Consider the following 57,671-nt stretch of genomic DNA (forward strand, 5'->3'; position numbering starts at 1 on the left):
TGCGCTCTCGTCAGTCACGCATGCGGCGTCCACCGCATCCCACCACAACGTTCGTGACGATCGCGAGCGCCCCTCGAGCGGGTGAGACGGGAAATTCTATACACTGATTTGCCGTTACGATAAACCGAAATATTTTTGCGGCGAGACATTGACAGGTTTTTACTGATTTGCCCGTCGTCGGACATTCCTGCATGGCTCACTGTCGTCATCCAGGGATCCGCACCGTGGTTAACCGATCCTGAACGCTCCCGCATAAATTGCGTCCGGTTTGGGTCCGCTTTCTCAATTTGATGCCCCTATAAGAAACGAAAAAGCGCGGGGGCGCGGGGAATTGGGAACAGGGTCATGAGCGGGCTTTTGCCAAGGCCGAAGGCGGTGCCGACCAAGCGGCTGCTGGCGCTCGGTATCGGCCTCGTTCTTTGCTTTGCGGCGATCTGCGTATCCATCCTCTGGGAGATGGCGCAGAAGGACTATCAGCATGCGAAGGAAGCCGCGACGAACCTCATCGCCTCCCTCGCCAGCGAGGTCGACCGCAACATCGAGCTCTATGACCTCTCGCTGCAGGCGGTCGCCGACGGCGTCAAGCTGCCTGACATCAACAAGATCAGCCCGGAGCTGCGCCAGGTCGTGCTGTTCGACCGCGCCGCCAGCGCCAAGGACCTCGGTTCAATCCTCGTCCTGAATGCGGCGGGCGACGTCACGCTGGATTCCAGGACGCTGACGCCGCGGCGCGCGAATTTCGCCACGTATGATTTCTTCCGGGTTCATCAGGCGCATGCGGACGCAGGCCTGTTCATCAGCGCCCCCTGGGTGACAACGGAAGGCGAATATCTGATCAGCCTGAGCCGCCGCATCAGCAATGACGACGGATCGTTTGCCGGGGTGGTCGCGGGCAGCATGCGGCTCAGCTATTTCCACAACCTGTTCCGCAAGCTGAATTTCGGCCCCGACGACAGCATGGTGCTGTTCGATACCGACGGCACGATGCTGATGCGCTCGCCGTTCGACATCAACAAGATCGGGCAGAGCATCAGGGAAGCCCAGGTCTTCAAGCAGTTCCCGGCCCGGACATCCGGCTTCTACACGACGAAATCGATCGTCGATCACGTCAGCCGCCTGTACGTCTTTCAACAGGTCGGACACCATCCCCTGCTGATTGCGGAGGGCCTTTCGCTCGACGGCATCTATGCGGACTGGTGGCAACAGTTCTGGCTGATCGGCGCCGTGGTGGCCGCGCTCGGTGTCTTCTCGATCGTGCTGATGTTCTATCTGCTCGGGGCGGTGAAGCGGCGGGCCGACGCAGAAACCCAGCTGGCGCGCCTCGCCAGCACCGACGCCCTGACCGGCCTCGCCAATCGCCGCCGTCTCGACGAGACCCTGGCCGTCGAATGGCGCCGCGGCCTGCGCGCCCGATCGCCGGTTTCGCTGCTGATGATCGACGTCGATCACTTCAAGGCCTTCAACGACACTTATGGGCATCAGGCCGGCGACGCTGTGCTCGCGACAGTGGCCCGCTGCATCGCTGCAAGCACCAAGCGCGTATCCGACCTCGGCGCGCGCTACGGCGGCGAGGAGTTTTCCGTGCTGCTGCCCGGCATCGGCAAGGCCGGCGCGCAGGAGATGGCGGATCAGATTCGCAACCAACTGGCGGCTTTCCGAACCGGCCAGCACGAATTGCCGACCGTCAGCATCGGCCTCGCCTGCATCACCCCCGGCGCGGAGCACACCTCGCACGACCTGGTGCAGGCCGCGGATCTTGCGCTCTACGAGGCCAAGCGCGCCGGGCGCGACCGCATCATGGTCAGTCCGATCGGGCGCGAGCGCCCGACCCCACGGCGTGCCGCGTAACCGCCTACTCCACCAGCAGCACGTCGACCGCGACGTTGAGCTTCTGCTTGCGGGCGCCGACGATGACGCCGTCGACCGGCGAGACGTCGGCGAAGTCGCGCCCGATCGCGAGGATGATGTGGTCGTTTGCGACCACGAGATCGTTGGTCGGGTCGAACCCGACCCAGCCGAGCGCTGTGCCGCACCAGACCGAGACCCATGCGTGCGTCGCGTCCGCCCCCTGCAATCGCGGCTGGCCCGGCGGCGGGATCGTACGCAGATAGCCGCTGACATAGGCGGCCGGCAGACCGAGCCCGCGCAACCCCGCGATCATCACATGGGCGAAATCCTGGCAGACGCCGTGGCGCTTCTCGAATACCTCCTTGAGCGGGGTCGAGATCACGGTCGCCTTCGGGTCGTATTTGAACCCGGTGCGAATGCGGCGCATCAGGTCGGCCGCGCCTGACACGATTCCGTCTCCGGGCGGGAAGCTCGCGGCGGCATATTCCGTCACGGTTCGCAGCACCGGCACCAGCGCGCTGGCAAAGACGTAACCCACGGGAGAGTCCGCGCCAAGACTCGACGCTTCGAACGCGCCATCCCGCACCGCCTCCCAAGGCGGGCTCGCTGCATCGCGCGGCAGCGCCTGCCGATCGACCGAGACGCGCGAACGCGAATCGATGCGCAGGTTGCGATGCGCCGTCTCGATCAGCACGCTTTCCGTCAGCGTACCGAAGAAATCCCGCCGGGCCGTCCGTTCCGAGGGTTTCGGCCGGATATCGACGCTATGGGACATCAGCTTCTGGCCGGCGCCGCTCATCGGCTCCAGCCGCAGCGAGCATCGTGCAAAGCTGACCTGGGTCTCGTAGCTGTAGGTCGTGACGTGACGGATGTCGTAGATCACGCCAGCCCCGTGAGCTTCTCCGGCCGGCTGGCGTTCGGCCCATGCGGGAAGTAGTGCAACCCGATGGCGTCGGCGAGGCTGAGCAGGTCCTGCTCCAGCGCGAACAGCGTCTTGACGTCGAGTGAAGCGGCTTCCGCCGTCGTGAGCATCGCCTCGATCGCGACCGCCAGCCGCTGCGGCCGCTCGATCAGGCCGTGCTCCTTGAGGCTCGGCAGCGCCGCGATATGCTCGTTCAAGCCCGCGACCTGGAACGCGACCGAGCGCGGATTGTAGGGATCGAGCACCGCAAGATCGCGCACCGGCGCCAGCAGCGGCTGCACCAGATAGCGCGAGCGATAGGTGATCTGGCAGTCGACCAGCGTCAGCAGCACGTCGAGGTCTTCGTCGCCGGCTTCGTCATAGGCGAACTGGCGCGCAAAGCGCGTGGTGTTGACGGCCCGTTCGGCGCGCCGCCCCATGTCCAGGAAGCGCCAGCCCGCGGCACGGTTCATGTTCTCCTGCGCAAGCCCGGCAAAACTCGCCAGTTCCTGCAGGGTCAGCTCGGCGGCGCTGACCACGCCGTCGTCGTCATGGACCTCGATGGCGAGGCGGTCGGCCATCTCGGTGATGACCTGCCAGGCATCCGGCGACAAGCGCTCGCGCAGGCCGGTCGCGGTGCGCTGGGCCGAGCGCACCAGCGACAGCGCCGAACCGAATTTCTCCTCGTTCTGCAGCGCCTCCAGCGCGACCTTCGCCGGATTGGTGCGCGCGGTCTGCGAGGTCGCGCCCCATGCGACCAGCATGCGCTGGATGCGCTCGGCCGAGTGCAGCGTCGGTGCCGCTCCGGTGGAATTGCCGCGTGCGGGGTCGCGCAGCGGCGTGCACAGTGCGCGGATCAGCCGCATGGTCGCCTCGGCGCGCTCGAGATAGCGGCCGAGCCAGAACAGATTGTCGGCGGCGCGGCTCGGCAACACGCCGGCGATGCGGCGGATACGCACGGTGTCGACCGCGGGCAGCAGCGTCGAGGTCGCGACCGCCTTGTCGGAGACCACCCAGACGTCGGCGGACACCGCGCCGTCGCCCATCGACACCGCGCGGGCATCCGCGCGTTCGGCGATCCGGCAGAAGCCGCCGGGCAGCACGGTCCAGCCGTTCGGCGTCGCCGCGGCGAACACCCGCAGCACGAAGGGGCGCGGCGCGAGACGGCCGTTCTCCCACACCGGCGTGGTGGAGAGACGCACCAGCTCCTGGCCGACATAGTCGACGCCGCGACTGGCGATCGCATCCTTCAGCCGGCCGCGCTCGTCCGCCGACAACTGACCGGGGAGCACGGGGCCGTTGCCCGGAAAACCAGGAACACCGCGGCCATAGGCGCCCTCGATCGCAAACTCGTCGAGCCGTGACAGCACCTGCTCGCGCGCCGATTTCTGGCCACACCACCAGGTCGCGATGTGCGGCATCATCAGATCTTCGCTGAGCAGGCGGCGGCAGAGATTGGGCAGGAAGCCGAGCAGCCCGCGAGCCTCCAGCACGCCCGAGCCCGGCATGTTGGCGACCACGACGCCGCCCTTGCGCAGCACCTCGACGAGGCCGGGCACGCCGAGATAGGAGGACGCATCGAGCTCGAGCGGATCCAGCATGTTGGAATCGACCCGGCGCAGCAGCACGTCGAGCCGTTTCAGTCCGGCGACCGTGCGGATGTGAACGCGGTCGCCGGAGACGGCGAGATCATCGCCCTCGACCAGCAGGAAACCAAGATAGCGCGCCAGCGTCGCGTGCTCGAAATAGGTCTCGTTGAACGAACCCGGCGTGAGCAGTCCGATTCGCGGCTCGTCGCGCTCGGCGCTGGCACGCAGCGAATCGCGAAACGATTCGAAGAACGGCGCGACGCGCTCGACATTCATCGACTTGTACAGATTGGAGAAGGCGCGCGAGAGGACCAGGCGGTTTTCGAGCGCGTAGCCCGCGCCTGACGGCGCCTGGGTGCGGTCACCGAGCACCCACCAGCGGCCGTCCGGCCCGCGGCCGATGTCCGCGGCATAGAGGTGCAGATAGCGGCCGCCCGGCGGCTTGATGCCGCTGATCGCGCGCAGGTACTCGCCGCTGCCGGCGATCGCGGCTGCAGGAATGGCGCCGGTGGCGACGAGGCGCCCCTCGCCATAGAGGTCGGCCAGCACCATTTCCAGGAGCTGCGCGCGCTGCGCAATCCCGGCCGCGAGCTGCCGCCAGTCGGCGGCATCGATGATCAGCGGCAGATGGCTGAGCGGCCAGATCCGGTCGGACGTGTCGCCGGGCGCGCGGTAGGTGACGCCGGCCTCGCGCAGATGCCGGTCGGCGGAAGCGAATCTCCGCTCGATATCGGCCGGCGACAATGCCGCGAAGGCGTCGAAGAATCGGGTCCAGACCGGACGCGGTGCGCCGCCCTCGGCGATATATTCGTCGGGAATGCCGGGAAGGCGGGCATAGTCGCGCATCCATTGCGCCATCCGGCGCTGGCCGGGGCGGGCCCTGCTCTCCTGATTGCTGCCTTGACTGTCTTTCTGGCCGACCGGTTCGGACATTCCGTTTCCCTGACACCCATTAGTGCAGGAGCGGCGTCCGCAAGTCGAGGGTCAAGGGGAACTCAATTGTGCGTTCCTCCGGCGGCGTCTCGATCCTGCCGGGGGTGTGGCCGTGGTCCTGGAAGCGCGCCAGGCGCCGCGCCTCGGCCTCGTAGGAATTGACCGGCTTGGTCTCGTAATTGCGACCGCCGGGATGGGCGACATGATAGACGCAGCCGCCGAGCGAGCGGCCGTTCCAGGTATCGATCAGATCAAACGTCAGCGGCGCGTGCACCGGGATGGTCGGGTGCAGGCCCGAGGCGGGCTGCCAGGCCTTGAACCGGACGCCCGCGACGGCCTCACCGGCGCGGCCGGTCTCGGTCATCGGCATCCGGCGGCCGTTGCAGGTGACGACGTGGCGTCCCTCGACGAAGCCGGTCGCCTTGACCTGCAGCCGCTCGACCGAAGAGTCGACATAGCGCACGGTGCCGCCCGAGGTGCCCTCCTCGCCCAGCACGTGCCAGGGCTCCAGCGCCTGGCGCAGCTCAAGACCGACGCCGCCATGATGGACCCGGCCGAAGGCGGGGAAGCGGAATTCGAGCTGGGCCTGGTACCATTCCGGCTCGACATCGTAGCCGGCCTGCCTGAGCTCGGCGAGCACGCCCAGGAAATCCTCCCAGAGGAAATGCGGCAGCATGAAGCGGTCATGCAGCGCGGTGCCCCAGCGCACGAATTTGCCCTGCAGCGGCTCGCGCCACAGCCTGGCGATCAGCGCGCGGATCAGAAGCTGCTGCGCCAGCGACATCCGCGGATCGGGCGGCATTTCGAGCGCGCGGAATTCGACGAGGCCGAGCCGGCCGGTCGGACCATCAGGCGAATAGAGCTTGTCGATGCAGATCTCGGCGCGATGGGTGTTGCCGGTGATGTCGACCAGGATGTGACGGAACAGGCGGTCGACCAGCCACAGCGGCGCGTCCATGCCCGGCGGCGGCACATGCGACAGCGCGATCTCCAACTCGTAGAGCCCGTCGTGCCGCGCCTCGTCGATCCGCGGCGCCTGGCTGGTCGGACCGATGAACATGCCGGAGAACAAATAGGACAGCGACGGATGCCGCTGCCAGTACAGGACAAGGCTCTTGAGCAGGTCGGGACGGCGCAGGAACGGCGAATCCTGCGGCGCGGAGCCGCCGACCACGATGTGATTGCCGCCGCCGGTACCGGTGTGGCGGCCGTCGATCAGAAAGCGGTTGGCGCCCAAGCGTGTCTTCGCCGCGTCCTCGTAAAGGCCGAAGGTGATGTCGACGGCCTCGCGCCAGCTCTGCGCCGGCTGCACGTTGATCTCGATCACGCCGGGATCGGGCGTCACCTTGATGACCTCGATGCGCGGATCGAACGGCGGCGCGTAGCCCTCGACATGCACCGGCAACTGGAGCTCCCCGGCGGTCGCCTCGATCGCGGCAACCAGGTCGAGATAGTCGTCGACCTTCTCGACCGGCGGCATGAAGGCGCACAGCACGCCGTCGCGCAGCTCGATCGACATGGCGGTGCGGACCGGCAGCGGCTCGGGTATCGCCTTGAGCGCGTGCATCAGCTCCGCGTCGAGATCGGCAAATCCCTCGCGCGGCGCCATCGGGTCCTGCTCGACCGTGTAGGGATAGTCTTCCGGCGGGACGTATTCGAGCGAGGCGATCGGAAGCCGAAGACCAAGCGGAGAATCGCCGGGTGCCAGGAACAGATGGCTGCGACGGATCTTCCAGCGCTCGCTGCGCCAGCGCGCCGGCACGCGGTCGCCCAGCGGCGTCCAGCGCTGGATCGGCAGCACATAGCCCTTCGGCGTCGTCAGCCCCTCATCGAACACCCGCGCGAGCCGCGCCCGCTCTTCCGGATCGGTCAATTTGGAGTTTGCCGGGCTGACATTGGCCGGCAGCCCCGCTTCACGCTGGATCCAGAACGCCGGATCCTCATAGGCCGATATCACGTGGTCGGCGCGGAGACCGAGCCTGCTCGCGGTTGCATCGGCGAAGCGCCGTGCGTCGGCGATGTCCGCCTTGCGCGGGTTCTCGATCGACGCGATCAGGCCGGCGTTCTTCCAGATCGGCTGGCCGTCCTTGCGCCAGTACAGGCCGAACGCCCAGCGCGGCAGGCTTTCACCCGGATACCATTTGCCCTGCCCGTAATGCAGCAGGCCGCCAGGCGCAAAGCGCGTGCGCAGCTTGCGGATCAGATCGTCGGCCAGCGCGCGCTTGGTCGGCCCGACCGCCGCGACGTTCCATTCCGGCGATTCCAGATCATCGACCGAGACGAAGGTCGGCTCGCCGCCCATGGTGAGCCGCACGTCACTCTTGTGCAGATCGGCGTCGACCTGCTCGCCGAGCCGGTCAAGCCTCGCCCACGATTCATCCGAGAAGGGCCGCGTGATCCGCGGCGCTTCGCGGATGCGCCTGACGTTCATCTCGAATGCGAAATCGACATTGGCGAAGCCCGCCGTGCCGGAGACCGGCGCGGCCGAGCGATAATGCGGCGTCGCGCAGACCGGAATATGCCCCTCGCCGGTCAGCATGCCCGAGGTGACATCGAAGCCGATCCATCCGGCGCCCGGCAGATAGACCTCGGCCCAGGCGTGCAGATCGGTGAAATCGGCCTCGACCTCGCGCGGCCCTTCCACCGGGTCGATATCCGGCCGGAGCTGGATCAGGTAGCCGGAGACGAAGCGCGCGGCGAGCCCGAGGTGACGCAGCGCCTGGATCAAAAGCCAGGCCGAGTCGCGGCACGAGCCGGAGCCTGCAGCCAGCGTCTCCTCCGGCGTCTGGATGCCCGGCTCCATCCGGACGATGTAGCGGATCCTCTTCTGCAGCTCGGCGTTCAGCCCGACCAGGAAGTTGACGGTCGAATCAGCCGCGCGCGGAATGTCCTTCAGATAGGCCGACAGCAGCGGGCCGGGCTCCGTGGTCTCCAGATAGGGCGCGAGCTCGGCCTTGAGATCACCGGCATAGTCGAACGGAAAGCTGTTGGCATAGGGCTCGACGAAGAAGTCGAACGGATTGACCACGGTCATCTGCGCCGTGAAGTCGACCTCGATCTTGAACTCGGTTGCCTGCTCGGGAAAGACGTAGCGCGCCAGCCAGTTGCCTTGCGGGTCCTGTTGCCAGTTCACGAAATGGTTGGATGGCGTCACCTTGAGCGAATAGCTCAGGATCGACGTGCGCGTGTGCGGCGCCGGACGGAGCCGGATGGTCTGGGGCCCGAGATCGATCGGCCGGTCGTATTTGTAGTGCGTGACGTGATGCAGTGCGATGAAGATCGACACGAGCGAGGGACTCCAGCAGCTTTTTTGAGCAGAACACTGCTGCCGGTCGACATCAAGCACTAACAACGGGCACGCCGTGCCCACGGCATGAGCGAATAGCGAATGGCGATTGGCGAATGGACCTGCCTGTTCGCCACTCCCTGTTCGCCATTCGCCTGGCTTACATCGTCGCCCCTAGCACCCACGGCGCGAACTCGGCGCCGCCGAAGTCGAAGCTCTCGCTCTTGGTTGGCTGGCCCGAGGCCGTTTTGAGGATGAGGTCGAAGATGCGCTGGCCGCATTGCTGCACGCTTTCCTCGCCGTCGAGGATGGTGCCGCAATTGACGTCCATGTCGTCTTCCATGCGCTTGTACATCGGCGTGTTGGTCGCGAGCTTGATCGAGGGCGCGGGCTTGCAGCCGAACACGCTGCCGCGGCCGGTGGTGAAGCAGACGAGATTGGCGCCGCCGGCCACCTGCCCGGTCGCCGCGACCGGGTCGTAGCCGGGCGTGTCCATGAAGACAAAGCCCTTCTTGGTCACCGGCTCGGCATAGTGCAGCACGTCGACGAGATTGGTGCTGCCGGCCTTCGCCATCGCACCCAGGGACTTCTCGAGAATCGTGGTGAGGCCGCCGGCCTTGTTGCCGGGACTCGGATTGGCGTTCATCTCGGCGCGCTCACGCTGGGTGTATTCTTCCCACCAGCGCATCAGGCCGACCAGCTTCTCGCCGACCTCCCGGCTGACCGCGCGGCGGGTCAGCAGATGCTCGGCGCCATAGGTTTCAGGCGTCTCCGAGAGAATGACCGTGCCGCCGTGCCGCACCAGAAGATCGCTCGCGGCGCCGAGCGCAGGATTGGCCGACACGCCGGAATAGCCGTCGGAGCCGCCACATTGCAACGCCACCGTCAATTCGCTTGCGGGCACGGGCTCGCGCTTGACCTTGTTGGCATCAGCCAGCGCCTCCTTGACGAAGGCAACGCCCGCCTCGACGGTCTTGCGGGTGCCGCCGACCTCCTGGATGTCCATCGCTCGCAGGCGACCGGCAAGCTTCTGCTCCTGCATCAACCCGCCGATCTGGTTCACTTCGCAACCGAGGCCGAGCACGATCACGTTGGAGAAATTGACATGCCGCGCATAGCCGCCGAGCGTGCGGCGGAGCAGCGCCAAGGGCTCGTCCTGGGTCATGCCGCAGCCGGTCTTGTGGGTCAGCGCGACCACGCCGTCGACATTGGGGAAATCGGCCAGCGGATTCTCGCCGGTGAATGGATTCTTCCTGAAGACATCGGCGACGAGGCCTGCGACATGGGCACTGCAATTCACCGAGGTGAGGATGCCGATATAGTTGCGGGTCGCGACACGGCCATCGGGACGGCGGATGCCGTCGAAGGTCGCCGGCAGGTCGAAGTTCGGCACCGGCTTGACGTCGACGCCATAGGCATAGTCCTTGGCGAAATCGCCCATGCCGCAATTCTGGGTGTGCACGTGCTGGCCCGGCGAAATCGGCGCGGTCGCAAAGCCGATGATCTGGCCGTAGCGCTTGATCGGCTCGCCCGTCGCGATCGGCTTGATCGCGACCTTGTGGCCGGCCGGAATGCGGTCGACCGTGGTGACACCGTCTGACACCTCGAGCCCCGGCGGCAGGCTCGCGCGCGCGATCAACACGCTGTCGTCGGGATGCAGGCGGATCACTGGTGCCGGGGCCATGGGAGTTCTCCTTGTAGTTGGCGAATAGCGAATGGCGGGTAGCGAATAGCGCTACCGCAAAATCCCATTCGCCATTCGCTACTCGCTTTTCGCGTGCTTACGCCTTGCCGCCGGACTTTTCGCGGGTCTGGTTGACCTGCATCTTCGCGTAAGTCTGCATCAGGCCGACCTCGTTCGACAGCGTCACGAGCTTGAAGCCCATGTTGATGGCGCGCACCGCGCCCTCGGCACCCGAGCAGTGGATGCCAGCGTTGAGGCCGCGCTTGCCGCATTCCTTGACGATCTTCTCATAGATCTTGAGGATTTCCGGCTCGTCGCGATCGAGCTTCGGCACGAGGCCGTAGGAGAAGCCGAGATCGGACGGACCGACATAGACGCCGTCGATGCCCTCGACGTCGAGGATCGCTTCCATGTTCTCGATCGCGGTCTTCGTCTCCATCATCGGCAGCAGCACGATCTCGTCGTTGGCGGTCTTCTGATAGCTGCCGGCCGAACCGTACATGCCGGAGCGGATCGGGCCGTTGGAGCGCACGCCCTTCGGCGGATATTTGGCGTAGGAGACCAGGTTCCTTGCTTCCTGCGGCGTGTTGACCATCGGGCAGATCACGCCATAGGCGCCGCCGTCGAGCACCTTGCCGATGATGCCGGGCTCATTCCAGGGCACGCGGACCATCGGGGTCACCGGATGGCCGTGCATCGACTGGAAGCATTGCACCATCGACAGATAGTCCTGCACGCCGTGCTGCATGTCGACGGTGACGCTGTCGAAGCCGCATTGCGCGATCACTTCGGCGGAAAAGCCGGAGGGGATCGCGAGCCACGCGTTCACCACCGCCTTGCCCGACGCCCAGACTTGCTTGACCTTGTTTGCCATTGATCGCGTTTCCCTTTGCGGTTTATTGGGGGACGAGCCTTAGCTGGTCGCCCGCTGGATGCTCACTTCGCCGACGCCGACTTCGCGCGCGGTGTTCACTATCGCCGCCCAGGTGTCGTCAGGCAAGGGGATGCCGTTCCTGGTGCGCTCGGCGCGGGTCGTGCGTTCGGGATCGCCCGGAATCAGCACGGATTCCGTACCTGCGATCGGTTTGGTCGCGCGGATGAAATCACTGTAGCGGGTGATTTCCGCATCGAAGAAATCGCTGGTGTCGATCACCTTCGGGTCGATGTAGAACGCCATCATGCCGTTGGCGAAACGCCGATCCGACGACGTCGCGCCGGTCCCGGTCAGAGCGCCGCCGAGCAACTCGCAGATGAACGCGAGACCGGAACCCTTGTGATCGCCAAAGGCGCGGATCGCGCCGGTCCCCTTGGTGTGGTCACGCGGCCCGTCCGGCGTGTACGGACCGTACAGCACGTGCGGATCCTGGCTCAGGGTTCCATCGGCATCGACCAGGGCGCCGGCCGGCAGCTTCTTGCCGCCACGGCTTGCGACGAGGCATTTGCCTTCAGCCACGACGGAGGTGGCGAAATCGAGCACGATCGGTTCCCGGCCCTGCCGCGGAATGCCGACGCAATACGGCGCGGTCGACAGGCGCTTCTCGACGCCGCCATAAGGCGCGACCAACAGCGACCCTGCCGCGGTCACGAAATGAATCGAGACGAGACCTTCGGCGGCGGCCATTTCGGCCCAGTCGCCGACGCGTCCGAGATGGCCGGAGTTGCGCAGCGCAACCGCTGACAGCCCCGCCTTCTTGCACTTCTCGATGCCGATCCTGACCGCGACCGGTGTGACGGTCTGGCCATAGCCGAACTTGCCGTCGACCACCGCGAGCGACGGCGTGTCGACCACGACCTCCGGGGTCTGGTTGGGCACGATCGAGCCCATCTTCTTCCACCTGACATAAACGGGCACACGGATCACACCGTGGCTGTCGTGCCCGGTGAGGTTCGCGGTCGTCAGGTACGTCGCGATGCGCCTTGCCTCTTCGGGCGAGGACTCCGAATGGGAGAAGACTTCGGACACGAAGTTGATGAGATTATCGACCTTGATGGTGACCATGAACGACTGGCTCGCTGGATTTATGCTCGCGGCATTTCAAGCATTCGTCTTGGCGTGACCGCCAGGACAGGCCGCGGCGATCGCTTCGTTGCCCCACAATTCGTCGGGCTTGCCGCCCAGCATTTGACCCAGCTAACCATGATTGTACATTGCACGCAATAGCCAAACGGTGCCATAAGCGGTGCGTAAATGCCCGCCGCGGACGACCTCCGCGCGATCACGTGATAGTGTCGCCGTCGGACAGCCATCCATGTCGATGCCAAGAGCCAAATCGCAAACCAGACGGAAACAGCCGGCCTATGCGCTGATCAAGGATGCCCTGGCAAAGCGTATCCGGACCGGCGACGTTCCATCGGGAACAGTGCTCTCCGAATCGTCGATTGCGAATCTGTTCGGCTCCAGCCGCTCGCCGGTTCGGCAGGCCTTCGATCAGCTGGAGCTCATCGGCCTGGTACGCCGGTTCGACGGCCGCGGCGTCGTCGCCGGCAAGCGCCAGGTCAAGCCTCGGCGCATCCCGATCACACCGCAAATGCTGGGACTGACCGACGGACCGGTCGAGGCTGTCAGAAGCGATACCTGGGACGCCCTTTATTACAGGCTCGAACGCGACATCATTTACCGGTCGCTGTTCGGACGCTTCCGCGTCAGCGAGCTCGCGCTGGCGCGGCATTTCCGGGTCGGACGCACGGTTGCGCGCAACCTGCTGCTACGTGCGCAGGCGATCGGAATCCTGGAGAAGGGCGCCAAGGCGCACTGGTATGTGGTGCCGCTCGACCAGGAACGCGTCCGCAACATCTTCGAGGTGCGGGCAACCCTCGAGCCGCTGCTGCTGAAATCCGCCGCCGCGAGGATCCCGGCGCCGTTGCTGGACGAGATGGCGGAGCGGCTGCGCGAGGCGATCCACTTTCGCAACCGCATCGGCGTCGGTGAGCTCGACGAGATCGAGGGGGATCTCCATATCCGGTGCCTGGGTTACGGCGTCAACCGCGAGATGTTCGAAGCCCTCAAGCGCACCCACTGCGCCTTCGTGATCGGCAAGCACATCCAGGTGGCGCTGACCGCGCCGCAGATCGATTCCTTCATGGACGAGCATCTCCTGATCATGGACGCGCTGCGCGCGCGCGACGGCGACGCGGCGGCCGCGACACTGCGCCGCCATATCGAATGGTCCCATTCGAAAGTTGCCGGCTGGATCGCCGAATTCCGCGCCATCAATGTGATCTCGCATGTTCCTTACATGGTGTAGCCGCCGCACCGCATCGTGCAAGTTCTCGACTACTCGTCGGCCTCGACCTCGCCGTCACCGGCAGACGTCATTCCGGCCAGGCTGATCTCCAGCGCGCCGAGCATCTCCTGCAGCTCCGCAAGCTTGCGGGCGCCATACTGCCTGGTGATCGCGGCATAGATCGCCTCAGAGGTCGGCGCCACCGCCTCGATCAGCTTCAGCCCCCTCGCCGAGATCGAGACGACCGCGCGCCGCAGGTCGGTCTGCGCCACCTTGCGCTCGACCAGCTGGCGCGCTTCGAGATCGCGCAGGATGCGGGACAGGCTCGGGCCGAGCAGGAACGCGACATGCGCAAGCTCGGTGACCTCGATCTCGTCGACGGAGGTCAGCGCACGCAGGATCCGCCATTGCTGCTCGGTCAGCCCGTGGTTGCGCAGCGACGGGCGGAACTGCCGCATCACGGCCTCGCGTGCGCGCAGCAGCGACATCGGCAGCGAGCGCGAGAACTCGCGCATCGGCGCGCGGCGCAACGATCCGGCCTCAGCCTGCGCTGCCCGCAATTCGGTCGGCGTCTTCTTTCGCGCCATGGTCAATCCGCAACCGCAAATTTTTGCGCTGCAACATGGCGCAAATCAGTTTGCGGAAATTCACTTAACATGTTAATCATCTCCCGACATCCACATTCTGTGTAGCACGATGAGCCTTTCCCAGGACGATATCCGCGCAGCCGCCCGGCGGCTCGACCAGGCGGAAAAGACCCGCAAGCAGATCCGCCAGCTCTCGCTGGAATATCTAGGCATTACGCTCGAAGACGCCTACGCGATTCAGAAGGCCTGGGTCGAGATGAAGGTGGCGGAGGGCCGCGTCGTCAAGGGCCACAAGATCGGCCTGACCTCGAAGGCGATGCAGAGCGCACTCAATATCGACGAGCCTGATTCCGGCATCCTGCTCGATGACATGTTCTTTGCCGATGGCGGCCTGGTGCCGAGCGACCGCTTCATCGCCACCCGCGTCGAGGCCGAGCTTGCCTTTGTGATGAAGCACCGCCTGTCGGGCCCGGATTGCACGCTGTTCGACGTGCTCAACGCCACCGATTTCGTGGTGCCTGCGCTCGAGATTCTCGATACGCGGGTCGAGCGGGTCGATCCCGCGACCAGGGCGACGCGCAAGATCTTCGACACCATCGCCGACAACGCCGCCAATGCCGGCATCGTGCTCGGCGGCCGGCCGATCCGCCCGTTGGACGCCGACCTGCGCTGGATCGGCGCGCTCTGCTTCCGCAACGGCCAGCTCGAGGAAACAGGCCTTGCCGCCGGCGTGCTCAACCATCCGGCCACCGCGGTGGCCTGGCTCGCCAACAAGATCGCGCCGAACGGGCTGGCGCTCGAGGCCGGCCAGGTGGTGCTGGCGGGCTCCTTCATCCGCCCGATCGAAACCCGCAAAGGCGACACGATTCAGGCGGACTATGGACCTTACGGGTCCGTGAGCTGCTACTTCGCCTGAGGCCATAAGCAGGAGACCGGCATGCCGCATTTCACGATCGAATATTCCGCAAATCTCGACGGCCTCGTCGACATGGCCAGGACCGTCGAGGTGGTGCGCAAGGCCGCGGTCGAGACCGGCATCTTTCCGCTCGGCGGCATCCGCGTCCGCGCCATCAGATGCGAGCACTACGCGATCGCCGACGGCCGCAGGGATTACGGTTTCCTCGACATGGTGCTGCGGCTCGGCGAAGGCCGCGACCTTGCCACACGCAAGACGGCCGGCGAGCAGATCTTCAAGGCGCTGTCAGCCCATCTCGATCCGGTCTTTGCCGGCAGCAAATTCGCTTTGTCGTTCGACATGCAGATCAACGACAAGGCGACGAGCTGGAAGCGCAACAACATCCACGACGCACTGAAAGTGGAGGCGGTCAATGGATAAAGCCACCCCGAAATCATCGGCCGACGTGTTCCAGGCCAACCGCGACCGCGCTGGTCCCCTGCTCGCGAAACTGAAGGGGGAAGGCATCGGCCACATGATCGACGGCAAGATCGTGCCGTCGGTCTCGGGCCAGACCTTCGAGACCAAATCGCCCGTTGACGGCACCGTGCTCGCGACAGTCGCGCGCGGCAATGCCGAGGATATCGACCGCGCCGCGACCGCTGCGTCGCGCGCCTTCAAGGCCTGGCGCGACATGCCGGCGACGACCCGCCGCAAGCTGCTCAATCGCGTCGCCGATGCGATCGAGGATCATGCCGACGACATCGCCGTGCTCGAATGCATCGACACCGGCCAGGCGCATCGCTTCATGGCCAAGGCCGCGATCCGCGCCGCGGAGAATTTCCGTTTCTTTGCCGATAAATGCGCGGAGGCGCGCGACGGCCTGAACACGCCGAGCGAAGAGCACTGGAACATCTCGACCCGCGTGCCGATCGGCCCGGTCGGCGTGATCACGCCGTGGAACACGCCGTTCATGCTCTCGACCTGGAAGATCGCGCCCGCGCTCGCGGCCGGCTGCACCGTCGTGCACAAGCCCGCGGAATGGTCGCCGGTCACCGCCGACCTGCTGGTCAAGCTGGCGAAACAGGCCGGCATTCCTGACGGCGTGTTCAATACCGTGCACGGCTTCGGCGAGGACGCCGGCAAGGCGCTGACCGAGCATCCGGCCATCAAGGCGATCGGCTTCGTCGGCGAGAGCTCTACCGGTTCTGCGATCATGGCGCAGGGGGCACCGACCCTGAAGCGGGTGCATTTCGAGCTCGGCGGCAAGAACCCGGTGATCGTGTTCGACGACGCCGATCTCGACCGCGCGCTCGATGCCGTCGTGTTCATGATCTACTCGCTCAACGGCGAGCGCTGCACCTCGTCCAGCCGCCTCCTGGTCCAGCAGAGCATCGCCGACAAGTTCATCGAAAAGCTCACTGCGCGAGTGAACGCCCTCAAGGTCGGCCATCCCCTCGATCCCTCAACCGAGATCGGCCCGCTGATCCACGAGCGTCACCTCGCCAAGGTCTGCAGCTATTTCGACGTCGCCATTAAGGACGGCGCCACCATCGCGGCCGGCGGCAAGCCGCATGACGGCCCGGGCGGCGGCCACTATGTGCAGCCGACGCTGGTCACCGGCGCGAACGCCAAAATGCGCGTCGCGCAGGAGGAGGTGTTCGGCCCGTTCCTGACGGTTATTCCGTTCCGCGACGAGGCTGACGCGATCGAGATCGCCAATGGCGTGCAGTATGGCCTGACCGGTTATGTCTGGACCGGCGACATGGGCCGCGCACTGCGCGTCGCCGATGCGCTGGAAGCCGGCATGATCTGGCTCAACTCGGAAAACGTCCGCCACTTGCCGACCCCGTTCGGCGGCATGAAGGCGTCGGGCATCGGCCGCGACGGCGGCGACTACTCGTTCGACTTCTACATGGAAACCAAGCACGTCTCGCTCGCGCGCGGGACGCACAAGATCCAGAAACTGGGAATGTAACGCCCGTCGTTCCGGGGCGCGCAGCGAACTACGGTGCGCAATTGCGCACCCGAGAACCTCAAGATTCCGGGTTCGATGCTTTGCATCGCCCCGGAATGACACCACAATCAGGGAAACGTCCATGCCCGTTCCGACCCACGTCTTCAATCCGCCCTTCAACATCATCCGTTGCAGCCACGCCGTGCTCGACGTCACTGATCTCGACGCCAGCGCTGCGTTCTACGAGAAGACGATCGGCCTCCACATCGAGGACCGCGACGACAAGGCGGCGTACCTGCGCGCCAGCGAGGAGCATCAGCATCACTCGGTGGTGCTGCGCAAGGCGCCCAAGGCCGCCTGCAACCGGCTCGGCTTCAAGGTCGGCAATGACGGCGACCTCGACAAGGCGGCCGCGTTCTTCTCCGAGCAAGGCATCAGCCATGCCTTCGTCGACCAGCCGTTCCAGGGCCGCACCTTGCAGTTCACCGATCCGTTCGGCTTCCAGATCGAGCTTTACGCCACGATGGAGAAACGCCCGCATCTGCTGCGGCGTTACGATCTCTACAAGGGCTGCCATCCGCAGCGGCTCGACCATTTCAATGTGTTTGCCGCCGAGGTGCAGGACACGGTCGACTTCTACGCCCGGCTCGGCTTCCGCCTCACCGAATATGCCGAGGAGGACGGCGCCAACGGCCGGATCGCCGCCGCCTGGATGCACCGCAAGGGCAATGTCCACGACTTCGCCATCACCAACGGCCGTGGCCCGCGCCTGCACCACATCGCCTATTGGGTACCGACCGCGATGAATATCGTGCATCTCTGCGACGTGATGGCCTCGAGCGGCTTTCTCAAGAACATCGAGCGCGGACCCGGCCGGCACGGCATCTCGAACGCGTTCTTTCTCTACGTCCGCGATCCCGACGGCCATCGCATCGAGCTCTACACCAGCGACTACTTTACGGGAGACCACGATCACGAGCCGCTGCGCTGGTCGCTGCGCGATCCGCGCCGCCAAACCTTGTGGGGGGCGCCGGCGCCGCGCTCCTGGTTCGAGGAGGGCTCGCCCTTCGCTGGCCAGGCCGTGCGTGAGCCGCGCTTCGTCGCCGACGTGCTGGTTGCGGATTGAGGATTTGCAAATGGCCTCCCCTCGCCTCGCAACCTATTCCGTTAGCGGCGCCGTCAAATACGGCGCCGTCACCGACAATGGCGTCATCGATCTCTCCGCGCGTTTCGCGAAGGACTACCCGACCTTGCGCGAAGCCATCGCCGCCGGCGCACTGACCAAGCTGGTGGAGGACGCCGCAAAGCGTTCGCCGGACCACGCGCTCGATGCGATCAGTTGGCAGCCGCCGATCCCGGCAGCGGAAAAGATCATCTGCATCGGCGTCAACTATCCGGACCGCAACGCCGAATACAAGGACGGTTCGGACGCACCGAAATATCCGAGCATGTTCCTGCGCGTGCCACGCTCCTTCGTCGGCCACAACACGCCCGTGGTGCGCCCGCGCGCCTCGCCCCAGCTCGACTACGAGGGCGAGCTGGTGCTCGTAATCGGCAAGGCCGGGCGGCATATTCCGGAAGGTGCGGCGCTCGATCACATCGCCGCGATCACGCTGTGCAACGAGGGCACCATCCGCGACTGGGTGCGGCACGCCAAGTTCAACGTCACCCAGGGCAAGAATTTCGACTCCACCGGCAGCCTCGGCCCGTGGATCGTGCCCTACACCAGTGAAGCGCAGATCGCCGATATCAGGCTGACCACGCGCGTCAACGGTGAGGTCAGGCAGGATGACCGCACCTCGCGCTTGATCTTCGGCTTCCGCTACCTCATCAATTACATCTCGACCTTCACGACACTGGTTCCCGGCGACATCATCGTCACGGGCACGCCGACCGGCGCGGGGGCGCGGTTCGATCCGCCGCGCTACCTGAAGCCCGGTGACGTCGTCGAGGTCGAGGCCGAAGGCGTCGGAATCCTGCGTAACGGCGTCGTCGACGAAGCCAACTGACATCTCAAGCAAGCGGACAGTGCCATGACCTCTACCTCCGGCGGCGAAGCGATCGTCAACGGCCTCGTCGCACACGGCGTCGACACGGTGTTCGGCCTGCCCGGCGCGCAGATCTATGGCCTGTTCGATGCGTTCCACCAGGCGCAGCTCAAGGTGATCGGCGCCCGGCACGAGCAGGCCTGCGGATACATGGCGTTCGGTTATGCCAGGTCCAGCGGCCGGCCCGGCGTGTTCAGCGTGGTGCCCGGCCCCGGCGTGCTCAATGCGTCAGCGGCGCTGCTCACCGCGTTCGGCTGCAACGAGCCGGTGCTCTGCTTGACCGGACAGGTGCCGACCCAGTTTCTGGGCAAGGGCCGCGGCCATCTGCACGAGATGCCCGATCAACTCGCGACATTGCGCACCTTCGTGAAATGGGCCGAGCGGATCGAATATCCCGATAACGCGCCCGCGATGGTCTCGCGCGCATTCCAGGAGATGCTGTCGGGCCGGCGCGGCCCGGCTTCGCTGGAAATGCCGTGGGATGTGTTCACCCAGCGTGCCCGGGTTGCGTCCGCGAAGCCGTTCGATCCGCTGCCGGCGCCACAACCTGATCCTGATCGCATCAAGGCCGCGGCCGATCTGATCGCGGGCAGCAAGACGCCGATGATTTTCGTCGGCAGCGGCGCGATCGATGCGCGCGACGAGATTCTCGAGCTCGCCGAGATGATCGACGCGCCCGTCGTGGCCTTCCGCAGCGGCCGCGGCATCGTCTCCAACGCGCACGAGCTCGGACTCACCATGGCGGCGGCCTACAAGCTGTGGCCGAAGACCGACCTGATGATCGGCATCGGCACGAGGCTGGAGCTGCCGACGATGTCGCGCTGGCCCTATCAGCCGGCTGGCCTCAGGAGCGTCCGCATCGACATCGATCCGGTCGAAATGCGCCGCGTCCCGGCAGATGCCGCCGTGATCGCCGATGCGAAAGGCGGCACGTCCGATCTGGTCGCGGCCGTGCGCAAGGCCGGCTATCGCAAGACCTCGGGCCGCCGCGCCGCGATCCGCGAGGCGAGCGCTGCCGCCGAGCACGAGATCCAGCGCATCCAGCCGCAGATGGCCTACCTGAAGATCCTGCGCGAAGTGCTTCCTGCGAACGCCATCGTCACCGACGAGTTGTCGCAGGTCGGCTTCGCCTCCTGGTACGGCTTTCCGATCTACGAACCGCGCACCTTCGTCACCTCGGGCTATCAGGGCACGCTCGGCTCCGGCTTCCCGACCGCGCTCGGCGCCAAGGTCGCCAACCCGAACAAGCCTGTCGTTGCCATCACCGGCGATGGCGGCTTCATGTTCGGCGTGCAGGAGCTTGCCACCGCCGTGCAGTTCAGGATCGGCGTGGTGACGCTGGTGTTCAACAACAACGCCTATGGCAATGTCCGCCGCGATCAGCAGGAGCGCTTCGACGGCCGCGTCGTTGCCTCCGACCTCGTCAACCCGGATTTCGTCAAGCTCGCGGAGTCCTTCGGTGCTGGCGCCGCGCGCGTCACCTCGCCCGACCACTTCCGCCCGGCACTGGAAAAGGCACTCGCCGATGGCGGGCCGTATGTAATCTCGGTGGAAGTGCCGACCGGTTCCGAGATCAGCCCCTGGGCGTTCATCCACCCGGCGAAGAACAACTAGAGCATGATCCGGAAGAGTGTGTAGCGGTTTTCCGAAAAGATCATGCTCAGACAAATAGCTAAAGCGCGATGACGCGCTTTAGGATATCTGCGCGCTGCGTTGCTGCCGCGACGCGGCGATGACGAGCAGCCCGGCGCCTGCGACGAACCAGCAGGCGACCGGCGCCCAGCGCAGCAGCGGGGCGTAGTCCGGCAGCTTCTGCAGGCCGCCTGCGACCGCCGCCATCCGCGCACAGGTGGCGAGCGCCAGCGCGGAGAATACCAGGCCGGTAATTCTGCCTTCAGCGCCGGTCTGCCCGATCGCGAGCGCCGCCGACACCGCGCTCATCAGCATGCAGCCCCAGGCGGCCCCTGCCATGAACTGCGCCGCGATCAGGATATTGAGGCTTCCGGCAACTTCTGCGACGACGATGGCAAGCGCGCCGAGCAGGCCAGCGAGGCCCATCACGATCACGCCGCCCTGATGCTTGACGACCGCACTGGCCGGAAACATCGCGATGCTGAAGCCGATCCAGAACACCGGCATCAGCCACTGCAGATCGTCGGGTTTGGCGAAGCGCAGGAAGAACGGCCCGCTGTTGATGCTGAAATGCAGCTGATAGCCGAGCGACAGGATCACCATCACCACGATGAGGAACATCGACGCCGCTCCGATCGGCGCTGCCGGCCTGGCCGTCTGCGCAGGTTGAACCTCCCGCGCCATGCGGCGTTCGATCCCGGAGAACGCCAGCGCGGTCAGCAGCAGCACGGCGCCAGACAGCACGAACGGCAGCCGCGCGTCCTGATCGCGCAGCATGACCCCGAGATAGGGCGACAACGCGCCGGCGAGACCGTAACCCAGCATCGCGAGCGCCGCGAGGAACGGGATCGACGGCTGCGCGCGATATTTGCCGAGCAGCGTCAACGGTGGCGCGCGCAACGCCGATGACGTGACCGCCCAGACCACGATCAGGGCGATCAACCAGACGCGTGCGCCCGGCCCCGTCCCTGCCACGTAAGGCAGCGCGATGAAGGCGGCGCAGGAGATCGCGGCGAGGCACCCGACGAAGATGCCGAGCCGGCCGACCACGATCGAGATCCGGTCCGCGGCCAATCCCATCGCGGTGTCGGTGATGGTGAAGATGCCCTGATCCATCATCAGGATCAGGATGACCGTCGCCGGCGCGATGCCAACTTCGGCGCACAGCTTCGGCAAGTAGATCAGATAGGTGGTCCAGCCCAGCGTGAATACGAGCTGCAGTACGGCGAGATAGACGCCGGTACGCCGGGCTGCCTGGTCGGCCTTCGCGGTCATGCTGCGAGCTTAGACCATCCGCCTGCCTCGCGGGAGGGGACGTCCGCCTCAGCGCACCTTGCGGAAGGTCAGGTTGATGCGCTGGCGCCCGAGCACGCCATGCTCGCCGTCGGCGAGCGGCGCGACGCCGTGATAGACCAGGCGTGATGCCCCGCCCCATACCACGACGTCGCCGTGTTCAAGGCGATAACGGCGCGGCGTGTCGCTGCGCTTCAGGCCGCCGAACAGGAAGGTCGCCGGCAGCCCCAGCGACACCGACACGATCGGTGCTCCGAAATCGAGCTCGTCCTTGTCCTGGTGCAGCGACAATTTTGCGCCGGGGACGTAGCGGTTGATCAGGCAGGCCTCGGGAGCAAAGCCGCTGAAGCCGGCCTCGCCTGCGGCATCAGACGCCAGCCTGCACAGCACCGGCGGCATTGGCGGCCACGGCGCGCCACTCTCGGGATCGATGCCGTCATAGCGATAGCCGGTGGGGTCGGACACCCAGCCGAGGCGGCCGCAATTGGTCATCGCGACCGACATCCGGTGGCCTCCCGGCGTGATCAGATGCCGGAATGGCGACTGCTTCACGATGGCGCGAAGGGCCGGAATCAGTTCGGCCTCGAATGGCCTGGCGAAACCGCGCAGGATCACCGCCCCCTCCGCCATGGTCTGGCGCGGGGGTCGTGCATCGCCAACGGTCTCGAACAGATCAGCGGTCACGCCTGACTGCACTCACTTCGCGTCGTGGAAGATCACACCCACGGTGTGACGATGGCCGGATCTGATGCGGCTGACACCGTGGCGGAGATTGACGCGGTAGGACCCGCGCGTCCCCTACACCGGACGATGGTGCACGGCGAACGCCACTGCATCGCCTTTCGCCAACGGAACCACTTCGGGCCGCGACTGCATCCGTGGCCGCTGCTCGGTCAGCACGAACTCACCGCCGGTGAAATCGCGTCCCGGCTGCGACAGCAGGATCGCGACCTGGATCGGGAACACATGCTCGCCATAGAGATCCTGATGCAGGCAATTGTAGTCGCCTTCGCCATATTGCAGCAGCAGTGGCGTCGGCCGGATCTGCCCGGCCTCATGGCAGCGCTTCAGGAACGCCGCATGCGACGCGGGGTAATTGATATCGATACCCATCGTCTGGTTCCAGCGATTGGCCGTGGCCATCAGCTGCGCATAAAGCGCCAGCCGCAGTTCGGCGATCAGGTCCGGCAGCGGATAGTTGAAATATTTGTACTCGCCGCGGCCGAAGCCATGACGGCCCATCACGACCTTGCTGCGGAACCGGCTGTCATCCGGATAGAGCGCTGCGAGACGATCGCATTCCTGAGGCGTCAGCAGCCCCTTCAGGACCGCACAGCCCTGTACGTCGAGATCGGCAGTGACGTGACCCCAGTCGAGCGCGTCGACGCGGTCCGGAATGTCGGATGGTGCCGCCGGGGCGGCAATTTTGGCTGTGGCTTTCATGAACGGAGTTTTGCTCACGATTGCCGCCGGCGCCACCCGATTTCCGGGTAGGAAACGGCTCGGAACAGAGCCAATTGCCAGTTCGTAGCCCGGATGCAGCGCAGCGTAATCGGGGGCCGGTCTCTCGCGGATACACCGTCCCGGATTTCGCTCCGCTCCATCCGGGCTACAGATCGTCCCGTGTGGGTCGCTGCGTGCGATCAACCCCTGACCGGCAGCGTGACCACGTCATAACCATGCTGAATCTTGCGCTTGAGCACCGGATCCTCCAGCTCGAACTCGAACCGGCTCGCCGGGCGGATACCGCCTTTGGCTGCGAACGTGCCGCCGAACATGGCGCAGCCGTCAGGCAATCCGCCCGCGCCGAAACCGCGCGCGATCAGGTCCTTGACCGGCAGCATGTGGTCGAGGGTGCCTTCCTGGTAGAGCACGCGTTCCCCGCCGATCGTGGCCCAGGAGCGCAGGATCAATCGGTCCCAGTGTCCGATCACGTCTTCGAGCTCCCAGAGTTCGGAGGCGACAGGCTTGTCGCACATCTGCTTCGACACCGTGACGCTGTAGCCCTCGACCTTGCGGTCGGTGTGATCGGAGCCGCAGCCGACGAAGATGCGGCCCTGCCAGCCGATCAGCACGAACTCGACCTCGCCGCTGGAGTCCTCGCCGCAGACCTCGATGGTGTCGGCAAGGGTCAACCGCCGCGCCGAGCAGCGGTAGTAGATCGGCGTCGTCGCGGGCCGCGCGATGCCGATCGCCTCGAGCTCGGCGATGTGCTTGTCGCGCGCCACCGGATCGCGGCCGGTCCAGCCGGCGATCACGGCCTGCCTGATCTCGAACGTGAGCGGCGTCGCGGCGCCCCTGTCGTCGATGTTGAAGGTGAGATCAAACACGGATCACGGTCTCCATTCCGGCCGCAAGCTCGAAGATACGGCGATCCGAACCGCCTGACGCCGCGAGCATCAGGCCGACCGGCGCCTCACCCTCGCGATGCGCCGGCAGCGAGATCGCGCAGCCGTCGAGCACATTGATCAGCGTGCAATTGCGCAGCGCGCGCAGGTTCTGGGTGGCAAAGGCCTTGTCGTCGGCAAGGTCGGCAATGGTCGGCGGCAGGTTCGCCGTGGTCGGCAGCACCATGGCGTCGTAGGGCGCGATGCGCTTGTTGGTCCGCTCGATGAAGGAGCGGCGCGCGTTCAGGAGATCGATATAGTCGGCAGCCGGAAAACCCTCGCCGCGGAGGATTCGCGACGACACGCGGGGATCGTACATGTCGCCCTTGCTGGCGATCAGATAGCGGTGCCAGGCATAGCTTTCCGCCGCGGCAAACCCGCCTTTGGCGTTCATCACGCCGACGTCGAGCAGCTCCGGCACCTCGATGCGCTCGATCATGGCGCCGGCGCGCGACAGCGCGGCCAGCGCACGCTCGAAGGTCTTTGCCACGGCGTCGTCGAGATCGTCGAGCACAACCGTTGTCGGCACCGCAAGCCGCATGCCCTTCACCGGGCGCGGCGCCAGCGGCTTGACCGGCTCGTCGGCGAGCACGGCGTCGAACACCGCGCAGCAGGCCACTGAATTCGCCAACGGCCCGTAGCTGTCGAGCGAGAACGACAGCGGCACGCCGCCATCGAGCGGAATCCGCCGCTGCGTCGGCTTGTAGCCGACGATGCCGTTGAAGGCCGCGGGAATCCGGCAGGAGCCGCCGGTGTCGGTGCCGAGCGCGCCAAAGGCCATGCCGTCGGCGACCGAGACCGCCGCGCCCGACGACGAGCCGCCGGGCACATGGCCGACGCTCCGGTTCCAGGCGCCCTTCGGCGTACCGTAATGCGGATTGATGCCGATGCCGGAATAGGCGAACTCGGTCATGTTGGTGCGCCCGATCACGATGAAGCCGGCGCGCCGCAGCCGTGCGACCACCGGCGCATCGGCCTCGGCCGGCGCGGAGTCATCGAGTGCGCGCGAGCCGGCGCGGCTCACCTGCCCCCTGATGTCGAACAGGTCCTTGATCGAGACCGGAATGCCCGCAAAGGGCGACGGCGCCGCTTTCGCCTTGCGCAGCCGGTCCATGGCGTCGGCCGCGTCGAGGGCGGCGTCCCTGTCGACATGGATAAAGGTGCGCTGGCCCTCGCCGGCGGGATCGGCGATTTTGGCGATACATCGCTCGACGAGCTTGCGGGAGGACGTCGCACCGCTGGCGAGATCGGCTGCGAGGGAGGCGAGTGTCGGATTGTTGGGCATGGTCTTCACTTCGTGGCTGGCACCTGATTGTCGCGCGAACCGGCGCCGATTTCCAGATCGCCGGCGCGCGATCCGATCACTTCAATCCGAAATAGGCGCGGTGCAACTCCTCGTTGCCGCTCATTTCGGCAACCGTGCCCGAGAAGCGGATCCGGCCGCCCTCCAGCACGAATACCCGGGTCGCGACCTCGAGGAAGCTGATATTCTGTTCAGCGATCAGGAGCGCCAATCCTCGGCCCTGCAGGCTGGTGAGAGCGCGGATCACCTCCTTGACGAACAGCGGCGACAGGCCAGCCGACGGCTCGTCCATCACCAGCAGCTTCGGATCGGCCGACAGCGCCTTGGCGATGCCGAGCATCTTGCGCTGGCCGCCGGAGAGACTGGAGGCCGGATCACGCCGCTTGTCACGAAGCACCGGAAACAATCCATAGAGTTCATCGACCCGTGCCCCCGGATCGGCGTGGCCGAGCGCCTGCGCGCCGACGCGGATGTTTTCCTCGATCGACAGGTCGGGGAACACGGCGAGCTCCGACATATAGGTCATGCCGCGTTTCATGCGGTCCGACGAGCGCATCCTTGTGACGTCTTCGCCGCCGAGCCTGATATGGCCATTGCGCGCCTCGATCAGGCCGACCAGCGACTTCAGGAAGGTGGTCTTGCCCGCGCCGTTGGCGCCGAGCAGCAGCACAGTCTCGCCAGCGCGGACGTCGAGATCGACGCCCCACAGCACCTGCATGGTGCCGTAGCCGGCATCGACGCGTTCGGCTTCCAGAAGGGCCGTTGCATCAGGCGGCATGCTCGCCTCCCAGAAACACCTCGATCACCTGCGGCTCGCGCACCGCGGTTGCCAGCGTGCCTTCGAAGATCTCCTTGCCTGCATTGAGCACGATGACGCGGTCGGTGATCTGCTCGATGAAGCCCATCAGATGCTCGACCACGATGATCGCCATGCCGGTCGCGGCCAGCGCCTTGATGCGCCCGGCGATCCAGTCGAGCTCCGCCGGATTGAGGCCGGCCGCGAGTTCGTCGAGCAGCAGGAGCCGCGGACGCGTCGCAAGCGCGCGCGTCAGATCCAGCATCTTCTGCTGTGCGCTGTTGAGATCGGCTGCGGGGCGGTCCGCGACCTCCTTCAACCGGTACTCGTCGAGCAGCTCCGCCATCGACGGCGGCGTCGCCGCCGCATGGCCGGCGGCGTGCCCATAGGCCAGCGCGACCTGGATGTTCTCGCGCACCGTCAGCGACAGGAACGGCTTCGGCACCTGGAAGGTGCGGTTGATGCCGCGGTGGACCAGTCTGTGCGAGGCGATGCCGCCGGCTTGCGCGCCGTCGAACGCGACCTCGCCGTCATCGGGCGCATAAAGGCCCGAGATCACATTGATCGCCGTGGTCTTGCCGGAGCCGTTGGGCCCGACGAGGCCGAGAATTTCGCCCGGCACGACATGGAAGCTCAGGCCGTCGAGCGCATAGAAGCCGCCGAAGCGCTTGACCAGCCTGGAAACCGTGAGGATGGGCTTCGTCTCAGGGGACATTCCAGCCCCTCCGCGTTGCCAGCGACACCAGCCCTGCCGGAAGGAACAGCACCAGTCCCATGATCAGGAGGCCGTAGATCAGCTGGAAATATTGCGGTGTCGTGAAGCCGATCAGATTGTAGATGCCGTAGAGGATGAGCACGCCGACGATCGGCCCGATGATGGTGGCGACGCCACCGAACAGCGCAAACACGATCGCGAAGATGCTGAAGTCGCTGGAGAACACGTTGTCGGGATAGAACACCGAGACGTACCAGGCATAGATGCCGCCGGCGAGTCCGGCGACCAGCGCCGACGCCAGCCAGGCGATCACGCGCATCTTGACGACGTTGACGCCGGCCATCGAGGCCGAGACCGCGTCCTCGCGCACCGCCTGCAAGGCGAGGCCGAAGGCCGAGTTCTTCAGATAGACGACACCGCCCAGCGTCAGCGCCAGCACGGCGATGGCCGCGTAGTAGGCATCGGTCGGATTGAAGGTGCCGGTCAGCGACACGCCATACGGCCCCTTGGTGATGTTCTCCAGCGCCGGATTGGCAACGAAGTGCAACACCGCGAGCGAGGCAGCGAGGTTGGCGATCGCGAAATAGGCGCCCGACAATCGCAGCAACGGCGTCAGCAGGAGGCCGAGCGCGACTGCCACCACGCCACCGACCAGCACGGCAAGCGGCGCCGGCGTCTGCAGATGCATCACCATGATGGCAAAGCCGTAGGCACCGGCGCCGAAGAAGCCGACATAGCCGAACGGCAGATAGCCGGTGAAGCCATAGATGATGTTCACGCCCTGGGCGAGGATCAGGAAGATCACGAAATTGAACAGCAGCAGATGGTTCTGATAGACGCCGGGCAGCACGGCGAACACCACGACCAGCGGCGCCAGGATGAACAGCAGGTGCTTCGACGTATCAGGCAACGCGCACCCGCCTTCCGAGCAGGCCGCTCGGGCGCAACAACAGGATCAGGATCAGGAGCACATAGGGCAAGAGGTCAGCCCAGGAGCTGAGATAGGTCTGCACCAGCATGTAGAACACGCCGTAGACGACGCCGCCGAGTGCGGTGCCGAGGGGATTGCCGAGCGAGCCCAGCACCACGATGGCAAACGACGTCACCGTCGCGTCCGCACCGAAGGCCGGCGTCACCGAGCCGAACATGAAGGGCGCGAACACGCCGGCGACCGCCGCGAGCCCGAGCCCGATGCCGAACGCCGCCGCCGACACGCGGTCGACGTCGATGCCGGTCGCGAGCGCCTCGTCGCGCCGCGACATCACCGCGCGGGTCAAGGTGCCGAGCCGGGTGCGATAGAGGTAGAGGTAGACAAGCCCGATCGCGATCAGGCTGGTGACCGCCGCGATTACCCATGGCGCGGGAAATCCCTGGCCGAGGATCTGGATCGGCCCTGCTCCGCCGGCCTTGCCGCCGAACCACTTGACCTTGATGGTCGTAAAGACGGTGCCGAGCAGCCGGCTCTGGATCGACCGCTCGCTGGTGCCGGCGAAGATCGTGGTGACGGCTTCGATCACCTGCGACAGGCCAAAGAACAGGATGATCGACAGCATTTCGGGATTGGCCGAGCCCTGCAGCCGCGGCACCAGCACCCAGTACAGCAAGAGGCCGGCGAGCACGAAGACCACGAAGGCCAGCGGCACCGCGAACAGGGGATCGATGCCGAAGACGCCGACCACGCCGACCGCTATGAAGGCGCCGAGCATCAGCATGTCGCCATGCGCAAGGTTGACGATGCGCATGACGCCGAACACGAGATTGAGACCGATGCCGACAAGGCTGAAATACAGCCCGAACAGCACGCCGGCAACGAGCGCGTAGGTCATGCTAGCGCCCGCCGCCGAGGATCAGATGTGCCGTCCCTGACGACATCACGGTGCCGGATAGACCGGCTTGCCGGTCGCGGTCTCGTGCGGATAGATCGAGGTGAACTTGATGTGATCGTTCTCGTCCACCGAAAGCTGTCCGAGCGGCGTCAACTCGCCGATCTGCCCGCCCGTCTCGTCGAGCGCAAAGGTACCGTCCAGCGTCTTGAGCTGACCGTTGAGCGAGAACACCGCGCGGCGCAGCTCCATCTGGTCGAGGCTGGTCGCCACCGACAGCGTCTTCTCGATGACGAGCGCCGTGGTGTAGCCCGCCACCGCGTTGAAGCCGAACTCCATCTTGCCGTCGTTGTACTTCTTCTCCCAGGTGGCGCGGAAATCCTTCATGTTCATTCCGAAATTGACGGAATAATCCAGCTCGGAGGGCGGCACATAGGTCCAGACGTGATCGAGTCCCTTGGCGCCTACGTTCTTCTCCAGGAGCTCGGTCTCGATACCGGCATAGATCGCGAACAGCATCTTGAACTTGATGCCGACGTCCTGGACGTTGCGCAGGAACGCGATGTCGTTCGGCGCGTAGCCGAAAGTGATCACCGCGTCGGGGCTGGAATTGTTGATGTTGTTGATGATGACGTTGTAGTTCGTGGTCTCGGTCGGGACGCCCTGATCGTAGACGATCTCGATCGGCGCACCGGAATCCTTGACGAACTTGCGGAAGGCATTGGCCTGCGTTCCCGTGAACTCGTTGGTCGAGTAGAGGATCGCAACCTTCTTGATGCCGAGGCCGGGGCCATCATGGCTGATGAAATCCGCCAGCGGCTTCGGCCAGACCGTCGATACCGGGTCTGCCATCAGCGCGATATACGGATTGTCCTTGGAGAAGAAGCTCGCGCCGGTGCCGGTCTGGTCGAACAGGAACATCTTGTGGTCGCGCGCGATCGCAACTGCGGGTGCGGTCAGCACCGATCCGGAATCGGCGACCAGCAGGTCGACCTTGTCCTGGGTGATGAGCTGGTTGTAGAGCGTCGAGGCGGTCGCGGTGTTGCTCTGGTCGTCATAGGAGACGAGCTTGATCGGGATCTTCTTGTCGAACGCCTTCACATAGACGCCGCCCTCGGCGTTCTTCTGTTCGACCCACAATTTCAGCGAGCTGTAGACCGGCATCGAGATCGAGGCGAAGCGTCCCGACGACGCGTAGAGCGTGCCGATCTTGATCTCCGAAGGTGCATCCGCGGCCATGGCCTGTGTGGCGAACGCGAGGCCGGCGGCGAGTGCCGCGCCCGTCATCCTCAGCATGTTTTTTCCTCCCGGCTGTTTGGTTTCGGGGGTCGTTCTACGCGCCGTGCCGCAGCGACACAAGCGCGGCCGCCTCATCAATTGTGCGAGGGACGGAATATGCGGCATGCGCAGGACACAGGCGGCTGCGCAGCATGCGGATAGACCGTTGACGGCCATCGGTCCGATGGCGCATCAAGACCCTAAAGAAATCGGGAGGAAGATAAGAGATGGCCGAGCCCGCGCGCGCGAAACCAAAACCGACCCCGGAAACCCAGCACTTCTGGGACGGCACCAAGGCCGGCGAATTGCGCCTGCAGCGCTGCGATGCCTGCGCCAATGTCTATTTTCCGCCGCGCCCGTTCTGCCCGTCCTGCGCCTCGCGCAAGGTCTCCGTATTCAAGGCGAGCGGCAAGGGCAAGCTCTACAGCTACGTCATCAACCATCGTCCCGCCGCGCCCGGCTTCACCCCGCCCTACGCGATCGCCGTCGTCGAGCTCGACGAGGGCCCGCGCATGATGAGCAACATCATCGATTGTCCGCAGACACCGGAGGCGCTCGAGCTAGACATGCCGCTCGAGGTCGCCTTCCAGGCGCTCGACGACAGGATCACCCTCCCCGTATTCCGTCCGGCGAAGGGGTAACGCGATGCGCAGGAACCAGGTTGCCGTCGTCGGTGCGGCCGAAACCACCGAGCTCGGCGTCATCCCGAACATGTCGCAGATCCAGCTGCATGCGGATGCGGCGCTGAATGCGATTGCGGATGCCGGCCTCAAGCTGTCGGATATCGACGGCTTCGCCACCGCGGTCGAGACGCCGCAGCAGGTCGCGCACTATCTCGGCATCACGCCGACCTGGGTCGACGGCACTTCGGTCGGCGGCTGCTCCTTCATGCTGCATGTCCGCCACGCCGCGGCCGCGATCGAGGCCGGCCTCTGCAAGACCGTGCTGATCACCCATGCCGAGAGCGGCAAGTCGATGATCGGCAAGCAGCCGCGCTTCACGGCGCCGGACAGCCTCAACGGCCAGTTCGAGGCACCGTTCGGCGTCTATGGCCCGCCGAGCATGTTCCCGATCCCCGTGCTGCGCTTCATGAAGACGCACGGCATCACCCATGAGCAGCTCGCGATGGTCGCGGTCGTGCAGCGCGAATGGGCGGCCCGGAATCCGCGCGCGACCATGAAGGACCCGATCACGGTCGCCGACGTACTGAATTCGCGGATGATCGCCTATCCGTTCCGGCTGCTGCAGTGCTGCCTCGTCACCGACGGCGGAGGTGCGCTGATCCTGACCTCTGCCGACCGCGCCAGGGATTTCCCGCGGAAGCCGGTCTACATTCTCGGCACCGGCGAGAGCGTGGAAACGCCGATGGTCAGCCAGATGAAGACGTTCGACTCATCGCGCGCCTTCGGGGTCGCCGGACCGCTTGCCTTCAAGGAAGCCGGGATCACGCACAAGGACGTCGATCATTTGATGATCTATGACGCCTTCGCGCATCTGCCGCTCTACGGCCTCGGCGACCTCGGCTTCATGCCGTACGAGGAGACCGGCAAGTTCATCGCCGACGGTCACACCCGCCCCGGCGGCAAGCTGCCGCTCAACACCAATGGCGGTGGCCTCAGCTACATGCACTCGGGCATGTACGGCATGTACGCCCTGCAGGAGAGCGTGCGGCAGATGCGCGGCATCGCGCCGGCGCAGGTGCCGAATGCGAAGATCTCGGTCTGTCACGGCGTCGGCGGCATGTTCGCGGCCTCGGGCACGATCATCTTTACGAACGAGAAGTAAGCGAGCCGCTCGCCTCTCCCTCTCCCCGTTCTGACAGGGAGAGGGTTGGGGTGAGGGGCTGCTTCCACACAGTCGGACTCGCGGAGAATCCCCCTCACCCGGATCGCATCTCGCGATGCGATCCGACCTCTCCCCGCAAGCGGGGCGAGGTAAGCAACGACACCAGGAGCACCCACATGGCAAAATCACTGCAGGACAAGGTCATCATCGTCACCGGGGCGGGCCGAGGCATCGGCCGCGAGATCGCGCTGCTCTGCGCCGCGGAGGGCGCCAAGGTCGTGGTCAACGATCCCGGCGGCGCGGCGGATGGCGCCGGCTCGAGCGCCACGCCAGCCGAAGAGGTGGTCGAGGAGATCAAGAAGCGCGGCGGCACCGCGGTCGCCAATTTCGAGTCGGTGGCGGAAGCGATTCCCGCCAGCAAGATCGTGAAGACCGCGACCGACCATTTCGGCCGGCTCGACGGCGTCGTCAACAATGCCGGCATCCTGCGCGACATGATCTTCCACAAGATGAGCGTGGAGGCGTTCGAGGCCGTCATCAAGGTGCACCTGATGGGCTCGTTCTACGTCTCGCACGCGGCGGCACGCCTGTTCCGCGAACAGGAGAGCGGCTCCTTCGTGCACTTCACCTCGACCTCCGGCCTGATCGGCAATTACGGCCAGGCCAACTACGCCGCCGCCAAGCTCGGCATCGTCGGCCTCTCGAAGTCGATCGCGCTCGACATGGGCCGCTTCAACGTGCGTTCGAACTGCGTCTCGCCGTTCGCCTGGACCCGCATGATCGGCACCATCCCGACCGAGACCGAGGCCGAGAAGGCGCGCGTCGCGAAGATCCAGCAGATGGGTCCCGAGAAGATCGCACCGGTCTGCGCCCACCTGCTCTCGGACGCCGCCAAGGATGTCACCGGACAGATCTTCGGTGTGCGCATGAACGAGATCTTCCTGTTCGGCCAGCATCGCCCGGTCCGCTCGGTTCACCGCAGCGAAGGCTGGACTCCGCAGACCATTGCCGAACACGGCATGCCAGCCCTGAAGGGATCGTTCTCCAAGCTCGACCGTTCGGCCGATGTCTTCACCTGGGATCCGATCTGAGGGTTTATGACGTGCGGGCATAGGTGTCGTCCCGGCGAAAGCCGGGACGATATTTCACCAGCTACCCGCTATTCCTCAGCCCGGCCGAAATGCCGTTGATGGTGATCTGGATGCCGCGCAGCACCTGCTCGTCGGGGTTCTGTGCGCGATGCTCCTTCAACAGCTCCACCTGCACATGGTTGAGCGGATCGAGATAGGGGAAGCGGTTGCGGATGCCGCGCTCCAGCAGCGGGTTGCCTTGCAGCAATCGCTCGGTGCCCATGATGTCGAGCAGCGTCTCGATCGAGAGATGCCATTCCCGGCGGATCCGGCCGAAGATCTTCTCGCGCAATTCGACATCGGGCACGAGCTCGGCATAGCGCGAGGCGATCGCAATCGAGCTCTTCGCCAGCACCATGTCCATGTTCGACAGCAGCGTGCGGAAGAACGGCCACTCGCGATAGAGTTCCTGAAGGAACGGCATGCCCTGATCCGGGTGCTCCGCGATCCAGGTTTCGACCGCCGCGCCGAAACCGTACCAGCCCGGCAACATCAGCCGGCACTGCGCCCAGGAGAACACCCAGGGGATGGCCCGCAGGTCCTCGATCTCGCGGGTCTTCTTGCGCGATGCCGGACGGCTGCCGATGTTCAGCGTCGCGATCTCGTTGATGACGGTCGAGCCCCAGAAATAGTCGGCGAAGCCCGGGGTCTCGTAGACGAGGCCGCGATAGGCCCTGAAGGCGAGGGCCGAAATCTCCTCCATCGCCTTCAGGTACTCGGCGCGCGGCGCGCTCTGCCGCGGCTGCAGCAGGCTGGTTTCCAGCGTCGCGGCAGCGAGGATCTCCAGGTTGCTGCGGCCGACCTCGGCGTTGGAATATTTCGAGGAGATGATCTCGCCCTGCTCGGTGATGCGGATCTGGCCGTTCACGGCGCCACCGGGCTGGGCGATGATCGCGTCATAGCTCGGACCGCCGCCGCGGCCGACCGAGCCGCCGCGGCCGTGGAACAGGCGCAGGCGCACGTGATGGCGTTCGAACACCTCGACCAGGCCGATCTCGGCCTTGTAGAGTTCCCAGCCCGAGGTGACGAAGCCGCCATCCTTGTTGCTGTCGGAATAGCCGAGCATGACCTCCTGCACGCTGCCGCGGCTGTCGACCAGCCTGCGGTAGTCGTGGATCGCCAGCAGGCGGTCCATGATGCGGCTGGAGTCCTGCAGATCCTCGATCGTCTCGAACAGCGGCACGATGTTGATGGCGCTGCGGCCGGACGGATTGACGAGGCCGACCTCCTTCAGCAGAACAGCCACCTCCAGCATGTCCGACATGCCCTTGCACATCGAGATGATGCACTGGGAAATCACGTCTGGACCGAATTTGGCATGCGCCTCCGCGGCGGCGCGGAACACGCCAAGCTCGCCCTGCGTTTCCTCGCTGTACTTGACGAAAGGCGAGGTCAGCGGCCGCGCGCTGCGCAGCTCGTTGAGCAGCAGGCTGACGCGAGCATCCTCGCCGAGCGCCAGGTAGGACATGCCGGGATTGGCGGCGTCGAACAGCTCGGCAATGGTGCGCTCATGCACTGCGGAATTCTGGCGGATGTCGAGCCGGGCGAGATGGAAGCCGAAGCAATCCACCGCGCGGCGCAACTGCCGCAGCCGGCCGCGCGCAATCACGCCGGAGTTGTTCGCGATCAGCGAGCGGTCGAGCACGTCGAGGTCACCCTGGAATTCCCTGACGCTCGCATAGGGGTCGGCCTTGCCGACCGGCGGCCGCGTGGTCTCGACCTCGAGCTTGGCGGCGGTTGCCGCGAGCCGCGCATAGATGCCCGACACCGCAAGCCGATAAGGCTCGCCGCTCCGGTGCGGCGAGGTGTCGGGCGAGCGCTCGGCCAGCGTCCGCAGCTCGTCCGAGACGTCGGCGAGATGCGCCGCAAGCGACAGCTCGGCGCCGAGCGCGTGCAGCTCCTCGAGATAGAAACTGAGCACCCGGCTCGATTGCAGCCGCAGCGTGCCGCGCATCACGTCCGCGGTGACGAACGGGTTGCCATCGCGGTCGCCGCCGATCCAGCTTCCCATGGTCAGGAAGGAGGCGACATCGCCCTGCTCGCCGCCCTCCTTGTTCAGGCGGTCCTCAAGCGCGCAGTGCAGCCGCGGAACCTCCTGCAGGAAGGTGTAGTCGTAGAATGAGAGCCCGTTGGCGACCTCGTCGAGCACGGTGAGCTTGGTCCGGCGCAACAGATTGGTCTGCCACAGCGTCACCACCGCGCGACGGAGTTGCTCGTCGGTGGCTTCGCTCTCCTCGGGCGTCATCTGCACCCGCTCGCGGCGGTCGAGCAGGCCGGCGATCTCCATCTCGCGGTCCATGGTGCTCTTGCGGCGGACCTCGGTCGGGTGAGCGGTCAGCACCGGGCTGACCAGCGCACCCTTGAAGAAGCCGCGCAGGTCGGCCGGGGCGATGCCGGCCTGCCGCGCGTGGGTCAGCGTCTGCTCCAGCACGCTGGCGCGGGGCGCCCCGCCGGGACCGCGGCTGCGCATCTGGCGGATGTTGTTCTGGTCCTCGGCGATGTTGGCGAGGTGGGAGAAATAGCTGAAGGCGCGGACGATCCGCACCGTTTCGGCGATCGACATGCCATCGAGGATGGCCTCGAGCTCCCGCCGCGCCAGCTTGTCCTCGTCGCGATGGAACCGGACCGAGGTCTGGCGGATGCGCTCGACCAGGTCGAACGCGTCGGCGCCCTCCTGGTCGCGCACGGTGTCGCCAAGGATGCGCCCCAGCAGGCGGATATCGTTGCGGAGCCGCGCGTCCTCCTCCTGCGCCTGCATCTCCGCGGCGCGCTTGTCACGGATCTCGGCCTCGGAAGGCATCGTTTGGGAAGGCAAAGTCTGGGAGGACATGGCTGGCTACTCCAGAAGCTGCCCGGCACTCCCGTGAGTGTGCAATTTTTTTGCCGCAACGCAAGATGAACTTCGTGGCGGTGCACACACCGCCTCCGCAACGCGTCGACCGGCCACGCGAACCGGTACCCACTTTGCCCGAAAAGGCTTCAGATCCTCCGTCCGGCCCGCTCCCAATAGGGGTCCCGCAGCCGGCGCTTGAAGATCTTGCCGGAATCCTCGCGCGGCAGGCTGGTCTGGATCTCGATATGCCTGGGCACCTTGTAGTCGGCCAGCGAGGCCTTGAGCTGGGACCGGATCCAGGCCATGTCGAGCGCAACGCCCGGCTGCGGCTCGATGACTGCCATCAGCGCCTCGCCGAACTCCGCGTCCGGGATGCCGAACACCGCACAATCGTGCACGCCGGGGACGGCATGCAGCACCGCCTCGATCTCGGCCGGATAGATGTTGACGCCGCCCGAGATCACCATGTCGCGCTTGCGATCGCAGATGAAGACGTAGCCGTCCCCGTCGATATAGCCGACGTCCCCCGATGTGATGAACCCCTCGCGATCGATCTCGGCGCGCTTCTCCGGCTTGTTGTGATAGGTGAAATCCGGATTGCCCGCGATCCGCGAATAGATTTCGCCGATCTCTCCCTGCGCCACCTCCCTGCCGTCGTCGCCGATGAAACGAAGCTCGGCGCCGGGCGAGATCTTGCCGACCGTACCGGGCTTCTTCAGCGCATCCTCGGAGTTGGCGAAGGTCACCGCCCCCGATTCCGTCGAGCCGTAGAATTCATAGATCACCGGCCCCCACCACTCGATCATCGCGCGCTTGACGTCCGCCGGACAGGGCGCCGCGGCATGGATGATGTGACGCAGCGACGACATGTCGTATTTGCTGCGCACGTCCTCCGGCAACTTCATCAGGCGGATGAACATGGTCGGCACCATGAAGATGGTGTCGATCTTCTCGCGCTCGATCAACGCCAGGAATTCCTCCGCGTCGAACCGCGGCATCAGCACCAGCACGCCGCCGAGCCGCCCCGAGCGCAGCCCGAACGAATTCGGCGCCGAATGATAGAGCGGCCCGGGCAGGATCGCGCGCGCCCCCGGCTTCAGGCCGTAGATCATCGCGCGCATCGCTTCCGCATTCGCGGTCTGCACCGGCGTCGGCGCGAAACGTCGCACGCCCTTGGGATGGCCGGTGGTGCCCGAGGTATAGATCATGTTCTGCGGCTGCGGTACCGCAGGTCCGTCGTAGCGCGCCTGCCGTGCGAGCCAGGTTTCGAAATCGCTCGCGAAATCTGGTGTCGCGAGATGATCGGGATCGATCTTGTAATTCGCGAGGACCTCCGGCGGCGTCGGCACGCTGAGCACGGTGACACCAGGCGGGATCGCGCCGCGCAGGGGATGCAGCATGTCGGCATGGGCGATCAGGACGCGGGTGCCGGAATCGGTCAGGACGTAGTTGATCTCTTCCGGCTTGAAGTGCCAGTTGATCGGCACGCCATAGGCGCCGAGCCGCATCGCAGCGTAGGCCGCCTCGATGAAGGCGATGTCGTTGCGCATCAGCATGCAGACGCTGTCGCCCGCTTTGACGCCGAGCTGGTGCAGGCCGCTCGCGATGCGGTCGACACGCGCACCGACCGAATCGTGATCCCGTTTTCGGTCACCGCTGATGATGCCGCGGAACAGTTGGGACGTTTGCATTGTCACTATCCGATCTTTTGTCGGGTTCAAGTCGTCATTCCGGGATGGTCCGAAGGACCAGACCCGGAATCTCGAGATTCCGCGTTCGCGCCTCGCGCGCTCCGGAACGACAGGATGGCACTACCCCGCATCCGCAAACCTGGGCGCGCGCTTCTCGAGATTGGCGCGCACGGCCTCGGTCTGGTTCGGACTGCCGAGCAGCTTCTGCTGCTCGATCGATTCCGCCAGCAGCGCGGCGGCGGGGTCGACCGAGAGGTTGTTCAGCATCCGCTTGGCGGCGCGGATCGCATCCGGGCTCTTGCCTGATATCTCGCGCGCAAGCTCGAGCGCGGCGGCACGCGGATCGTCGCAGAGGCGGGTGGCGAGGCCGTAGGCCTGCGCCTCCTGCGCCGAGAAGATGCGGCCGGTGTAGGTCAGCTCGCGCAGGATGTCGTCGCGCACCAGGCTGGCGAGGATCGGCGTGCCCGCCATGTCGGGCACCAGGCCCCATTTGATCTCCATGATCGACATCCGCGCGTCCGGCGAGAGCAGGCGGATATCGGCGCCGAGCGCGAGCTGAAAGCCGCCGCCGAAGGCGACGCCATGGATCGCGGCGATGACGGGAACCGGAAGCTGGCGCCAGCCCCACACCGCCTGCTGCGGAAAATTGGCCTTGCCATGGGTGCGGATCGAGAGATCGCGCTTCTCGCCGCCCGGCACCCCGTTACCGCCCTTCTCCTTCATCGCGGCGAAGCGGCCCATATCGAGACCGGCGCAGAACGCCCGGCCCTCGCCCGACAACACCACCACCCGGAGGCCTTTTTCCTTGGAAAGACGGTCGGTTGCGGCCACCAGCGCATCGAACATCGCGGCATCGAGCGCGTTCATCTTGTCCGCCCGCACCAGGCGTACGTCGGCGATACCGTCCGAAATCGATATCGAAACGCGATCTTCCATTGCAGTCTCCTCCGCTTTGTCCTGTGTTGTCGCTTTACAGAAAGACCGTTGTCCGCTTTTAGTCAATCGACCAATTAACTGACAACCCCGAGGGTGGAAACGATGTTCAACGATCAGCTTCTCGCCGGGCGACGCATCCTCGTAACCGGAGGCGGCACCGGTCTTGGCAAGTCAATGGCCTCGCGTTTCCTGCAACTCGGGGCCGAGGTCCATATCTGCGGGCGGCGCAAGAGCGTCTGCGACGAGACCGCCACCGAACTGATGGCCGAGTATGGCGGCCGCGTCGTCAGCCATGGCGTCGACATCCGCAACGCACTCGCGGTCGACGAGATGATCGAGTCGATCTGGACCACCAGCGGCCCCCTCACGGACCTGATCAACAACGCTGCCGGCAATTTCATCTCGCGCTCCGAGGAATTGTCGCCGCGCGGCTTCGATGCGGTCGCCAACATCGTGATGCACGGCACCTTCTACGTCACGCACGCGGTCGGGCGGCGCTGGATCGCGGGCGGCCATCGCGGCAACGTGGTGTCGATCACGGTGACCTGGGTGCGCAACGGCTCGCCCTACGTGGTGCCGTCGGCGATGAGCAAGTCGGCGATCCACGCCATGACGATGTCGCTCGCAATCGAATGGGGCCGGCACGGCATCCGCCTGAACACCATCGCGCCGGGCGAGATCCCGACCGAGGGCATGAGCAAGCGCATCAAGCCCGGCGACGAGGCCGGCGCGCGCACCAAGGCGATGAATCCGATGGGCCGCGTGGGCACCATGGAGGAATTGCAGAACCTCGTGGTGTTCCTGATCTCCGGCGGCTGCGACTGGATCAACGGCGAGACCATCGCCATGGACGGTGCGCAGGCGCTGGCAATGGGCGGCAACTTCTACCAGTTGCGCGACTGGAGCGACGACGACTGGACCAAGGCCCGCGATTCGATCAAGGCGCAGAACGAGAAGGACCGCGCCGCGCGGGGGTGAGCATCGCAGGCCACCCCCATTCGTGGCAATGGGTCCCGGCCTTCGCCGGGACGACGCGGTTGAAACATCGCGGCTCACTCCGCCGTATTGTCTTTGCCGCGAGATGCCGCCACACTCCGCGCAACCAGAACAAGACGCCACGGGGGAAACATGTCCGCTGCACAGCAACTGGCAAATCTTGCCGATATGGTACGCGACCGTGCCAGGAACCTCGGCAATGCGCTCGCCTTCGAGTTCGAGGGCCGGCAAACCACGTTCGCCGAGTTCGACATCAAGACCAACCGCGTCGCCAACGCGTTGATCGCGATGGGCGTCAAAAAAGGCGAGCGGATCGCCTATCTCGGCAAGAACAGCGACTTCTATTTCGAGCTGTTGATGGGCGCGATGAAGGCCGGCGTGGTGATGGCGCCGGTGAACTGGCGGCTCGCGGGGCCCGAGGTCGCGTTCATCGTCGACGACTGCAAGGCACCGGTGCTGTTCACGGGCCCCGAATTCATCACGCAGGTCCGCAACATCAGGGACAGGATCCCAGGCGTCCGCACCATCATCACGACCGAGGGCGGCGCGCCGGAATGGCCGGACTATCTCGCCTGGCGCGATGCGCAGAGCGGCGACGATCCGAAGGTGACGATCGGGCCGAAGGACATCGCGATCCAGCTCTACACCTCCGGCACGACCGGCAAGCCGAAGGGCGCGATGCTGTCGCATGCCAACTTCCTCAACCTGGTGCAGACCGGCAACGAGGCCGAGAAGCCCGAGTGGAACAGGTGGACCACCGATGATGTCTCGCTGGTCGCAATGCCGATCTTCCACATCGGGGGCTCGGGCTGGGGCGTGATGGGCCTCTATCACGGCGCCCGCGGCGTTGTTGCGCGCGAGTTCGATCCGACCAAGGTGCTCGATTTCTTCGAGCAGTCCGGAATTACAAAACTGTTCATGGTGCCGGCCGCGATGCAGTTCGTGGTGCGGCAGCCGCGTGCGCGGCAGGTCGATTTCTCCCGCTTGAAGTACATGCTGTACGGCGCCTCGCCGATCCCGGCGGCACTGCTGAAGGAGTGCATCGAGGTCTTCAAATGCGGCTTCGTGCAGATGTACGGCATGACCGAAACAACGGGCACCATCGTCGCGCTTCCGCCGGAAGACCATATCGAGGGGCTCGACCGCATGCGCTCGGCCGGCAAGGCGCTGCCCGGCATCGAGCTTGCGATCCTCGACGCCGACGGCAAGCCGCTGCCGCCCGGCGAGGTCGGCGAGATCGCCACCCGCTCCGGCTCCAACATGGCAGGCTACTGGAATCTGCCCGAGGCGACCGCGCGCACCATCGACAGCAACGGCTGGCTGCGCACGGGAGATGCCGGCTACATGGACAAGGACGGCTACCTCTACATCCACGACCGCATCAAGGACATGATCATTTCCGGCGGCGAGAACATCTACCCCGCGGAGGTCGAGAGCGCGATCTGCGATCATCCTGACGTGGCGGAAGCCGCCGTGATCGGCATTCCCGACGACAAGTGGGGCGAGGCGGTGAAAGCGGTGGTGGTGATGAAGCCGGGCAAGACGGCAAGCGCGACCGACATCATCAACTTCGCCCGCGAACGGATCGCGGGCTACAAGACGCCGAAATCGGTCGACTTCATCCCGGCGCTGCCGCGCAACCCGTCGGGCAAGATCCTGCGGCGGGATCTGCGTGATCCGTACTGGGTGGGGAAGGACCGGCAGGTGAATTAATCCTCTCCGACATTGCGAGCGAAGCGAAGCAATCCATCGTTTCCGCGCGGAAGCATGGACCGCTTCGTCGCTTCGCTCCTCGCAATGACCCCAGTGTCGATCGCAATCACGACCTCTTCGTCCTCTCCCGCAACGCCCGCCGCCGCTCCTTTGCTTCGTCCGACCAGACCTCGTCGATCCTGTAATACTCGGCGAACACCTTTGCGCCCGGCGGAAACGTGACCCAGGGCTGCCTGGTCGAGGTGAAGATGTGGACGTCGGGCGGACATTGCCTCGGATCGTCCATGGTGCCGACGCGCACGAAGCGCACCGCCGGTCCCGCGCCGGGATAGTTGCTCCAAACCGCGATCTTGCAGATCGGGCAGCGCGCGATCTTCTGGCCCTTGCCGCTTGCCGACGGCGTGTCGATGATCTCGGGCTCGGCCGCGATATGCTCGACCCGCTCGGCTTCATACATCGCATTGAGCGCGTGCACGGTGCCGGTCTCGCGCTGGCACCAGGTGCAGTGGCAGGCATGGACGATCATCGGCTTGCTCGTCAGGCGGTAGCGGACGTGACGGCAAGTACACCCACCCTCCATGAACATGACGGGATCTCCGCGTGCGTTCGTCTCTCAGTGCTTCCCGGCTCCCATGTAGCCGAACAGGAAACCCGCCACCTTGCGCTTCTGGATCTCCTCGCTGCCCTCGGTGATACGGTAGCGGCGGTGGTGGCGATAGATGTGCTCGAACGGCTTGTGGCGCGAATAGCCCATGCCGCCATGCACCTGCATCGCGCGGTCGGCAGCCTCGCAGCACAGACGGTTAGCCCAGAAGTTGCACATCGAGACCCGGTCCGACAGCGTATGCTCGACCTGCGCCTGGGTGAGCTGGTCCATCTCCCACGCCGTCTTGCGGATCAACAGACGCAGCATCTCGGCTTGCGTCGCAAGCTCCACCAGCGGCCACTGGATCGCCTGGTTCTCGGCCAGCGCCTTGCCGAACGGCTTTCGCTCGCGCGCGTATTTCACGCTCTCGTTGATGCAGTAGACCGCGGCACCGAGCGAGCTCGCGGCCTGGCGGATGCGGTTCTCATGCACGAAGCATTGCGCGAGCGACAGGCCACGCCCGACCTCGCCGAACTGCGCATCCTCGGGCACGAACACGTCGGTGAAGCTGACGCGCGGGTGATCGGTCGGCATGTTGAAGGTCCACATATACTGCTCGACCTTCACGCCGGGCGACTTTGCCGGCACCAGGAAGCAGGTGATGCCGCGCGCGTCGCCGTCATTGCCCGAGGTCCGCGCGAACAGCGCGCAATGCGTGGCGACATGCATGCCGGTCGTCCACATCTTCTCGCCGTTGATGATCCAGCCCTTGACGTTGTCGCGGGTCGCAGGAACCGCCTTCGTCTCCATATGCGTGGCGTCGGAGCCATGCTCGGGCTCGGTGAGGCCGAACGTGATGCGGTACTTGCCGGTGATGGAGCCGTCGATCATCGCCTTCTGCTCCTCGTTGCCGTAGCGATCGAGCATGGTCACGATGGGCAGATTGCCGACGATCGAATGCTCGTTCTGCAGATCGTTGTGCAGGCCGAGCCCCTTGGAGGCGAAGTGCTCGCGGATCACGGCCATCCAGAGATTGGAGCCGTCCCTGCCGCCGTAACGCTTCGGGATCGCGAAGCGCAAATGACCGGCGGCATCGGCAAGGTTCTTTGCCTTGCGCAGCAGCGCCTCCCATTCGTGGCGCGGCAGGCCGCCGTTCTCGAAATCGGTGCGCGCCCATTCGCGGCGATGGTCGAAGAAGCGGATGTTGTCGTCAGCCTCTTCGAGCGGCTTGATCTCGCGTTCGATGAAGCGGTCGAGTTCGCCAAGATAGGCGACAAGGTCAGCCGGCAGATTGAAATCCAAGGCAGTCTCTCCCGGAAAGTTCGTTGATTCTGGTTTTGTGTCTAGGCGCTATCGCACCTCGCAGTTCGGATCGATTAAGGTGAGAAGCACGCGGCCAAGTCAAGCAGGCCGATGAGGCTTGCGCGCGGTCGCTTTGCGTAATTGGATGGCACCAGGCGGCGCGCACGCGCTAGGATGCCAGCCATATTCTTCGCCACAGAAAATCGACGGGAGCCGACATGGAACTGAAATTCTCCAAGGTGACACGCAAGGGTCCCATCACCATCGTGACGCTGTCGCGACCCGAGGTTTACAACGCGCTGCATATCGATGCGCATTTCGAGCTCAACAAGGTGTTCGACGACTTCTCGACCGATCCCGAGCAGTGGGTCGCGATCGTCACCGGCGCCGGCGACAAGGCGTTCTGCGCCGGCAACGACCTGAAGTGGCAGGCCGCGGGCGGCAAGCGCGGCTGGGACAAGGGCGGCTTCGCCGGCCTCACCACCCGATTCGACTGCGACAAGCCGATCATCGCCGCCGTCAACGGCGTCGCGATGGGCGGCGGCTTCGAGATCGCGCTGGCTTGCGATCTCATCATCGCCTCCGAGAACGCGACCTTCGCCCTGCCCGAGCCGCGCGTCGGCCTCGCGGCGCTCGCCGGCGGCCTGCACCGCCTGCCACGGCAGATCGGGCTGAAGCGCGCGATGGGCATGATCCTCACCGCGCGTCATGTCAGCGCCAGAGAGGGCCATGAGCTCGGCTTCGTCAACGAGGTGGTGCCGCAGGGCGAGGCGCTTGCCGCAGCCGAACGCTGGGCCGAGACCATCGCCAAGAACTCGCCGATGTCGATCCGCGCCTCGAAACAGGCGATCCAGAAGGGCCTCGAAGTCTCGCTGGAGCAGGCGCTGGCCGAGCAGCGGGATTATCCGGCGGTCAAGGCGATGGTCGCCTCGCAGGATTACATCGAGGGGCCGAAGGCGTTCTCGGAGAAGCGGGCGCCGAAGTGGCTGGGGCGCTAGGCGCACTCTCCGCGTCATTGCGAGCGAAGCGAAGTAATCCATCGCTTTCGGAAGCATGGATCGCTTCGTCGCTTCGCTCCCCGCAGTGACGAGGTTGCCTGTTACTTGTTTCCGAGCTCCCTCTTGTACGACGCATAGTTCGGCTGATCGACGGCGAGCTTGTCCATCGTCGTTTGCCACAGATGTTCCCGCAGGCCCGCGGTGTGCAGATCCACCTCGCCGCTTGCGATCTTTTCCGACAGCGCGCGGTTGAGTTCCGTCAGCGAGCCGTCGCTGCCGAGCAACTGCTTCAGCCGTGCGACCTCGGCCGCATCGCTGCTCTCGGCGAGCGCAAGCTGTCGGGTCACCAGATCGAGCGCGTTGATGCCGACGCGGAGCTTGAAGGCATTGTGGCCCTTGATCGCCGGCGTGATCTCGCTGCGCAGGAAATCGGCGACGGCCTTGATCAGTTCGGTGAGGGTCGGTTCGTCCTGCATCTCACGTGCCTCGCGGGGCTAGCAGTCTGAGCAAGTCAATCTCGGTCTCCGATGAGCGCCGGCCGATCATCGCACGCTCCATGGAATGATCCGGGCCGGTGCGGAAGCGCTGCATCATGCCGCAGCACATCACGCCCCATCGTAAGGTGCCCATCACCTCCCAGAACATCACGCGGTCCGGATCGGCCTTGCGCCCGGCTTCGTCGTAGCCCGCAAACAGGTCTTCGCGCGTGCCGAAGCCGCCGACCGGCTTGTCTATCTCGCCGAAGCGCCAGGAGTTGACGCAGATCCACCCGAGGTCCTCCATCGGATCGCCGAAATGCGCGAGCTCCCAGTCGAGCACCGCGCGCACGCCGTCGGGACCGATGATCAAATTGCCGTGCCGGAAATCGCCATGTACCAGCGTCACCTCGGACGACGGACCGGGATCGTGGTCGCGCAACCAGCGCAGCGCCAGCTCGAACACCGGCCGCGGCCAGTTGAAGCTGCGGTATTCGCGCTCGAGATCCTCGATCTCCCTTGTCGCGGTCATGCTGCGCAGCTGCGGCAGCTTTGCCCGCGGCAGGCCGTGGATGCCCGCGATCACCCGCCCGAGCTGGCGGGCCAGGATCGGGCGCGCGATCGCAAATTCCTCGTCGCGCAAAATCTTGCGCGCAATGGTCTCGCCCGCGATGCGCGCCATGATGAAGCCCCGGCCGAGGCCGTCCTCCGGTTTCAGGACATGCATCACCTTCGGCGACGGCAGCCCGGCATCATGCGCAAGCTGCATCAGCACCGCTTCCGCGTCGAGGCCGGCGGCACGGCCGGGCGCCGCGCCATAGCCGGGCGGCGCACGGCGCAGGATCGCGCCGATATTGCCGCCCGGATGCGCGATGTCGAACGTCCAGGTCTCCTGGCTGGCGCCACCGGAGAGCCTAGCCGCGCCGGTGACGCCGGTCGCGCCGGGAAGGAAGGAGGCGACGCAGCGCCCGAGGTCGACCTCGATCATTTGCCCTTGAACTTCGCCGGACGCTTCTCGAGGAATGCGGTGACACCTTCCTTGAAGTCTTCGGCACTGCCGGCGATCCGCTGCGATTCGAATTCCAGGTTGAGCTGGTCCTCGAACGAATTCTCCGGGCTGTCCCAATAGAGCTTTCGGATCAGCGACAGGGCCACCGTCGGACCGTTGGCGAGTTCATGCGCCAGCTTCATCGCCTCCTCCATCAGCACGCCGTCGTCGTAGACGCGGTTGACGAGGCCCCATTCCAGCGCCTTCTCGGCCGGCAGCCGCTCGCCGAGCAGCGACAGCTCGACCGAGCGCGCTCTTCCGATCAGCCGCGGCAGCAGCCAGGTCGAGCCGCAATCCGGCACCAGGCCGATGCGGCGGAACGCCTGCAGGAAATAGGACGAGCGCGCGCACAGGATCAGGTCGCCCATCAGCGCGAAGCTCATGCCTGCGCCGGCGGCAGGGCCGTTCACCGCGGTGACAATTGGACAATGCAGCTTACGCAAACGGCGCAGGAACGGGTGGAACGCGGTCTCGAGCGCCGCACCCGCATTGCTCCTGCCCGGCTTCGCTTGCGTATTGCGGCCCTGCAGATTGGCACCGGTGCAGAAGGCCCGGCCCGCGCCGGTGATGACCAGGCAGCGCACCTCGTCGCGCTTGTCGTCGATCGCATCGAGCGCCTCTGCGAGGCCGCCGAGCATGTCGATCGAGACCGCGTTCATGACCTCCTGATGGTCGAGCCTGAGGATCGCGACCGATCCGTCGAAGTCGAGCGTGACGTGTTTGAACTGCATTTGTTTCCTCTATCCGTTGTGCCGCGCGGCTGACGCGGCAGGCCGAAAACGACGCCTCGACCCATATTTGATTTTTGCGCCGGGCTTGTCCATGGTTGGTCGCAAGCCAATCCCTGAACGCGTGATTAGCGCGCACCCAACCAAATGGAAACCCCAATGAGTGGCATCTTCGACCTCACCGGCCGCGTCGCCGTCATCACCGGCGGCAATGGCGGCATCGGCCTCGGCATCGCGCAAGCGCTGAATTCCGCCGGATGCAATGTCTCGATCTGGGGCCGCAACGCGGAGAAGAATGCGAGCGCGGCCGCGTCGATGGCGAGCGGTCCCGGCAAGGTCGCGACGCAGATCTGCGACGTCAGCGATCCCGCCTCGGTCAAGACCGCGATGCGGGCGACGCTCGATACGTTCGGCCGCGTCGACGGATGCTTCGCCAATGCCGGCATCGGCGGCGGCGGGCGGCGCGCCTTCATCGACCGCACCGAGGAGGAATGGCGCAGGATGTTCGCGACCAATCTCGACGGCGTCTTTCACGTCTTCCAGGCCGCCGCGCGCCACATGACCGAGCGCGCCGAGACCGGCGACAAGTTCGGCCGGCTGGTTGCGACCTCGAGCCTCGCCTCGCTGTTCGGCACCGCGCGCAATGAGCACTACGCCGGCACCAAGGCGGCGCTGAATGCGCTGTGCCGCGCGCTGGGTGTCGAGCTCGCCCGCTACGGCGTCACCGCGAACGCGATCCTGCCCGGCTGGATCAAGAGCGACATGACCGCCGGCATCATGGCCAACGACAAGTTCGTCGCCAACGTGATGCCGCGCATCCCGGCGCGACGCTTCGGCGAGCCGAGCGATTTCGGGGGCATCGCGGTTTACATCATGAGCAAGGCGTCGTCGTATCATACGGCTGATTGCTTCGTGATCGACGGCGGGTATACGGCGTTCTAGGGCACGCTGTGGCCGGCTCACCACCGCCGCCTCGCACGACTGCGAATGCGTGGCCGCTTCCGTCGCAGCGAGACTGCTGCTAGCGTTTGCGCACAAGCAACAAGGCAAACCGGAGGACTTTGGGATGTTTTCGCACGTGATGATCGGCACCAACGATCTGGACAAGGCCAAGGCGTTCTATGACGCGCTGCTGGCGACCGTCGATGTCCGGCCGGCCAGGGTCGACGGTCACCGCATTTTCTACGTCACCAAGACGGGTGTTTTCTCGGTCTCGAAGCCGATCAACGGCGAACCGGCGACGCATGCCAATGGCGGCACGATCGGCTTTGCCTGCAATTCGCCTGAGCAGGTCGACGCCTGGCACGCGGCCGGCGTCGCCGCCGGCGGCAAGCCATGCGAGAATCCGCCCGGCGTCCGCGAGGGCGCTGCCGGCAAGGCCTATCTCGCCTATCTTCGCGATCCCGACGGTAACAAGATCTGCGCAATGCATCGCATGCGCTGAGCCCGTCCGCGCCATTTCGCATCGCGAGCGGCGGCGCTTCAAACAATGTTTGAAGCGCCCTCGTCAAATTCCGCGATGCGGCAGAGACGATCTGAAAATCGGTGCTCGCGCTTCGCGCCGCCCGCGTCTATTGTCCGCGGCGAAACGCGCCTTCGCCGATGGGAGAAACGACAATGAAGCATGCCTATGTGCCGCGCACCACGAACTATACGCTCAACCCGGGCGATGAGCTCAATGACCTGCGCATGTCGGACAAGGTCCGGCCACTCTACGACCATGTGAAGCAGTTCATCCGCGACACGGTCGACCCGATGTCGGTCGAGTTCTATCGCGCCGGTGAGAAGAAGACCGACCGCTGGAGCTTCACGCCAGAGCAGCTCGCGATATTGCAGAAGGCCAAGGACAAGGCCAAGGAAGTGGGCCTCTGGAACTTCTTCCTGCCCGACGCAGAGACCGGCGAAGGCCTCAACAACCTCGACTACGCCTATATCGCCGCCGAGCTCGGCAAGAGCCCGCTGGCCTCGGAGACGATGAACTGCTCGGCGCCCGACACCGGCAACATGGAGGTGCTGGAGCGTGTCGGCACCAAGGAGCAGAAGGAGAAGTGGCTCAAACCGCTTTTGAACGGCGAGATCCGCTCGGCCTATGCGATGACCGAGCCGAACGTCGCCTCCTCCGATGCCAAGAACATCTCGACCACGGCCAAGCTGGTCGGCGACGAGTGGGTGATCAACGGCGAGAAGTATTACATCTCCGGTGCAGGCGATCCGCGCTGCAAGATCATGATCGTGATGGTGAAGACCAACCCCGACGCTGCGCCGAGCAAGCAGCAGTCGCAGATCCTGGTGCCGATCGACACCCCCGGCGTCGAAATCCTCGGCCCGATGCACGTGTTCGGCCACGACCACGCGCCGCGCGGCCACATGCATCTGCGCTTCAACAACTGCCGCGTGCCGAAGGAGAACATGCTGCTGGGCGAAGGCCGCGGCTTCGAGATCTCGCAGGTCCGCCTCGGCCCCGGCCGCATTCATCACTGCATGCGCACCATCGGCAAGGCCGAGAAGGCGCTCGACATGATGGTGCAGCGCGGCCTCACCCGCGAGGCTTTTGGCAAGAAGATCGCCCATCTCGGCGGCAACACCCAGATCATCGCGCAGGCGCGCTGCGAGATCGAGGCGATGCGGCTGATGGTGTTGAAGGCGGCCAAGGCGATGGACGTGCTCGGCAACAAGGAAGCCCGCGTCTGGGTGTCGATGGTCAAGGCCATGGTCCCCGAGCGGGCCTGCAAGGTGATCGACCAGGCGATCCAGATGCACGGCGCCACCGGCATCTCGCAATGGTCCCCGCTTGGCGAAATGTACCAGGACGTCCGCCATCTCCGCTTCGCCGACGGTCCCGACGAGGTGCACTGGATGGTGGTCGGCCGGCATGAACTGAGCATGCCGTAAGCCTTTCTTGCCCTTCTCCCCGCATGCGGGGAGAAGGTCGGGATGAGGGGGAGTCTCCGCAAGTCCGCCTCTTGCCGCACTCGCGGAGACTCCCCTCACCCGGATCGCACCTTACGATGCGGTCCGGCCTCTCTCCCGCAGGCGGGGCGAGGCGAGCAAGGAAGAGGACTGCGTCATGGAATACGCCGCAAGCGACCTCACCCAGCGCGAGCGCTACAAGGTGCTCACATCGTTCGTACTGCCGCGGCCGATCGCCTGGGTGACGAGCGTGAGCGCGGACGGCGTGGTCAATGCCGCGCCGTTCTCGTTCTTCAACGTGTTCTGCGAGGATCCGCCGCTCTGCATGGTCGCGGTCAACCGGCGGCCCGACGGGCGGGAGAAGGATACGCTTGCCAACATCCAGCGTGCGGGCGAGTTCGTGGTCCATCTCACCGACGAGCCGCTTGCGCGCGCGATGCACGAGACCAGCGGCGACTTTCCGCCCGAGATCGGCGAGCCCGCCCATCTCGGGCTGACGCTCGCGCCATCAAGCAAGGTCGCGGTGCCCCGGCTTGCCGACGCGCCCTTCGCGATGGAATGCAGAACCTGGAAGCTGATCGACGTCAACGGCGACCGCCAGCTCATCATGGGCGAAGGCATCCATTTCCATATCCGCGACGAATTGTGGGACCGTGAAGCGATGCGCGTGCACATGGACCGCTATCACCCGATCGGCCGCATGTTCGCCGACCGCTATTGCCGCACCGACGACCGCGTGGTGTTTCCGCCGGCCGAGGGCGCGAAGAAATAACCGGGGACGACAGCATGAGCGACGGATTCCGCGACAACGAGGCTCAAAGCCGGTTCGAGCTTGAGGTCGACGGCGCGATTGCCTTCGTCGTCTATCGCAAGACGCAGGACACGATCACGCTAGTGCACACCGAGGTGCCGCCGGAGCTCGGCGGCCGCGGCATCGGCTCGAAGCTCGCGCGTGCCACGCTCGATGCCGTCCGCGCGCAGCGCCGCAAGCTGATCGTCAAATGCGAATTCATCCAGGGCTTCATGAAGAAGAACCCTGAGGACAATGACCTGCTCGCGTAACGGCGACACGGTGCCGACGATCTTTCGCAACACGCTGAAGGTCTTATGCGCTATACCGGGGCGGGCTCGCCGATCTTGTCCTGCGTCCTGGTCTCGAAATCGCCGGCGTCATGGCGCTCGTGGAGCTGGCTCGACGGCTCACCCCAGGTACGGTTGACCATGCGGCCACGCTTCACGGCCGGCCGTGCCGCGATCGCGTTGGTCCAGCGCTGCACGTTCTTGTAGTCCTGCACCGAGAGGAATTCGCCGGCGCCATAGAGCAGGCCTTTTGCCAGCCCGCCGTACCAGGGCCACACCGCCATGTCGGCAATCGTGTAGACCGGGCCTGCGAGATACTCGTTGTCTGCGAGGCGGCGGTCGAGCACGTCGAGTTGTCGCTTCACCTCCATCGCGAAGCGGTCGATGGCGTATTCGATCTTGGTCGGCGCATAGGCGTAGAAATGCCCGAAACCGCCGCCGAGATAGGGCGCGGCGCCCATCTGCCAGAACAGCCAGGAGAAGGTCTCCGCGCGCGTCCTGACGTCGGTCGGCAGGAAGGCTCCGAATTTCTCGGCAAGATAGACCAGGATCGAGCCGGATTCGAACACCCTGACCGGCTCCGGCGCGCTGCGGTCCATCAGCGCCGGGATCTTCGAGTTCGGATTGACGTCGACGAAGCCGCTGCCGAACTGGTTGCCGTCGATCTTGATCAGCCAGGCATCGTACTCCGCGCCCTCGTGGCCGGCCGCCAGCAGTTCCTCCAGCAACACCGTGACCTTCACGCCGTTCGGCGTCGCCAGGGAATAAAGTTGCAGCGGATGACGTCCGACCGGCAATTCCTTCTCATGGGTGGGCCCGGCGATCGGCCGGTTGATGCTGGCGAAGCGCCCGCCGCTCTCCTTGTTCCAGGTCCAGACTTTCGGCGGCTCGTAGGCGGGAATTTCGGTCACTGAGATGCTCCTGGTTGCGATCCGCAGCAGGCAAAGGCGCAATTGCGCCGTGCCCACCACCGGCATACCCGAACTAGATGGTGGGCACGCTTCGCTTTGCCCACCCTCCAGAGCTCACTTTGTCATTCCCGGGCGCCCGAAGGGCGAACCCGAAATCTCGAGATTCCGGGTTCGATTCTCCGCATCGCCCCGGAATGACGGCTGGGTTGTTCAGGACGCCGCCACCTTGCGTGGGGCCTCCGCGGCCGTCATCGCAAAGCCCTCATAACCCCGGGCGGCGACGTCGTTGCAGATCTGCCGGTACGGGCCGACGCCGCCGATATAGGGCATGAAGATGCGGGGCTTGCCGGGAATGTTCGCGCCCATGTACCAGGAATCGGCCTGCGGATAGAGCGTCGCAGAGGCGACCTCGTTGACATGGGCGACCCATTTGCTCTCGGCGTCCTCCTCCGCCTCGATGGTCGCAACAGCATTGTCGCGCATGTAGACGAGGCAATCGCTGATCCAGTCGACATGCTGCTCGATCGACACGATCATGTTCGACAGCACCGAGGGGCTGCCAGGGCCGGTGATCACGAACAGGTTGGGAAAGCCCGCGCTCATCAGGCCGAGATACGTGCGCGGCCCCTCCGCCCATTTCTGGTTCAGCGTCTGGCCGTCGCGGCCGCGAATGTCGATCTTCGCGACCGAGCCGGTCATCGCATCGAATCCGGTTGCCAGCACCAGCGCGTCGAGCTCGTGTTCATTGCCGCCCGAGCGCACCGCGGTTGCGGTGACCTCCTCGATCGGATCGGCCTTGATGTCGACCAGCGTGACGTTCGGCCGGTTGAAGGTCGCGAAATAGTCCGTGTCGATGCAGATCCGCTTGGTGCCGATCGGATAGCTTCCCGGCGTCAGCAGCTTCGCCGTCGCGGGATCCCTGACGATCTCGACGATCTTGTCGCGCACGAAATCGGCGGCGGTGTCGTTGGCCGCCTGGTCCAGCGCCAGATTGTTGTAGACCGACATGAAGGTGAGGCCGCCGTGCTGCCAGCGCGCCTCGTATTTGGCGCGGCGCTCGTTGTCGCCGTCATCGAGCGCGCCGCGATCGGGCAATTCGGTGTAGATGCCGTTCTTGGCCTCTTCGCGGGCGAACCGCCTGATCTCGGGATAGTTGGCACGAAACCAGCTGCGCTCCTCGTCCGTCAGTTTGGCATTGCGCGCGGGGATCGAGAACTGCGCCGTGCGCTGGAACACAGTGACATGCTTCGCCTGTTCGACAATGACCGGGACCGACTGGATGCCCGACGAGCCGGTGCCGATCACGCCGACGCGAAGCCCGGTGAAATCGACCGGATGATGCGGCCAGTGGCCGGTGTGATAGACCGGCCCCTTGAAACGATCGAGGCCCCTGATGTCGGGCTTGCGCGCATTCGACAGGCAACCGGTGGCGAGCACGACGAAGCGCGCGGTCACGGCCTTCCCATCAGACGTCGCGACCTGCCAGAGATTGCGGCGCTCGTCGAATGCGGCGCGTTCGACCCTGGTGTCGAACTGGATGTCACGTCTGAGGCCGAAGCGATCGGCGACATGGTTGGCATATTGCAGGATCTCAGGTTGCGGCGCGTAGCGCTCGCTCCAGTTCCACTCGTGCTGCAACTCCTCCGAGAACGAGTAGGAGTACTGCATGCTCTCGACGTCGCAGCGCGCGCCGGGATAACGATTCCAGTACCAGGTGCCGCCGACGCCGCTGCCCTGCTCATAGACGCGCGCCGAAAGACCGAGGCCGCGCAGACGGTGCAGCATGTACATGCCGGCGAAGCCGGCGCCGACCACGACGACATCAAAGTGCGCGGCGTCGGCGCTTTCGGCTGACGATTGGGCGGACATTCAGCAAAACTCCCTGATGGATTCTTCTCTGTTGAAAGCAGCATTCTCTCTGAGGCGCGAAAGCGCAAGGGACAATGCATCTCGCATCACGATGCTTATTTTGTGGTGCGGAATGCGTGGCGCATCGCTTGGCGCCTGCAGCGTCTGCACGCAAGATGACGGCCGCTGAAGCCGCTTGGCTTCGCCCGATATCAGGGCTAGCGTCGATGCCATCAGAGCAAGACAAGCAGCCGCGAAGGCTGCCGCCGGGAGAGAACGGGTCCATGAAATCACCGATCTGCGACATGCTGGGGATCGAATTCCCCCTGCTCGCCTTCAGCCATTGCCGCGACGTGGTAGCGGCAGTCAGCCGCGCCGGCGGTTTCGGCGTGTTCGGCGCGACCGCGCACACGCCGGAGACGCTGGAGCAGGAGTTGAAATGGATCGACGCGCATGTCGACGGCAAGCCCTATGGCATAGACGTACTGATCCCCGAGAACATCTCCACCGCGGGCGAGAAGAACGTCACCTGGAAGAGCCTCGAAGCGCGCGTCTCGCAACAGCACCGCGACTTCACCCGCAATCTCCTGAAGAAATACGACATCGAGCTGACGACGCGGAACGTCGCCGACAATCAGCCGCAGCCATTCGATGCCGAGACCGCGCTCCAGCTGCTCGACGTCTCATTCCGCCATCCGATCCGGCTGATCGCGAATGCGCTCGGCGTGCCGCCGAAGGCGATGATCGATCGCGGCAAGAAGCACGGCGTGCCGGTCGCAGCGCTGGTCGGGGCCAAGGAGCACGCGCTGCGCCAGGTTGCGGCCGGCGTCGACATCCTGGTCGTGCAGGGCACCGAGGCGGGCGGTCATTGCGGCGAGGTCTCGACCATGGTGTTGGTGCCCGAGGTGATCAAGGCGATCAAGCCGATACGGGATGTGCCGGTGCTTGCCGCCGGCGGGATCATGACCGGGCGGCAGATGGCGGCGTGCATGGCGATGGGCGCGGCCGGCGCCTGGACCGGCTCGGTGTGGCTCGCGACCGTGGAATCGGAGACGTCGGAGGTCTTCCGCGAGAAGATGATCGCGGCCTCCTCACGCGACGCGGTGCGCTCCAGGGGGCGCACCGGCAAGCCGGCACGGCAGCTCCGCTCGGTCTGGACCGATGCCTGGGATCGCTCGCCCGAGAGCCCGGGCGCGCTGCCGATGCCGTTGCAAAGCATCATCAGCCGCGATGCCTTCAATTCGATCGACCGCGCCGCGGCAGCCGGCAACGACAAGGCGCGCGACCTCGTCAGCTACTTCGTCGGCCAGGGCGTCGGCTTGATCGACAGCGTGAAATCCGCCGGCGCCGTGGTGCAGGAGTTCAAGGAGGATTTCATCGAGGCCATCGAGCACATGAACGCGCTGGTCGCGGAGTGACGGTCCTTCTCCCCGTCATTGCCAGCGAAGCGACGCAATCCTTCTATCTCCGAACCGAGATATGGATTGCTTCGTCGCTTCGCTCCTCGCAATGACGGTCATCAAATCCAGAAAGCGAACCAACAAGAATGTCGAACAGCATCCCCGAAGACCGCATTCCCGTCATTGTCGGCGTCGGCGAGATCGTCGATCGTCCGAAGGACATCACCGCCGGCCTCGAGCCGCTCGCACTGCTGGAACAGGCGCTGCAGCGCGCCGAGGCCGACAGCGGCGCAAGGCTGCTCGGCGAGATCCAGTCGCTCGACATCGTCAACTTCCTGAGCTGGCGCTACCGCGATCCGGAGAAGCAGCTGGCGCAGCGCCTCGGCATTCAGCCTGCGCATCTCCATTACGGCCCGGTCGGTGGCGAGAGCCCGATCCGCTATCTGCACGAGGCGGCGCAGCGCATCGCGCGCGGCGAATGCAGCGTCGCCGCGGTCTGCGGTGCCGAGGCGCAGTCGACCGCGACGAAGGCTCAGCGCGCCGGGATCGAGCTGCCCTGGACGCCGTTTGCCCATGATGTCGAGGAGCCGAAGCGTGGCGCCGCGTTCCAGAAGCCGATGGCGGTGACGCTCGGCGTCTTCCGGCCGATCACGGTCTATCCTCTTTATGAGTCGGCGACCTCGGCGCATTGGGGCCAGACGCCGCGCGAGGCGCTAAGGGAATCCGGCGAGCTGTGGTCGACCTATGCCCACGTTGCCGCCGACAATCCGAACTCGTGGCTCAAGAAGAAGTTCAGCGCCGACGAGATCACGACCGCGACGCCCGACAACCGGATGATCGCCTGGCCCTACACGAAACTGATGGTTGCGAACCCGACCGTGAACATGGGCGGCGCGCTGATCCTGACCAGCCTTGCCAAGGCGCGCGCCGCCGGCGTGCCGGAAGACAGGTTGATCTATCCTCTCGGCGGCGCCTCCGCGGAAGAGCCGCGCGATTACCTCACCCGCGACCAGTTCGTCGAGAGCCATTCGCAGACCGCGGTGCTCAAAGCCGTGATGGACCTCGTGCAGGGCGATGGGAGGAAGTTCGACGCCATCGAGCTCTACAGCTGCTTCCCCTGCGTGCCCAAGATGGCGCGCCGCACGCTGGGCCTGGGTGCCGACGTGCGACCCACCGTGACCGGCGGGCTGACGTTCTTCGGTGCGCCGCTTAACACCTACATGACGCATGCGGCCTGCGCGATGGTGCGCAACCTGCGCAGCCGGGGCAAGCTCGGCCTGCTCTACGGCCAGGGCGGCTTCGTCACCAAGCATCATGGCCTGGTGCTGTCGCGCGAGGCGCCGAAGGCCGCGCTGAAGCAGGCGACCTCCGTGCAGGCGGAGGCCGAGCGCAATCGGCGCGCAGTGCCCGAGTTTGCCACAGAGGCGCGCGGCAAGGGCAAGGTCGAGGCCTTCACCGTGATCTATCGCGGCAATGGCGAGGTCGAGCACGGCGTCACCATGCTGCGCACCGAGGATGGCAAACGAACGCTCGGCCGCATCCCTGCGAGCGATACGGCGACGCTGGCCTATCTGCAGAGCATGGACCGCACCCCGGTCGGCTCGACGGGCGACATCGTCACCGCCGGTGACGGCATGCTGGAGTGGCGGGTGGCTTAGGAGTTCTCACCCGCTCTTGCGGGGAGAGGGGCTCTCCCCCTCACCCGGATCGCATCTGACGATGCGAGCTGGAGGAAAGAGCCCTACCCCTTTACATCCTGCTTCTCGGACGCCGTCGGCTTGCCCTTGGCGGTGGCGCCGACCACGCGGACATGGTCGCCGTCGGCGAGGCCGTCCGGCGGGGCGGTGATGACGCGGTCGTCGGGGGCGAGACCCGACGCCAGCTCGATCTCCTTGCCGAGATCGCGCCCGATCGTCACCGTCTTGAACACCACCTTGTCGTCCGGGTTCACGGTTGCGACCCGCAATCCGCTGCTGTTGAAGATCAGCGCGCTGGCGGGAACGCTGAGCGGAGTCGAGTCGCGCTGCAGATTGAGCTTCACGCTGGCATAGCCGCCCGGCATCAGCTCACCGGAGGAATTGTCCAGTCCGAGCTGCATCCGCGTGGTTCCGGATGCGACGTCGACGGCCTGCGACGAGGCCTCGACCGTCGCCGGGAACGTCCGGTTCGGATATTCCGGCATCGTGAGCGTGGCCTTGGCGCCGATCCTGATCGCCGGCACGTAGGTCTGCGGCACGTTAACGTAGACGCGCAGCTTGCGGGTATCGGAGATCGTGAACATCGCTGGACCCGTGCCGCCACCGGCATTGATCAGCGCGCCGACGTCGGTGTCGCGCGAGGTGACCACGCCGTCGAACGGCACCGTGATCTTCTTGTAGCCGGCGAGCGCTTCCAGCCTCTCTACATTGGCCTGGCCGGCCTTGACCGCACCATTCTTGTTGGAGAGGTCGGCGGTGCGCTCGTCGATCTCCTGCGCGGAAACGAAGTTCGACGCCACCAGCGTCTTGCGCCTGTTCAGCGTGGCCTCCGAGAGTTTTGCGCTGGCTTCCGCACTGGCAAGGTCGGCGCGAGCCTGCAGCAATTGCTGGTCGAGGTCAGGGGCCTCGATCTCGGCGATGACCTGACCGGCCTTGACCCGCGCGCCGATGTCTGCGCTCCAGCTCTTAAGGTATCCGGACACCCGCGCGAAGATCGGCGCCCTGTAATAGGCTTCCAACCGGCCCGGCAGGTCCAGGGTCGGGCTCAGCGCCTTGGCGTTGGGCAATGCCACCGCGACGGTCGGAATGGCCTGGTCCTCGGTCCATTCCTTCAGTTGCGTACCCTGCTCCTCGCGGGCGCGGATTCCGGTGCCGACAATCAGGCCTGCGGCGATCAGTGCCACCACGCCGAAGATGCCCAGTTTCCGGTGCGACACCGGTGGGCGCGGTTCAGTGGGCGGCATGCTGGATCTCCGATGAGGCGGCGGCTTTGGCGCCTTGTTTCTTGTGTACCATACTAAATACCACGGGAACAAACATCAGGGTCGCGAAGGTGGCGAAGATCAGACCGCCGATCACGGCCCGCCCCAGCGGTGCGTTCTGCTCGCCGCCCTCGCCCAGTCCCAGCGCCATCGGCGCCATGC

At 65.4% G+C, this 57,671-nt stretch carries 49 protein-coding genes and 1 pseudogene (1 of these 50 running past the window's edge); 21 read left to right on the forward strand and 29 right to left on the reverse strand.

The genetic code is table 11. The annotated features are described in order from the left end of the window. Window positions 1-345 precede the first annotated feature (345 nt). A complete protein-coding gene (locus JQ586_RS14095; protein WP_212395180.1) occupies window positions 346-1,848 on the forward strand; it encodes a sensor domain-containing diguanylate cyclase in 1,503 nt (500 codons plus the stop codon). Between the two features lie 4 nt (window positions 1,849-1,852). On the opposite strand, the gene JQ586_RS14100 is transcribed toward JQ586_RS14095, so the two are convergent. The 6 genes from JQ586_RS14100 to JQ586_RS14125 all read right to left on the reverse strand — a co-directional run bounded on the left by JQ586_RS14100 (window position 1,853) and on the right by JQ586_RS14125 (window position 12,240). Continuing rightward, complete coding sequence (locus tag JQ586_RS14100) at window positions 1,853-2,731, reverse strand: transglutaminase family protein (RefSeq protein ID WP_212395181.1); 879 nt, start codon at window positions 2,729-2,731, stop codon at window positions 1,853-1,855. Next, window positions 2,728-5,271, reverse strand: coding sequence for a circularly permuted type 2 ATP-grasp protein (locus JQ586_RS14105; protein WP_212395182.1), 2,544 nt, complete (start codon window positions 5,269-5,271; stop codon window positions 2,728-2,730). Before JQ586_RS14105 ends, JQ586_RS14100 begins: the two co-directional genes overlap by 4 nt. Before the next feature lie 19 nt (window positions 5,272-5,290). Then, complete coding sequence (locus JQ586_RS14110) at window positions 5,291-8,557, reverse strand: DUF2126 domain-containing protein (RefSeq protein ID WP_212395183.1); 3,267 nt, start codon at window positions 8,555-8,557, stop codon at window positions 5,291-5,293. Between the two features lie 160 nt (window positions 8,558-8,717). Next, a complete protein-coding gene (locus JQ586_RS14115) occupies window positions 8,718-10,241 on the reverse strand; it encodes a UxaA family hydrolase (protein WP_212395184.1) in 1,524 nt (507 codons plus the stop codon). A 97-nt stretch (window positions 10,242-10,338) separates the two neighbouring features. Beyond that, window positions 10,339-11,115: an HpcH/HpaI aldolase/citrate lyase family protein gene (locus tag JQ586_RS14120; RefSeq protein ID WP_212395185.1), complete on the reverse strand. Its 777-nt coding sequence runs from the start codon at window positions 11,113-11,115 to the stop codon at window positions 10,339-10,341. Window positions 11,116-11,154: 39 nt separating this feature from the next. Further along, a complete protein-coding gene (locus JQ586_RS14125) occupies window positions 11,155-12,240 on the reverse strand; it encodes a malate/lactate/ureidoglycolate dehydrogenase (RefSeq protein WP_212395186.1) in 1,086 nt (361 codons plus the stop codon). Between the two features lie 250 nt (window positions 12,241-12,490). Here JQ586_RS14125 and JQ586_RS14130 point away from each other — a divergent pair, with 250 nt between their 5' ends. Continuing rightward, complete coding sequence (locus tag JQ586_RS14130; RefSeq protein ID WP_212395187.1) at window positions 12,491-13,486, forward strand: GntR family transcriptional regulator; 996 nt, start codon at window positions 12,491-12,493, stop codon at window positions 13,484-13,486. A 29-nt stretch (window positions 13,487-13,515) separates the two neighbouring features. On the opposite strand, the gene hpaR is transcribed toward JQ586_RS14130, so the two are convergent. Next, entirely contained in the window at window positions 13,516-14,052 is a 537-nt protein-coding gene (hpaR, locus tag JQ586_RS14135; protein WP_212395188.1) for a homoprotocatechuate degradation operon regulator HpaR, read from the reverse strand. A gap of 109 nt (window positions 14,053-14,161) precedes the next feature. On the opposite strand from hpaR, the gene hpaH reads away from it, so the two are divergent. From hpaH to JQ586_RS14165, 6 genes are all read left to right on the forward strand, one after another. Beyond that, complete coding sequence (hpaH, locus tag JQ586_RS14140) at window positions 14,162-14,968, forward strand: 2-oxo-hept-4-ene-1,7-dioate hydratase (protein WP_212395189.1); 807 nt, start codon at window positions 14,162-14,164, stop codon at window positions 14,966-14,968. Window positions 14,969-14,989: 21 nt separating this feature from the next. Then, window positions 14,990-15,388 carry a 5-carboxymethyl-2-hydroxymuconate Delta-isomerase gene (locus JQ586_RS14145; protein WP_212395190.1) on the forward strand — a complete coding sequence of 133 codons (399 nt, stop codon included), beginning with the start codon at window positions 14,990-14,992 and terminating at the stop codon, window positions 15,386-15,388. Beyond that, a complete protein-coding gene (gene hpaE / locus JQ586_RS14150) occupies window positions 15,381-16,925 on the forward strand; it encodes a 5-carboxymethyl-2-hydroxymuconate semialdehyde dehydrogenase (protein ID WP_212395191.1) in 1,545 nt (514 codons plus the stop codon). Before JQ586_RS14145 ends, hpaE begins: the two co-directional genes overlap by 8 nt. 121 nt (window positions 16,926-17,046) lie before the next feature. After that, on the forward strand, window positions 17,047-18,030 hold the full coding sequence (gene hpaD / locus JQ586_RS14155) for a 3,4-dihydroxyphenylacetate 2,3-dioxygenase (RefSeq protein WP_212395192.1): 984 nt from the start codon (window positions 17,047-17,049) through the stop codon (window positions 18,028-18,030). A 10-nt stretch (window positions 18,031-18,040) separates the two neighbouring features. Next, window positions 18,041-18,913: a fumarylacetoacetate hydrolase family protein gene (locus JQ586_RS14160; protein ID WP_212395193.1), complete on the forward strand. Its 873-nt coding sequence runs from the start codon at window positions 18,041-18,043 to the stop codon at window positions 18,911-18,913. 24 nt (window positions 18,914-18,937) lie between these two features. Next, the gene (locus JQ586_RS14165; protein WP_212395194.1) at window positions 18,938-20,566 is read left to right on the forward strand and encodes a thiamine pyrophosphate-dependent enzyme; all 1,629 of its coding nucleotides are present in this window, start codon (window positions 18,938-18,940) and stop codon (window positions 20,564-20,566) included. 78 nt (window positions 20,567-20,644) lie between these two features. On the opposite strand, the gene JQ586_RS14170 is transcribed toward JQ586_RS14165, so the two are convergent. The 10 genes and pseudogenes from JQ586_RS14170 to JQ586_RS14215 form a co-directional block, all read right to left on the reverse strand. After that, a complete protein-coding gene (locus JQ586_RS14170) occupies window positions 20,645-21,859 on the reverse strand; it encodes an MFS transporter (RefSeq protein ID WP_212395195.1) in 1,215 nt (404 codons plus the stop codon). Window positions 21,860-21,907: 48 nt separating this feature from the next. Beyond that, window positions 21,908-22,561, reverse strand: a complete 654-nt coding sequence (alkB, locus tag JQ586_RS14175; protein ID WP_212395196.1) for a DNA oxidative demethylase AlkB — start codon at window positions 22,559-22,561, stop codon at window positions 21,908-21,910. Between the two features lie 12 nt (window positions 22,562-22,573). Continuing rightward, a pseudogene (locus tag JQ586_RS14180) lies at window positions 22,574-23,320 on the reverse strand (2OG-Fe(II) oxygenase). Between the two features lie 200 nt (window positions 23,321-23,520). Then, the gene (locus JQ586_RS14185; RefSeq protein ID WP_212395197.1) at window positions 23,521-24,207 is read right to left on the reverse strand and encodes a DUF2848 domain-containing protein; all 687 of its coding nucleotides are present in this window, start codon (window positions 24,205-24,207) and stop codon (window positions 23,521-23,523) included. Next, window positions 24,200-25,549 (reverse strand): amidase, encoded by a 1,350-nt coding sequence (locus tag JQ586_RS14190; protein WP_212395198.1) that lies wholly within the window; start codon window positions 25,547-25,549, stop codon window positions 24,200-24,202. The genes JQ586_RS14185 and JQ586_RS14190 overlap by 8 nt, the downstream gene beginning before the upstream one ends. A 76-nt stretch (window positions 25,550-25,625) precedes the next feature. Then, entirely contained in the window at window positions 25,626-26,345 is a 720-nt protein-coding gene (locus tag JQ586_RS14195) for an ABC transporter ATP-binding protein (protein ID WP_212395199.1), read from the reverse strand. Continuing rightward, complete coding sequence (locus tag JQ586_RS14200) at window positions 26,335-27,078, reverse strand: ABC transporter ATP-binding protein (protein ID WP_212395200.1); 744 nt, start codon at window positions 27,076-27,078, stop codon at window positions 26,335-26,337. The genes JQ586_RS14195 and JQ586_RS14200 overlap by 11 nt, the downstream gene beginning before the upstream one ends. Further along, window positions 27,068-27,988, reverse strand: coding sequence for a branched-chain amino acid ABC transporter permease (locus JQ586_RS14205; RefSeq protein ID WP_212395201.1), 921 nt, complete (start codon window positions 27,986-27,988; stop codon window positions 27,068-27,070). The genes JQ586_RS14200 and JQ586_RS14205 overlap by 11 nt, the downstream gene beginning before the upstream one ends. Further along, on the reverse strand, window positions 27,981-28,904 hold the full coding sequence (locus JQ586_RS14210) for a branched-chain amino acid ABC transporter permease (protein WP_212395202.1): 924 nt from the start codon (window positions 28,902-28,904) through the stop codon (window positions 27,981-27,983). The genes JQ586_RS14205 and JQ586_RS14210 overlap by 8 nt, the downstream gene beginning before the upstream one ends. A 45-nt stretch (window positions 28,905-28,949) precedes the next feature. After that, window positions 28,950-30,197 carry an ABC transporter substrate-binding protein gene (locus JQ586_RS14215; RefSeq protein ID WP_212395203.1) on the reverse strand — a complete coding sequence of 416 codons (1,248 nt, stop codon included), beginning with the start codon at window positions 30,195-30,197 and terminating at the stop codon, window positions 28,950-28,952. Window positions 30,198-30,406: 209 nt separating this feature from the next. Here JQ586_RS14215 and JQ586_RS14220 point away from each other — a divergent pair, with 209 nt between their 5' ends. From JQ586_RS14220 to JQ586_RS14230, 3 genes are all read left to right on the forward strand, one after another. After that, window positions 30,407-30,820 (forward strand): Zn-ribbon domain-containing OB-fold protein, encoded by a 414-nt coding sequence (locus JQ586_RS14220; RefSeq protein WP_212395204.1) that lies wholly within the window; start codon window positions 30,407-30,409, stop codon window positions 30,818-30,820. 4 nt (window positions 30,821-30,824) lie between these two features. Next, on the forward strand, window positions 30,825-31,964 hold the full coding sequence (locus JQ586_RS14225) for a thiolase C-terminal domain-containing protein (protein WP_212395205.1): 1,140 nt from the start codon (window positions 30,825-30,827) through the stop codon (window positions 31,962-31,964). A gap of 176 nt (window positions 31,965-32,140) precedes the next feature. After that, a complete protein-coding gene (locus JQ586_RS14230; protein ID WP_212395206.1) occupies window positions 32,141-33,055 on the forward strand; it encodes an SDR family oxidoreductase in 915 nt (304 codons plus the stop codon). A 61-nt stretch (window positions 33,056-33,116) separates the two neighbouring features. Here JQ586_RS14230 and ppc read toward each other — a convergent pair whose 3' ends face one another. The 3 genes from ppc to JQ586_RS14245 form a co-directional block, all read right to left on the reverse strand. Further along, window positions 33,117-35,924 carry a phosphoenolpyruvate carboxylase gene (gene ppc, locus JQ586_RS14235; RefSeq protein ID WP_212395207.1) on the reverse strand — a complete coding sequence of 936 codons (2,808 nt, stop codon included), beginning with the start codon at window positions 35,922-35,924 and terminating at the stop codon, window positions 33,117-33,119. Between the two features lie 149 nt (window positions 35,925-36,073). Next, entirely contained in the window at window positions 36,074-37,618 is a 1,545-nt protein-coding gene (locus JQ586_RS14240) for an acyl-CoA synthetase (protein WP_212395208.1), read from the reverse strand. A 120-nt stretch (window positions 37,619-37,738) separates the two neighbouring features. Next, window positions 37,739-38,554, reverse strand: a complete 816-nt coding sequence (locus JQ586_RS14245) for a crotonase/enoyl-CoA hydratase family protein (RefSeq protein WP_212395209.1) — start codon at window positions 38,552-38,554, stop codon at window positions 37,739-37,741. Window positions 38,555-38,656: 102 nt separating this feature from the next. Here JQ586_RS14245 and JQ586_RS14250 point away from each other — a divergent pair, with 102 nt between their 5' ends. After that, entirely contained in the window at window positions 38,657-39,532 is an 876-nt protein-coding gene (locus JQ586_RS14250; RefSeq protein ID WP_212395210.1) for an SDR family oxidoreductase, read from the forward strand. A gap of 150 nt (window positions 39,533-39,682) precedes the next feature. Further along, window positions 39,683-41,263: a fatty acid--CoA ligase gene (locus tag JQ586_RS14255; RefSeq protein ID WP_212395211.1), complete on the forward strand. Its 1,581-nt coding sequence runs from the start codon at window positions 39,683-39,685 to the stop codon at window positions 41,261-41,263. A 106-nt stretch (window positions 41,264-41,369) separates the two neighbouring features. On the opposite strand, the gene JQ586_RS14260 is transcribed toward JQ586_RS14255, so the two are convergent. Continuing rightward, on the reverse strand, window positions 41,370-41,849 hold the full coding sequence (locus JQ586_RS14260; protein ID WP_212395212.1) for a GFA family protein: 480 nt from the start codon (window positions 41,847-41,849) through the stop codon (window positions 41,370-41,372). Between the two features lie 27 nt (window positions 41,850-41,876). Further along, complete coding sequence (locus tag JQ586_RS14265) at window positions 41,877-43,151, reverse strand: acyl-CoA dehydrogenase family protein (protein WP_212395213.1); 1,275 nt, start codon at window positions 43,149-43,151, stop codon at window positions 41,877-41,879. 218 nt (window positions 43,152-43,369) lie between these two features. Between JQ586_RS14265 and JQ586_RS14270 the strand changes: the two genes are divergently transcribed. Beyond that, window positions 43,370-44,149 (forward strand): enoyl-CoA hydratase-related protein, encoded by a 780-nt coding sequence (locus JQ586_RS14270; protein WP_212395214.1) that lies wholly within the window; start codon window positions 43,370-43,372, stop codon window positions 44,147-44,149. Window positions 44,150-44,250: 101 nt separating this feature from the next. Here JQ586_RS14270 and JQ586_RS14275 read toward each other — a convergent pair whose 3' ends face one another. From JQ586_RS14275 to JQ586_RS14285, 3 genes are read right to left on the reverse strand one after another with little or no spacing between them, the layout of a single operon-like run. Then, window positions 44,251-44,625, reverse strand: coding sequence for a DUF6285 domain-containing protein (locus tag JQ586_RS14275; protein WP_212395215.1), 375 nt, complete (start codon window positions 44,623-44,625; stop codon window positions 44,251-44,253). Window position 44,626: 1 nt separating this feature from the next. After that, on the reverse strand, window positions 44,627-45,613 hold the full coding sequence (locus JQ586_RS14280) for a phosphotransferase family protein (RefSeq protein WP_212395216.1): 987 nt from the start codon (window positions 45,611-45,613) through the stop codon (window positions 44,627-44,629). Beyond that, the gene (locus JQ586_RS14285; RefSeq protein WP_212395217.1) at window positions 45,610-46,404 is read right to left on the reverse strand and encodes an enoyl-CoA hydratase/isomerase; all 795 of its coding nucleotides are present in this window, start codon (window positions 46,402-46,404) and stop codon (window positions 45,610-45,612) included. Before JQ586_RS14285 ends, JQ586_RS14280 begins: the two co-directional genes overlap by 4 nt. Before the next feature lie 156 nt (window positions 46,405-46,560). Between JQ586_RS14285 and JQ586_RS14290 the strand changes: the two genes are divergently transcribed. The 5 genes from JQ586_RS14290 (at window position 46,561) to JQ586_RS14310 (ending at window position 50,373) form a co-directional block, all read left to right on the forward strand. Further along, the gene (locus JQ586_RS14290) at window positions 46,561-47,343 is read left to right on the forward strand and encodes an SDR family NAD(P)-dependent oxidoreductase (RefSeq protein WP_212395218.1); all 783 of its coding nucleotides are present in this window, start codon (window positions 46,561-46,563) and stop codon (window positions 47,341-47,343) included. 124 nt (window positions 47,344-47,467) lie between these two features. Continuing rightward, window positions 47,468-47,845 carry a VOC family protein gene (locus JQ586_RS14295; RefSeq protein ID WP_212395219.1) on the forward strand — a complete coding sequence of 126 codons (378 nt, stop codon included), beginning with the start codon at window positions 47,468-47,470 and terminating at the stop codon, window positions 47,843-47,845. Window positions 47,846-48,018: 173 nt separating this feature from the next. Next, window positions 48,019-49,293, forward strand: a complete 1,275-nt coding sequence (locus JQ586_RS14300; RefSeq protein ID WP_212395220.1) for an acyl-CoA dehydrogenase family protein — start codon at window positions 48,019-48,021, stop codon at window positions 49,291-49,293. A gap of 175 nt (window positions 49,294-49,468) precedes the next feature. Next, on the forward strand, window positions 49,469-50,083 hold the full coding sequence (locus tag JQ586_RS14305; protein ID WP_212395221.1) for a flavin reductase family protein: 615 nt from the start codon (window positions 49,469-49,471) through the stop codon (window positions 50,081-50,083). A gap of 14 nt (window positions 50,084-50,097) precedes the next feature. Beyond that, on the forward strand, window positions 50,098-50,373 hold the full coding sequence (locus tag JQ586_RS14310) for a GNAT family N-acetyltransferase (RefSeq protein WP_212395222.1): 276 nt from the start codon (window positions 50,098-50,100) through the stop codon (window positions 50,371-50,373). Window positions 50,374-50,423: 50 nt separating this feature from the next. Here the strand turns inward: JQ586_RS14310 and yghU are convergent, their stop codons facing one another. Next, entirely contained in the window at window positions 50,424-51,302 is an 879-nt protein-coding gene (gene yghU, locus JQ586_RS14315; RefSeq protein ID WP_212395223.1) for a glutathione-dependent disulfide-bond oxidoreductase, read from the reverse strand. Window positions 51,303-51,512: 210 nt separating this feature from the next. After that, window positions 51,513-53,171, reverse strand: a complete 1,659-nt coding sequence (locus JQ586_RS14320; protein WP_212395224.1) for an NAD(P)/FAD-dependent oxidoreductase — start codon at window positions 53,169-53,171, stop codon at window positions 51,513-51,515. Window positions 53,172-53,434: 263 nt separating this feature from the next. On the opposite strand from JQ586_RS14320, the gene JQ586_RS14325 reads away from it, so the two are divergent. Then, complete coding sequence (locus tag JQ586_RS14325; RefSeq protein WP_212395225.1) at window positions 53,435-54,568, forward strand: nitronate monooxygenase; 1,134 nt, start codon at window positions 53,435-53,437, stop codon at window positions 54,566-54,568. A 128-nt stretch (window positions 54,569-54,696) separates the two neighbouring features. Further along, window positions 54,697-56,208 (forward strand): acetyl-CoA acetyltransferase, encoded by a 1,512-nt coding sequence (locus tag JQ586_RS14330; protein ID WP_212395226.1) that lies wholly within the window; start codon window positions 54,697-54,699, stop codon window positions 56,206-56,208. A gap of 83 nt (window positions 56,209-56,291) precedes the next feature. Here JQ586_RS14330 and JQ586_RS14335 read toward each other — a convergent pair whose 3' ends face one another. Further along, window positions 56,292-57,491 (reverse strand): efflux RND transporter periplasmic adaptor subunit, encoded by a 1,200-nt coding sequence (locus JQ586_RS14335; RefSeq protein WP_212395227.1) that lies wholly within the window; start codon window positions 57,489-57,491, stop codon window positions 56,292-56,294. Next, a protein-coding gene (locus tag JQ586_RS14340; protein ID WP_212395228.1) for an efflux RND transporter permease subunit crosses the window boundary here: on the reverse strand, window positions 57,478-57,671 show its 3' portion. The gene runs 2,986 nt beyond the window's last position; only the last 194 of its 3,180 coding nucleotides appear in the window; its start codon lies off the right edge, out of view; the stop codon is at window positions 57,478-57,480. Before JQ586_RS14340 ends, JQ586_RS14335 begins: the two co-directional genes overlap by 14 nt.

The organism is Bradyrhizobium jicamae (assembly GCF_018130215.1).
GTDB classification, from domain to species: Bacteria; Pseudomonadota; Alphaproteobacteria; order Rhizobiales; family Xanthobacteraceae; genus Bradyrhizobium; species Bradyrhizobium jicamae_A.

Coding starts and splice junctions, on each gene's coding strand:
- JQ586_RS14245 (WP_212395209.1), bottom strand. CDS start 38,554: ATGGAAGATCGCGTTTCGATATCGATTTCGGACGGTATCGCCGACGTA.
- JQ586_RS14190 (WP_212395198.1), bottom strand. CDS start 25,549: ATGCCCAACAATCCGACACTCGCCTCCCTCGCAGCCGATCTCGCCAGC.
- JQ586_RS14160 (WP_212395193.1), top strand. CDS start 18,041: ATGGCCTCCCCTCGCCTCGCAACCTATTCCGTTAGCGGCGCCGTCAAA.
- hpaD (WP_212395192.1), top strand. CDS start 17,047: ATGCCCGTTCCGACCCACGTCTTCAATCCGCCCTTCAACATCATCCGT.
- JQ586_RS14330 (WP_212395226.1), top strand. CDS start 54,697: ATGTCGAACAGCATCCCCGAAGACCGCATTCCCGTCATTGTCGGCGTC.
- JQ586_RS14325 (WP_212395225.1), top strand. CDS start 53,435: ATGAAATCACCGATCTGCGACATGCTGGGGATCGAATTCCCCCTGCTC.
- JQ586_RS14115 (WP_212395184.1), bottom strand. CDS start 10,241: ATGGCCCCGGCACCAGTGATCCGCCTGCATCCCGACGACAGCGTGTTG.
- JQ586_RS14250 (WP_212395210.1), top strand. CDS start 38,657: ATGTTCAACGATCAGCTTCTCGCCGGGCGACGCATCCTCGTAACCGGA.
- JQ586_RS14255 (WP_212395211.1), top strand. CDS start 39,683: ATGTCCGCTGCACAGCAACTGGCAAATCTTGCCGATATGGTACGCGAC.
- JQ586_RS14215 (WP_212395203.1), bottom strand. CDS start 30,197: ATGCTGAGGATGACGGGCGCGGCACTCGCCGCCGGCCTCGCGTTCGCC.
- JQ586_RS14290 (WP_212395218.1), top strand. CDS start 46,561: ATGAGTGGCATCTTCGACCTCACCGGCCGCGTCGCCGTCATCACCGGC.
- JQ586_RS14200 (WP_212395200.1), bottom strand. CDS start 27,078: ATGTCCCCTGAGACGAAGCCCATCCTCACGGTTTCCAGGCTGGTCAAG.
- JQ586_RS14225 (WP_212395205.1), top strand. CDS start 30,825: ATGCGCAGGAACCAGGTTGCCGTCGTCGGTGCGGCCGAAACCACCGAG.
- JQ586_RS14240 (WP_212395208.1), bottom strand. CDS start 37,618: ATGCAAACGTCCCAACTGTTCCGCGGCATCATCAGCGGTGACCGAAAA.
- JQ586_RS14335 (WP_212395227.1), bottom strand. CDS start 57,491: ATGCCGCCCACTGAACCGCGCCCACCGGTGTCGCACCGGAAACTGGGC.
- JQ586_RS14195 (WP_212395199.1), bottom strand. CDS start 26,345: ATGCCGCCTGATGCAACGGCCCTTCTGGAAGCCGAACGCGTCGATGCC.
- JQ586_RS14125 (WP_212395186.1), bottom strand. CDS start 12,240: ATGGTCACCATCAAGGTCGATAATCTCATCAACTTCGTGTCCGAAGTC.
- JQ586_RS14285 (WP_212395217.1), bottom strand. CDS start 46,404: ATGCAGTTCAAACACGTCACGCTCGACTTCGACGGATCGGTCGCGATC.
- hpaR (WP_212395188.1), bottom strand. CDS start 14,052: ATGGCGCGAAAGAAGACGCCGACCGAATTGCGGGCAGCGCAGGCTGAG.
- JQ586_RS14275 (WP_212395215.1), bottom strand. CDS start 44,625: ATGCAGGACGAACCGACCCTCACCGAACTGATCAAGGCCGTCGCCGAT.
- JQ586_RS14095 (WP_212395180.1), top strand. CDS start 346: ATGAGCGGGCTTTTGCCAAGGCCGAAGGCGGTGCCGACCAAGCGGCTG.
- hpaE (WP_212395191.1), top strand. CDS start 15,381: ATGGATAAAGCCACCCCGAAATCATCGGCCGACGTGTTCCAGGCCAAC.
- JQ586_RS14260 (WP_212395212.1), bottom strand. CDS start 41,849: ATGTTCATGGAGGGTGGGTGTACTTGCCGTCACGTCCGCTACCGCCTG.
- JQ586_RS14130 (WP_212395187.1), top strand. CDS start 12,491: ATGTCGATGCCAAGAGCCAAATCGCAAACCAGACGGAAACAGCCGGCC.
- JQ586_RS14320 (WP_212395224.1), bottom strand. CDS start 53,171: ATGTCCGCCCAATCGTCAGCCGAAAGCGCCGACGCCGCGCACTTTGAT.
- JQ586_RS14220 (WP_212395204.1), top strand. CDS start 30,407: ATGGCCGAGCCCGCGCGCGCGAAACCAAAACCGACCCCGGAAACCCAG.
- JQ586_RS14310 (WP_212395222.1), top strand. CDS start 50,098: ATGAGCGACGGATTCCGCGACAACGAGGCTCAAAGCCGGTTCGAGCTT.
- JQ586_RS14305 (WP_212395221.1), top strand. CDS start 49,469: ATGGAATACGCCGCAAGCGACCTCACCCAGCGCGAGCGCTACAAGGTG.
- JQ586_RS14170 (WP_212395195.1), bottom strand. CDS start 21,859: ATGACCGCGAAGGCCGACCAGGCAGCCCGGCGTACCGGCGTCTATCTC.
- JQ586_RS14120 (WP_212395185.1), bottom strand. CDS start 11,115: ATGGCAAACAAGGTCAAGCAAGTCTGGGCGTCGGGCAAGGCGGTGGTG.
- JQ586_RS14210 (WP_212395202.1), bottom strand. CDS start 28,904: ATGACCTACGCGCTCGTTGCCGGCGTGCTGTTCGGGCTGTATTTCAGC.
- JQ586_RS14230 (WP_212395206.1), top strand. CDS start 32,141: ATGGCAAAATCACTGCAGGACAAGGTCATCATCGTCACCGGGGCGGGC.
- JQ586_RS14105 (WP_212395182.1), bottom strand. CDS start 5,271: ATGTCCGAACCGGTCGGCCAGAAAGACAGTCAAGGCAGCAATCAGGAG.
- JQ586_RS14270 (WP_212395214.1), top strand. CDS start 43,370: ATGGAACTGAAATTCTCCAAGGTGACACGCAAGGGTCCCATCACCATC.
- JQ586_RS14300 (WP_212395220.1), top strand. CDS start 48,019: ATGAAGCATGCCTATGTGCCGCGCACCACGAACTATACGCTCAACCCG.
- hpaH (WP_212395189.1), top strand. CDS start 14,162: ATGAGCCTTTCCCAGGACGATATCCGCGCAGCCGCCCGGCGGCTCGAC.
- JQ586_RS14295 (WP_212395219.1), top strand. CDS start 47,468: ATGTTTTCGCACGTGATGATCGGCACCAACGATCTGGACAAGGCCAAG.
- JQ586_RS14280 (WP_212395216.1), bottom strand. CDS start 45,613: ATGATCGAGGTCGACCTCGGGCGCTGCGTCGCCTCCTTCCTTCCCGGC.
- JQ586_RS14165 (WP_212395194.1), top strand. CDS start 18,938: ATGACCTCTACCTCCGGCGGCGAAGCGATCGTCAACGGCCTCGTCGCA.
- ppc (WP_212395207.1), bottom strand. CDS start 35,924: ATGTCCTCCCAGACTTTGCCTTCCCAAACGATGCCTTCCGAGGCCGAG.
- JQ586_RS14145 (WP_212395190.1), top strand. CDS start 14,990: ATGCCGCATTTCACGATCGAATATTCCGCAAATCTCGACGGCCTCGTC.